This window comes from Cryobacterium sp. GrIS_2_6 (assembly GCF_035984545.1).
Classification (GTDB): Bacteria; Actinomycetota; Actinomycetes; order Actinomycetales; family Microbacteriaceae; genus Cryobacterium.
This window is the reverse complement of the sequence record NZ_JAXCHP010000001.1, coordinates 281810-339480: the sequence shown is the minus strand read 5'-3', so window position 1 is coordinate 339480 and position 57671 is coordinate 281810. Positions and strand designations below refer to the sequence as shown.

Genomic DNA, 57671 nt, shown 5'->3' with positions numbered 1-57671 from the left:
GGGTTCTGGGAGCAGGCCTGCCAGCCGGCCCCAAGCCGGCTCAGAGTTCCCTGCAAGGCTACTGGGGTATCCCCCGTTATTGCACGGGGCAGTGCGGGAGTGCGCTCGTGTCCGCCCCGGTCTTGATGACGTCCAGCGCGGTGAGTGCCTGGTCGAGGGTCGTGACAGAGAAGACCGTGAGACCGTCCGGGATGTGCCCGGTAACCTCGTCGCAGTCGTCCGCGGGGGCGAGGAACCAGTCTGCTCCGGCGCTCCGGGCGCCTGCGAGTTTCTGGCGGATGCCGCCGATCGGGCCGACCGTGCCCGTCTGATCGATCGTGCCGGTGCCCGCGACGTTCTCGCCGCCCTGAAGGAGCCCGGGGGTGAGCTTGTCGATGATGCCGAGCGCGAACATCATGCCGGCGCTCGGGCCGCCGACCTGGTCGAGCTGGATGGTGACCGTGAACGGGAACTGATACTCGGTCTTCACGTTGATCCCGATGATCGCGGAACCGTCCGAGTCGACGGGGGTGACCGTGAGGTCCTGCGCGACGCCGCCGCGCACGATGCCGACGGTGGCCGGAACGCCGGCGCCGTTCGCCGTGAGCGCGGCACGGAGGGAGGCGATGTCGGTGATGGGGGCGCCGTTGACGGTGGTGATCTGGTCGTCCGCCTTGAGGACGCCCGTCGCCGGCGAACCGTCGGGTAGCGAAACCACCGAGACGATCGTCGGGTAGGTGTAGCCGAGGTTCGTCAGGGCGGCGGCGATCGCATCCTGCTGGGAGTTGACCATTTGCGCGGTATTCTCCTCATCGCGCTGCTGCGTCGTGGTGTTCGAGGGGAACGCCGCCTCGATCGGGATGACGGCCTGGCTGGAGTCCAGCCACGCTCCAGCGACCTTGAGCCAGCTCGGGCGGTTGTCCGGGTTGCCGACGAGGGACACCGTGAGCATGTCCAGCGTTCCGTCGGTCGGGAAGGTCTCCGTGCCGTCGATGGTGATCAGGGGCCGGTCCGCACCGTCCTCAGAGATGGTGGAGCCGATGGTGTTGTACACGGGTCCCGGCTTCTCGATCACGTACGGGGCCGGGGTGACGCCGAGGATGATGCCGCAGGCCAGGGCGATGCTGAGCACGATCCAACCGGCCTTGCTTGCGCGCCGGGAGCGCGGCGATCGCTCTTCCCAGGTGGTGCCGGAGTCGGATGGCGTCGGGTCGTCGGTGAAGAGGGCCACCGGGCTCCTTCCAGGTTATGCCGGGCGTTCGCGGCAAGCGGACAGCAGACCTCTCAGCGTAGGTCATTTCCCAGTTCGGGCCGGGCGTCTCGGACTAGCGTAGAAGCAAGCGACTGAGAGGTGCCTGAAGTGCCCGACGACTCCCGACCCGACGAGGGTCCCAACCCGGAAGACGAATTCCGGGACATGTTGCGCGACATCCTGTCGGGCAAGTCCTCCATCGATCCGAGCCAGCTCGCCGGAGCCGCCGGCCTGCCGGCTGACCCGGCCAGCATCAACGCTCTCATGCAGCAGTTGCAGGGCGCCCTCCGCGGCAACGGCGAGGGCGGCATTAGCTGGGACGCAGCTCTCACGCAGGGCCAGACCAAGGCGGCCGAGAGCCAGGTTTCAGTGACCCCCGCCGAGCACGCCGCCCTCGACCAGGCGTTCCACATTGCTGCGCTCTGGCTCGACGAGGTGACCGACATCGCCGAACTCACGGTGGTCCCGCGCCTTCTCACCCGCAAGGAGTGGGTCACGGAATCCATGCCGGTCTGGACCCAGTTGGCGGAGCCGGTCGCGAACAGCATCTCCGATTCCCTGACCAAGGTCCTCACCGACCAGGCGCCGGAAGAGCTCAAGGGCATGATGGCCGGCGCCAGCAAGATGATGCGCAGCATCGGAGGCACCCTCTTCGCTATGCAGCTCGGCCAGGTCGTCGGCCAGCTCGCGAGCGAGGTCGTCTCGGGAGGAGACATCGGTATCCCGCTCATGACCGACCAGCAGGCCGCCCTCGTGCCGCAGAACGTCGCGGCCTTCGGCGAGGACCTCGATGTGCCGATCGACCAGGTTCAGATCTACCTGGCCGTGCGGGAACTCGCCCACGCCCGGCTGTTCCGGCATTCGCGCTGGCTGCGCCTGCGGCTGATCAGCTCGATCACCGACTTCGCCCACGACATCAGCATCGACTCAGGGCGTCTCGAAGAACTCGCTGAGGGCTTCGACCCGTCCAACCCCGAGGAACTGCGGCAGGCGATCCTGAACGGATCACTGATCCCGCCGAAGTCGGAGACCCAGCTCGCCGCCCTCGCGAGGCTCGAGACGATGCTCGCGCTCGTCGAAGGCTGGGTCGACGTCGTGACCGTCCGGGCCACGAGCCGGCTCCCCCGCGCCGATGCCATCAACGAGACCGTGAAGCGCCGTCGCGCCTCGGGTGGTCCGGCCGAGTCCGCGTTCTCGACCCTCGTCGGGCTCGAGCTGCGTCCGCACCGGCTGCGCGAGGCTGCCGCGATGTGGCAGGCCGTGACGGATGCCGTCGGCAACGACGGTCGTGACGCACTGTGGGCGCACCCTGACCTTCTGCCAACGTCAGCGGACCTCGACGACCCGAAGGCGCTCGTCGCGCGGCTGACGAGCACGGCCGCGAGCGTCGCGGCGGGCACGGAACCCGAACTCGACGAGGTCGACCAGGCACTCGAAGACCTGCTGCGCGAGGACGGCCCCGACCGCCCCCACGAGGAGTAGCCCCCGGCTAAAGCAGGCCCTTGGTGTGCCAGACGGTCTTCGTCTCCGTGAAGGCGAGGATCCGGGCGAGGGAGGGCGCCGCGGCATCCGCCCCGAATGCGGGCTGGAGCACCCGGGTGAGGGTTTCGGCCGCGTCGATCTCGAGGTGCACCCAGTCGAGGTCGCCGGCACCGACGAGGTCGATCGCGTTGACGTCGCCGTGGCTCGCGAGCCACGGCGCCATCTCGGCCGGTGACCCGGTGAGGATGTTGACGACGCCGCCGGGGACGTCGCTCGTGGCGAGCACCTCGCCGAGAGTGATCGCCGAGAGCGGCCGGGTCTCGTCGGCGACGACCACGACCGTGTTGCCTGCGACGAGGGCGGGGGCGACGGCGCTCACGAGACCGAGCAGTGACCCGCCGGACTGCGGGGCGATGATCGCGACGACACCGGTCGGCTCTGGCACGGAAATGTTGAAGTACGGCCCGGAAACCGGGTTCGCATTGCCGGCGACCTGCGCGTACTTGTCTGCCCAGCCGGCGTACCAGACCCACCGGTCGACGGCCTCGTCGACCTGCCGGCCCGCGGCCGACGCGGACACACCCTCTGACTGCACGATCTCCTCGACGAACTGGGCGCGACGGCCCTCGAGCAGCTCGGCGATGCGGTAGAGCACCTGGCCGCGGTTGTACGGGGTGGCGCGCGACCACCCCGCGAATGCGGAGCGTGCCGCGACCACGGCATCCCTGGCGTCCTTGCGGGATGCCTGCGCCGCGTTCGCGAGGAAGTCGCCGCTCGGCGTCGCCACGGCATAGACGCGACCGGATTCGCTGCGCGGGAACTTCCCGCCGATGTAGAGCTTGTAGGTCTTGGGGACGGCGAGGCGGGTCACTTGGCGGCCTTCTTTCGTGCGGCGGACGGCTTGGCGGCATGATCGGCTTCCACGGCCACGGCGTGACGGGCGGCGGCGATTGCGGCGCTGCCCGCCGACTGGAGGTAGGCGGTGAGGCCGTGGCGGCCGCCTTCTCGGCCGTAGCCCGACTCCTTGTAGCCGCCGAACGGACTCGCGGGGTCGAACCGGTTGAAGGTGTTCGCCCAGATCACGCCGGCACGGAGCCGGTCGGCGACGGCGAGGACGCGGCTGCCCTTGTCGCTCCAGATCCCGGCGGAGAGACCGTACGGCGTGTTGTTCGCCTTCGTGATCGCCTCCTCTGGAGTGCGGAACGTGAGCACGGAAAGCACGGGGCCGAAGACCTCGTCGCGGGCGATGCGGTGGCTCGTCGACACATTGGTGAAGATGGTCGGCCGGAACCAGAACCCGTTCTCGGGCAGGTCGCAGTCGGGGCTCCAGCGTTCGGCGCCTTCGTCCTCGCCGATGGCGGACAGTTCGGTGATGCGCTTCAGCTGGTCGGCACTGTTGATCGCGCCGATGTCGGTGTTCTTGTCGAGCGGATCACCGAGGCGCAGCGTCGAGAGGCGCTGCTTGAGCCGGTCGACGACCTCGTCGTGGATGCTCTCCTGGACGAGCAGGCGGCTGCCCGCGCAGCAGACGTGGCCCTGGTTGAAGAAGATCCCGTTGACGATGCCCTCGATGGCCTGGTCGATCGGGGCGTCGTCGAAGACGATGTTCGCCGCCTTGCCGCCCAGTTCGAGGATTATTTTCTTGTCGGTCCCTGCGATGGCGCGGGCGACGGCCCGGCCGGCCCCTGTCGAGCCGGTGAAGGCGACGAGGTTGATGTCGGAGTGGCCGACAAGCGCCTGCCCGGTCTCGCGGCCCCCGGTGACGATGTTCACGACGCCGGCAGGCAACTCGGCCTGCTGGAGGATCTCGGCGAAGAGGAGCGCAGTGAGCGAGGTGGTCTCCGCCGGCTTGAGGACGACGGTATTGCCCGCGGCGAGGGCCGGGGCGATCTTCCACGCGAGCATGAGCAGCGGGAAGTTCCACGGGATGACCTGGGCGGCGACGCCCCGCGCGGCGGGGTTGACGCCGAGGCCGGCGTGGTCGAGCTTGTCCGCCCAGCCGGCGTAGTAGAAGAACCAGGCGGCGACGAGGGGAATGTCGACGTCCCGGCTTTCGGTGATCGGCTTGCCGTTGTCCAGGGTCTCTGCGACGGCGAGCTCACGGGCGCGCTCCTGCACGAGACGGGCGATCCGGAACAGGTACTTGCCGCGGTCGCTGCCAGAAAGGTTCGACCAGCGCCGTTCGTATGCACGACGGGCCGCGGCGACCGCGGCGTCGACATCCACCGCGTCGGCGTGTGCGATCATGGCGAGCTGCTTCTCGGTCGCGGGGTTGATGGTCTGGAAGGGCTCGCCGCGGCCGGCGACGAATTCGCCGTCGATGAAGAGTCCGTATTCGGGGTGGAGGTGCAGCAACGCCTGGGACTCCGGCGCGGGAGCGTAGTCAAGAAAGCTCATCGTGGTTCCTTCAGTCGATCGTCACGTAGTCGGGGCCGGAGTAGTGTCCGACCTGCATCTTCTGCCGTTGCATCAGCACGTCATTGAGCAGGCTCGAGGCGCCGAAGCGGAAGAGGCTCGGCGTGAGCCAGTCCTCGCCCACGGTCTCGGCGACGGCGACGAGGTACTTGATGGCGTCCTTCGAGGTGCGGATGCCGCCGGCCGGCTTCACACCGACCCTCGCCCCGGTGAGGCGGTGCCAGTCGCGCACGACCTCGATCATCGAGAGGGTCACGGGGAGGGTGGCCGCGGGCTGCATCTTGCCGGTTGAGGTCTTGATGAAGTCGCCGCCGGCGAGGATGGCGAGCCAGGAGGCGCGGCGCACGTTGTCGTAGGTGCCCAGTTCGCCGGTCTCGAGGATCACCTTGAGGTGGGCGACACTGCCGTCGGCGCGGCGGCAGGCTTCCTTGACGGCGACGATTTCGTCGTAGACCTGGCCGAAACGACCGGAAAGAAAGGCCCCGCGGTCGATGACCATGTCGATCTCGTCGGCGCCGGCAGCGACGGCGTCGGCCACGTCGGCGAGCTTCACCGCGAGGGAGGCGCGGCCGCTCGGGAACGCGGTGGCGACGGAGGCGACGAAGATGCCCGGGTCGCGACCGGCCGCGTGTGCGGAGCCGAGCGCCTCGACGGCGTACGGGACCATGTCTCCGTAGACGCAGACGGCGGCGACGCGGGGGCAGCCCGGGTCACCGGGGTCTGGCGTGCGCGCCTTGCCGACGAGGGAACGGACCTTGCCCGGCGTGTCAGCGCCCTCGAGGGTCGTCAGGTCGATCAGGCCGATGATCGTGTCGATCACCCGTTTCTTCGAACTCGTCTTGATCGAGCGCGTGCCGATGGCGGCGGCGCGCTGTTCGAGCCCGACCGCGTCGATCCCGGGGATCCCGTGCAGGTAGCGGCGGAGGTTCGTGTCTGTGGCCTCGCCGCCGATGACGGCGAGGGCACGGGACCTCGTCGACGGCTGGGTCGCGACCACTGGGATGCTTGTCATGAAATGTCCTCGCAGGGTGGTGGGGTGGGTGTCACGGGGGCTCCGGATGCCTGAGGGGGTTCCGGTCAGTGGGTTTCGCCCAGGACGGCAAGGGCGGTGTCCTCGTCGGTGACGAGCACGGTGCAGAGGCCGCTGGAGACGATGGCGCGGGCGACGGCGTGTTTTGTGCTTCCCGCGATCACGGCGATCGCGGTCGGTGCCCGGCGCAGTTGTTCGAGCCGGATGCCGATGGTCCGCTCGTCGAGCTCGAGGTCGACGATATGGCCGTCCGCGTTGATGTACCGGCCGACGATGTCTCCGACGGCGCCCTTGCGCACGAGTTCGGCGACCTGGTCGGCCGTGAGGTAGCCGCTGTCGACGAGCGCCGAATTCTCGTCGGCCTGGCCTGCGCTGAACAGGTAGGCGGATGCCGCGCTGCCCAGGTCGAGGACCGTCGCGACGGCGCGGTCGGATTCGATCGCGAGCTTGGTTTCGATGCGCTCGAGGATCGCGGGACTCGGCAGCAGGGTCGCGGAGCCGAGCGCTTTCTGCGCGATCGTGACCGCGGTCGCCGCAGCCGTTCCCTCCCGCCGGTTGAGGCTGACGCCGCCGTTGATCTGCACGACGTTGACGCCGCGCGCCCAGCCGGGCTTCAGGCCCCGGGCCACCTCATGCAGGGTGCGGCCCCAGCTGATGCCGAGGGTCGCCGGAACCGGACGGAGCGCAGTGAGGTAGTCGGCGGCGGCCTGGGCCGCCCGGGACTGCAGTTCCTCGTCGGTCGAGACGCCGGCTGCGGAGACGACGACGGCGTCGCTCAGCCCGGTGTGTTCCCGCAGGCGACGCTCGACGATGAGGCGGCGGGCTCGCGGGTGCACGATCTCGATCCGGATGAAGCCGCTCGCCTTGGCCTGCGCAAGGAGCCGGCCGACCTTCCAGCGGGTGAGCCGGAGGACGGCGCCGATCTCGTCCTGGGTCTTGTTCTCTTCGTAATAGAGTTCGGCGGCGCGAATGGACAGCAGTTCGTCTGTATCGATCACGCGGTCCTCCGTTGGCTCCCCATCCAGCGTAGGACGCGTCGATGCACGCCTCAACTGTTGTGGGAAAACTTGCTCACATGAGCAGAGCGTCCGTGAGGTCAGCGGGAACGGTCGAGGTCGTCTTCGAGGAGATGCGGGCGGGCGATCACGCGCGCGGCGAAGCCGACGGCGAGGGCGGTCGCGATCAGGAACCAGATCGGCCAGCTCCAGCCCCCCGTGAGCCGGTGCAGCACGCCGACGACAAGCGGCCCGAGGGCGCCGAGGATGTACCCGACGCTCTGGACGAACCCGCTGAGCGCGACGGAGCCCTCGTGGGTGCGCGTGCGGAGGTTGATCAGCACGAGCGCGAGCGGGAAGTAGAGCGGGCCGAGGCCGGCGAGCAGCACCCAGAGAACCGTGAGCGTGCCCGGTGCGAGGAGGAGACCCACGTCTCCGGCGATGAACGCGAACATTCCGACGTAGATCAGGAGGCTGAGGTTCTTCATCCGTACGGCGAGCCACGGCACGACGAGCGCGCACGGCAGTCCGACGGCGGCGTAGAGGGAGAGCAACGTCCCGGCCTGGCCGGGGCTGATCCCCGCGGTCTGGGTGAGCATCAGCGGAAGCCACGCGAAGAGCGCGTATGCGTTGAGCGACGACGTCCCGAAGACGACGGCGATCGCCCAGGCGATCGAAGAACGGCCGATGCGGGCCAGCAGCACCGGCTCAGCCTCCGGGACCGCCGGCGGGGCGCTCTGCGACATCCGGTGTCGCACGAGCATGGTGGCCCAGGGCACGAGGGCGAGGAGCGCGGGGATCATCCACATGCCGAGGGAGACCCGCCAGCCGGCGGCATCCGCCACCGGGACCGCGACGAGAGGCGGAACGAGGGTGCTCACGGACAGCACCGTGACGTAGAGGGAGGTCACGAGGCCGACCCGGTCGGGGAAGTACTTCTTGACCAGCGGGGGCAGCAGGACGTTACCGGCGCCGAGACCTGCGAAGGTCACGATGCTGCCGCCGATGAGCCAGGTCAGGGAACCGGCGCTGCCACGGAGGAGGTGACCGGCGAGGATTGCGATAAGGGCGACGACAACGACCCGCTCGAGCCCGATGCGGCGCGTGAAGACCGGGGTGAAAATGCCGAAGGCCGCGAAGCAGACCGGCGGGAGCATGCCGAGCACGCCGATGGCGAGCGCCCCGAGCGGGATGTCGACGCTGATCGCCAGGACGATCGGAGACAGTGCCGCGACTGCCGTGCGCAGGTTGGCCGCGACGAGGAGGATGCCCAGAAGCGCGAGGGTTCGCCCGGCCCAGAGACCGCGGATCAGGGTGGGGTTCACCGGCCAAGTCTATTCACCGGGCGAGTCTAGGCTGGACGGCATGCCCGACATTTCCCAGTACCTGCCGTTCAGCCGCAAGCCCCAGGTGGACGACACCGGGACGACCTCCGACTGGAGCCCGGAGATCGCGGCGACCCTGACCGGAATCGCCGGCATCCTTGAGACGCTTTCCGCAGAGGAATGGGAGACGCCGAGCCTCTGCGGCGGCTGGCGGGTGCGCGACGCGGCCGGGCATCTGGTCTGGCGGGTCGGTACCCCGACGCGCCAACTGCTCGGCACCGGGTGGACGGCACTGCGGGAGCAGCTGCCGAACCTGAGTGTGGACCATGCCGTCGACACCCTCAGCCGTCGGGCCGCCGAGGCGGACCCGGACGAGCTCATCGCGTCGCTGCAGACCACCGCCGCCGAGTACGCCGCGGGGAGGGTGACCGCCCGGGGGCGGCACGGCATCACCGAATTGACGGAGGTCGTCGTCCACGGACTCGACCTGGCGCATCCGCTCGGCAGGGCCCTTGAGGTCTCGCCGGTCGCGCTCGGCGCGGTTGCCGTGCGCAGGGCGCTGATAGCACCCACTCCGGTCAAGGCGGTCGTGCGCCGCCGCACGCTCGCGGCCACGGATGCCGGCTGGCGCGTCGGGCGCGGAGCCGTGATCGAGAGCACGGGCGTGAACATCGTGCTCTTCCTCTTCGGCCGGGAGGGCTTCACGCCGACCGGGCCGCGCTCCCCCGGCCTAAGCTCTGAGCGCTGAGCCCTGAGCGATGAGCACTGAGCGCTGAGCACTGAGCGCTGAGCCCCTGCAGCGTGCTCGCTTTCAGTGGCGGGTCGAGCCGGCGAGGAGAGTGCGGATCTGGTCGACGTCTGCCCGCATCTGCAGGATCAGCGGATCGATTCCGGTGAACGCGACCATGCCGCGGATCCGCTCGACGAAGGACACCTCGACGACGTGACCGTAGAGGTCGAGCTCCCGGTCGAGTACGTAGGCCTCGACCTGCTTCTGCGCGACCCCGTCGAAGGTCGGATTGTTGCCGACCGAGATGGCGGCCGGGTAACGATCCGCGCCGTCGGTCAGCCAGCCGGCGTAGACGCCGTCGGCAGGGATGAGCCCCTCGGATTCCGCGGAGAGGTTGGCCGTCGGGAACCCGAGTTCGCGGCCTCTGGCCGCGCCGTGCACGACCTCTCCGCGCACGGTCGGGGTGTGGCCGAGCAGTTCGCCGGCCGCCCTCACATCACCGCTCGCGAGCAGTTCCCTGATCCAGGTCGACGAAACCCTGCGCACCCGGTCGGGCTTGACATCCTCGATCAGGTCGACGGCGAAGCCGAAGCCTGCGCCGAGCTCGGTGAGCAGGGCGACGTCACCGGCACCGTGGGCGCCGAAGCGGAAGTCTCTGCCGACGAGCACGTGCCGGGCGTGCAGCCCGTTCACGAGGACGGTCTCGACGAAGACCTCAGGCGGCAGGCTCGCGAGGTCCCTGGTGAACTCGAGCACGAGGGTGGCGTCGACGCCGGTCTCGGCGAGCAGCCGGAGCTTTTGCTCTGCGCTGATCAGGAACGGCGGGCACTTCTCTGGGGCGAGCAGGGCGAGCGGATGCCGGTCGAAGGTCACGACGACCGCCGTGAGCCCCTGCGTCCCTGCGATGTCTTTGAGCCGGTCGATCACGGCGCGATGGCCGGCGTGGACGCCGTCGAACTTCCCGATCGTGACCGCGGAGCCGGGGGTGCCGGTCTCGAGAGGGAGGGAGCCGATGCCGGAGAGGACCTTCACGAGCGGGCCCGTCGGCCGGCCGCGCCCTGTGGACGTGCCGGGCCCTGTGGACGTGCCGGGCCCTGTGGACGTGCCGGGCCCTGTGGACGTGCCGGGCCCTGTGGACGTGCCGGGCGGTGGCGGGCGAGCCACATCATCCCGAGAATCGGCAGCACGAGCGGGATGAAGAGATAGCCGCTGCCGAAGACCGACCAGACCGAGTCGTGCGGGAAGAGCGCGGGGTCGACGATGCTCAGGGTGCCGACGACGAGCACGCCGAGCAGCTCGAAGGAGATGGTCGCCCACGCGACGCGGTACCAGCGGCCGCTGCTGCGAACGAGCGCGATGGTCGCGACGATGTACACGACCGCGGACAACGCGGACAGCGAGTACGCGAGCGGCGCCTGGTCGAATTTGGAGGCGATCTGAACGAACGACCGCCCGGTCGCTGCGAGCGCGAGCAGCCCGTAGACGGCGATCAGCAGGCGTCCGACGCCGGTGACCCTGCGCTTCTGCGGTCCATCGACGACGTTCTCGGCTGCGCTCTGTGGTCCGGTCATGGCCTGTTAATTATCGCAGCATGTGGGAGCGTGACTCTCACAGCCCCTGCACTGTCCAGATCTGGAACATCCGGTACACCATGACCGCGATCGCGAGGCACGCGCCGCCGAGAATGACCGTGCTCCAGCGGCTGCGTTCGATGAGCGCCCAGGCGGCGGCTGCAACCGGAACGAGGAGTGCGCTCACGAGGTAGGTGTAGAACTCGAGCAGGCTGCCGCTCGCCGGGTTCCCGGCTAACGGCGCCGCGATCGAAACGACGAGCTGCCCGACGAGGAGAAGTTCGACGAGCGCCGTCGCGCCCATCGTGAGATCGTTCGGGACCCGGCCGAGCAGCCCGAGGAACAGGCAGAGCACGCCGGCGAGCACCGCGACACCGACCTGGAGCCAGGTGAACCACTCGATCACGAGGACTCCCGCGCTGCGGCCTCGTCGGGCGGGAAATTGATCACGGTACGGGCCTGGGCGCCCCGAAGCTCGACGAGGCCGACGAGCCGGCCGCCGGGGGCGATCGCGGCGAGCGGGGCCGCGGTCCCCGCTGCCCCGGTGTCCGCGATCTCGGTCGTGACCTCGATTCGTTTGCCGTGACCGAGGTCGATCGCCTGTTGCTCGGTGAGGTCGAGGCGCCCAAGCACGCGCGTCGCGGCGTCCGCCGGCCTGATGAGAGCGGCGACGACGTCGAGCTCCGCGAGGGGCTGGGCGTTCTCGATGCGGAACGGACCGATGCGGGTGCGGCGGAGTGCGGTGAGGTGCCCTCCGACGCCGAGCCCGACGCCGAGGTCGCGGGCAAGGGCCCGGATGTAGGTGCCAGAGGAGCATTCGACGCGCACCTCGAGGTCGAGGAAGCCGTCGACGGCCCTGCTCGAGAGCAGTTCGAAGGCGGCGATGGTGACCGGCCGGGCGGGCAGCTGCACGTCCTCCCCGTCGCGGACGCGGGCATACGCGCGCTTTCCGTCGACCTTGATCGCGCTCACCGCGCTCGGCTGCTGGCTGATATACCCGGTCAGTCGGCCGATTCCGGCCGCAATGGCCGCGGGCTCGATGAGTGCGACGGATGCCTCAGGCGCGCGGGAGATTTCCTCGCCCTCCGCGTCGTCCGTGGTCGTCGCCGAGCCGAGCCGGATCGTGGCCAGGTATTCCTTGTCGAGCCCGACGATGAAGGTGAGCAGTCGGGTCGAGCTGTTGATGCCGAGGATCAGCAGGCCGGTGGCCATCGGGTCGAGGGTGCCCGCGTGGCCGACTTTGCGGGTGCCTGCGAGGCGTCGCGTGCGGGCGACGGCGTCGTGGCTCGTCCAACTCTGCGGCTTGTCGACGAGGAGCAGGCCGCTCGCGGTGGAATGCACCCGCGCGCTGTTTCGGGACGAGGTCTCGTCGTTGGGTTCGGTCTCGCGCTCGATGTCTGCACTCATGAGCGTGTCCCTGCAGTGCCGGTCGGGGCGTGCGAGGTGGACGTGGCGTGCGAGGCGTGCAAGCCTGTCGAGGCTGTCGCGGCGAGCACGACGTCGAGCTTGCCTCGGAAGGCGCACCGCATCAGCTCCTCGGCGGCCTCGTCGTCCTCGAAGATGTCCGGGAGCCGGATGGCGAGCAGGGTGTTGAAGAGCATGCCGTCCGCGAGGAAATCGCGGACGATCTCCGGGGGGAACCCGGCTTCGTCGCGCAGCATCCGGTAGATCTGCAGGAAGCCCTCCCTGGCCTTGGCGCCGATCACCGGGTCATGCCCGGTGATGAAGGCCTGCATGAGCGAGAGCAGGATGCCGCGGTCGTCGATCAGGTCGACGTATGCGGCCCCGAGACGGGCGACGAGCGAGTCGGCGTCGTCGCCGCCGGCCGGCTGGGGCTCGGCAAGGACCCCGCGAAAGGTCGTGATGAGTTTGTCGAGAGCACGGGCGACGACCTCGAGGAAGAGGTTCTCCTTCGTGCCGAACATCCGCACGACGTACGGCTGGCTGATCCCGGCGGCCTGCGCGACCTGGTCGGTCGTGGCACCGGAGTATCCACGTTCACCGAAGACCCTGCTCGCCGCGGCCAGGATCTGTTCCCTGCGCAGTGCCGCGGGGATTCGTTCGGTGGTCGGTTCTTTGGCTGCCGTACCGGATTCTTCACTCACTCTTGACATGGTATCCGCGAATAACCACTGTCTCTACTTGTAATCATTCGATTACAATTCTCCCTGCTGCCTCGTCCTCTCGACTGGATACCACGTGTCCCAGCCCTTCACCCGTCGCGTCCCGATCTGGCTCGCCATCGTCGCGTCTTCACTCCCCGTGTTCATGGCCACCCTCGACGACCTCGTCGTGACCGGCGCCCTACCCGTGGTCAACCGAGACCTCGGCGCTTGCATCGAGGAGCTGCAATGGGTGATCAACGCGTACTCACTGAGCTTCGCGACCTTCATGTTGATGGCCGTCGCCATCGGCGACCGCTTCGGCCGGCGCACGGTCTTCCTCGCCGGGATCGCGATCTTCACGGTCGCCTCCGCGCTCGCCGGCCTCTCGACCGAGCCGTGGCAGCTCATCACAGCGCGGGCTATCCAGGGTGTCGGGGCCGCTGCCCTGATGACGATACCGTGGACCCTCGCGCCCATGGTGGTCGCCCCGCTCACCGGCCTGCTCAGTCCGCGAACGGGCACACGGCTTCCGATCGTGCTCGGATTCTCCTTCCTCGCCATCGCGATGGGCTGGCTTGCGGTGGAAATGAGTGCGACGGTTGCATACATCGACCTCGTGCCCGCGTTCCTCCTCGCCGGCGTCGGAATGGGACTCGTATTCGTGCCGAGCTCGACGGCAGTGCTCGCGAACATGGTCCCGAACGACCACGCGAAGGCAACAGGAACCAACTCGACCCTGCGCGAGATCGGCGTGGCGCTCGGCGTCGCCGTCCTCACCGCGGCCTCCACGGGCGCCGGAGGAGAGCTGACCGCGGCCGGCTACGTGGGTGCGGTGGTCCCGGCGATCGTCGTCGGGGCATCCGTGCTCGCTCTTGCCGCCCTGATCGGGCTCACCCTGCCCCACGGTCGCCGTGCGCCCGCCGCGACTCCCGCCCCCGAACCCGTCGCGCTCTCCGTCTGAACGTTCCGGTAGCTCGCGAGAGTGCGTTTTTGGCCCGTACGAACGGGTTTTAAGGGCCAAAAGTGCACTCTCGCGGGAAGGACGGGCGGGATGGGCCGGGCGGGGCGACCTAGGCTGGGGGGATGCGAATTGCTGTGATCGGTGCGGGTGCCCTCGGCGGAACGTTCGCCACGCTACTGGAGAAGGCCGGGCATACCGTGACGGTTACGGCGCGTGGGAAGGCCCTGAGCGTCATCCGCTCGGAGGGCATTCACCTGACCGGCGGCTTCGGCGACGAGACCGCCCGACCGGCGGCGGTCGAATTGCTCACCGAGACTCCCGAACTCACGCTCGTCTGCACCAAGGCGCAGGATGCCGCCGCCGCGATCACGGCGAACGCGGCGGTCCTCGACGGCTCGCCGGTAATCGTCGTGCAGAACGGGCTCGACGGTGTCGCCACGGCGCGACGGATCCTGCCGAACTCCGACTGCTTCGGGGCGCTCTCGATCATCGCCGCGAACTATGCGGCTCCGGGGCTCGTCACCGTGACCACGCCGGCACCGACGTACATCGGGCACGATACCGGCTACATCGACGCGGGAACGCTCGCCTGGCAGGGTGTGCTCGACGCGGCATTCCCGACGATCGCGACCTCGAACTTCGTCGGCGCCCAGTGGACGAAGCTCGTGGTCAACATGCTCAACGCGCTCCCGGCAGTGACCGGGCTGAGCGTGCAGGAGGTCGTCGACGACGCGGGGCTCCGCCGGATCCTGACCGCGAGCATGCGGGAGACCGTGCGCGTCGGCGTCGCCCGCGGGGTGCGGTTCGGGGCGCTGCAGGGGCTCGGCGACCGCCGGTTGCGTGGTTTCGCCGGCCTTCCGCTCTCGATCGGGCAGCTGCTGCCGCGCATGATGCGGGCCAGGATGGGCGACGTACCGAACCTCGGCTCGACCCTGCAGAGCCTCCGCAGGGGTCAGCTGACCGAGATCGACCACCTCAACGGGGTCGTCGTACGTGAGGCCGCCGCAGCAGGCGTCGCCGCGCCGGTCAATGCCCTGCTGACTGCCCTTGTGCACGAAGTCGAGGCCGCCGGACGGCCGCTCGCCCCGGCCGAAGCGCTCGCCCGCTTCGCCCCGTTGCGCCTGCGGTAGGACGCGGTGCCGGATCAGCAGCTGTCGAAGAAGAGGCGGCGGGGATCCGCCGGATTGGCGAGGTCGACGACGGCGGTCGCCCAGGTCCTGGGCCGGACCTCGGCCCGGTAGAGCCGGTTGGCCAGGGCCTGGTCGTTGGGAACCGGGGAACCACCCTGCGCAAGCTCGGTCGTGGTGATCGCGGCGTCACCGAGTTCCCCGGAGGGCTTCAGCTCAGCGGCGAGGTCGATGAAAGCGCCGGTCGTCGAGGCATCCGCTGCGGTCTCGGTCAGCACGCTGAACGACCAGCCGTCGCGGAGTTCCTTCCTGAGCAGGAATTCACCGTCGAAGATCAGGGTGTCGTCGGCAGGCCCCGTCGCGCCGTCGGCGACGCGGAACGGGACCAGGAGCGCCCTGCGGAGCAGATCGACGTCGTCGCGGTGGCGGAACAGTCGCTCCGGCGAGGCCGGCCCGAAGGCCGCCTGCTCCTCGGGGGAGCGCTCGAAGTCGGCGAGCGAGGCGCGGGACACGGCGTGCCCGGTCTCGGCGAAGGCCGCTGCGAGGTCGTCGGCGAAGGCGGCACGCGCGATGGGGTCCGTCCCGTCGATCGCGACCATCGTGCGGCCTCGGCCGTAGAGGCTGAGGATCTCCGTTGCGAGGTCGCGGAGGAAGTCGAGGCGTGGTGTCGAAACAAGCGTCATGAATCGAGCCTAGGTTAGTGGGGTGAATGCAACCGTCATCGCGCCCGTAGAATCCGCGGGAGTGCCAGCCACCGGGTCTGCCGCCGAGGTCTCCCCCGAGGTCGCGCCAGCGGCGCCGCTGACCGCTGCACCCGAGGCCGAGGCCGAGGACGAGTCCGACGTCGAGGTCGCGGGCACAGGTGAGATCGCCGGCCTCGTCAATGCCTGGTTCGGCCTGCACGCTCGCGACCTGCCCTGGCGCCGCGACGGTTTCGGCGCGTGGGGGGTGCTCGTGAGCGAGTTCATGCTGCAGCAGACGCCCGTGACCCGGGTGATCCCGCATCTCGAGGCGTGGCTCACCCGGTGGCCGACCCCCGCCGACCTCGCCGCCGTTCCGCCGGGCGAGGCCGTGCGGGCATGGGCGACGCTCGGCTACCCCCGGCGCGCGCTCTGGCTGCACGCCGCGGCCGTCGAGATCACCGGGAACCACGGCGGCGTCGTGCCGCAGGACGTCGACGTGCTCCTCACGCTGACGGGGATCGGCGACTACACCGCGCGGGCGGTCGCCGCGTTCGCGTACGGCCACCGGCACCCGGTCGTCGACACGAACACCCGCCGGGTCATCGCCCGGTGCGTCGCCGGCCAGGCCGAACCCGCGCCGCCGAGCCGCACCCGCGATCTCGCGGCCATGACTGCTCTCCTTCCGGCGGACGTCCGTGCCGCGGCCGTCTTCAACGCCGGCGCCATGGAACTGGGCGCGCTCGTCTGCACGTCAGCACGCCCGCGCTGCGCGGACTGCCCGCTTGCCGCGCTCTGCGCCTGGCGCGCGGCCGGCTACCCCGAGTACCAGGGTCCGAAGAAGACGTTGCAGAAGAAGTTCGCCGGCAGCGACCGGCAGGTGCGCGGCCTGATCCTCGCCGAGTTGCGCTCGACGAGGCACCCGGTGACGGATGCCGAGATCACCACGCTTTGGCCGGACCCCGCCCAGCTCGGTCGGGCCCTGTCCGGCCTCCTCTCCGACGGCCTCGCGGTGCGCGTCGCCGCAGGGTCATACTCGCTCCCCCACGAGTAGGCGCGACCGTGAGCATCGGGATCGGCACCTCCGGCTGGAGTTACGAACACTGGGACGGGGTGCTCTACCCGGCGGGGCTCCTCGCCGCCCGGCGGCTCGAGGTCTACGCCGCCCGTTTCGACACCGTCGAACTCAACTAGAGTTTCTGCCGCTGGCCGCGGGAGTCGACGTTCGCCGGCTGGAGACGCCGCCTTCCCGAGGGATTCCTGCTCTCGGTGACGGCGCCCCGTGGACTCACCCACGCGAAGAGGCTCCATGCTCCCGAGGTCCGGGCTGCACGGATCGAGGCGTGCTGGCACGAGCTCGGCGACAAGCGCGCCGTCCTGCTCGTGCAACTGCCGCCGGCCATGGAGCGCGACGATGTTTGCTTTGTCGAGCTTTGCTGCGATGCCGGCCATGGGGTACCTCCACAGCGAGAGGGGCTTTCCGGGGAACGAAAGCTCTTTTAGGCGTAGTTTTCCTCGGTCTCCCTCGCTAGGTGCGCTGCGTCAGCGCCCGCCGGGGGTCGCCGTTATTCGGCGTGGTGACCGACGGCGGGAGTCTCGTCCTCGTCGTCGTCGTCCTCGTCGCCGTCCTCGTCCTCGAATTCGCGCGGCTTGACGTAGGGATCTTCGTCGCCGGCGTACTGGGCGCCCTGTGCGAGCGCGCCGACCTGGCTGTCGCGCTCCCGCGCTTCGCGGAGAAGGTCGTCGATGAGGGCGGCGTTCTCTGGGATCGCGTCCGCGATGAACTCGAGCGACGGGGTGAGCCGGGCGGTGATGTTCTTGCCGACCTCGCTGCGCAGCAGCCCGGTGGCCGCCTTGAGCGCCGCGGCGCTGTCGGTGCGCTCCTCGAGGGAGCCGTAGACGGTGTAGAAAACGGATGCGTGTTGCACGTCACCCGTCACCTTGACGTCCGTGATGGTCACGAAGCCGAGCCTCGGGTCACGCAGGCCGCGTTCGAGCCGCTTTGCCACGATGACCTTGATGCGGTCGGCCATTTTTCTGGCGCGTTCCGGATCTGCCATGGTCTCACTCCTCTTGCTTCGGTACTGCGTTACGTCGTTACGGGGAAGAACTCGTGAATCGGGAAGCTGTCGTGCTGAGCCACCAACGGGCCTCAGGCCCCTCACGGAGAGGAGCCGGAGACCCGTCGATCAGACGCGGCCTCGTCAGACGCGCGGCTTTTCCTTCAGTTCGATCGTCTCGATCTCGTCGCCGATCTGGATGTCGTTGAACTTGCCGAGACCGATACCGGCCTCGAAGTCCGTACGAACCTCGGTGACGTCGTCCTTGAAACGACGCAGCGACTCGATGCCGAGGTTGTCTCCCACGACGACGCCGTTGCGGATGACCCGCGCCTTGGCGTTCCTCGTGATGACACCCGAGCGGACGATGACGCCGGCCACGTTTCCGAACTTGGACGAGCTGAACACCTCGCGGATCTCGGCGACACCACTCTGCACCTCTTCGAACTCGGGCTTGAGCATTCCCTTGAGGGAGTTCTCGATGTCCTCGAGCGCGTTGTAGATGACCGAGTAGAACCGCACGTCGACACCCTCGCGGGCGGCACGCTCGCGGGCCTTAGTGTCCGGGCGCACGTTGAAGCCGATGATGATGGCGTTGTCGACGGTTGCCAGGTTGACGTCGCTCTCCGTGACCGCACCGACACCGCGGTGGATGATGCGCAGCTGCACGGAGTCGTCGACCTCGATCTTGAGGAGCGACTCTTCCAGGGCCTCGACGGCACCGGACACGTCACCCTTGATGATGAGGTTGAGCGATTCGACCTTGCCCTCTTCGAGTGCACGGGTGAAGTCTTCGAGGCTGATGCGCTTGCGGGCCTTGGCCAGCAGGGCGTTGCGCTCGGCGGCTTCGCGCTTCTCGGCGATCTGACGGGCGGTGCGGTCTTCCTGGATGACGAGGAAGGTGTCGCCGGCCCGGGGAACGCTCGAGAGGCCCTGGACCTGCACGGCGCGCGACGGAGTCGCGGCGAGCACGGCAACGCCGTTTTCGTCGGCCATCGCACGAACGCGGCCATAGGCCGTTCCGGCGACGATCGAGTCGCCGACGTGCAGCGTTCCCGACTGGATGAGCACTGTTGCGACCGCGCCGCGGCCCTTGTCGAGACGAGCCTCGATGGCGACGCCACGGGCGTCCTTGTCGGGGTTGGCGCGCATGTCGAGTCCGGCGTCCGCGGTGAGGAGGACGGCCTCCAGGATTTCCTGGATGCCGATCTTCTGCTTCGCGGACACGTCGACGAACATGACGTCTCCGCCGTACTCTTCGGCGACGAGCCCGAATTCGGTGAGCTGCTGGCGCACCTTCTGCGGGTTGGCGCCTGGCTTGTCGATCTTGTTGACCGCGACCACGATCGGCACATTGGCCGCCTGGGCGTGGTTCAGCGCCTCAATGGTCTGGGGCATGATGCCGTCGTCCGCCGCAACCACGAGGATCGCGATGTCCGTCACCTGGGCACCACGGGCACGCATGGCGGTGAACGCCTCGTGGCCCGGTGTGTCGATGAATGTGATGGCACGGTCGATGCCCTCGTGCTCGGTGATGACCTGGTACGCACCGATGTGCTGGGTGATTCCGCCGGCTTCGCCAGCGGCTACCTTCGCGTTACGGATCGCATCGAGGAGCGCGGTCTTTCCGTGGTCGACGTGACCCATGACGGTGACGACCGGCGGACGGGCCTTGAGCTCGTCATCGGTCTCTTCGGCCAGTTCCTGGTCGATGTCGATGTCGAAGCCGAGAAGCAGTTCGCGATCTTCGTCGTCGGGCGAGACCATCTGGATCTTGTAACCGAGTTCTTCACCGAGCACATCGAAGGTCGCCTCGTCGAGGGACTCCGTCGCCGTCGCCATTTCACCGAGGTGGAACAGCACGGTGACGAGGTTTCCGGGGCTCGCGTCGATCTTGTCGGCGAAGTCCGTGATCGAGGCGCCGCGGCGCAGACGCACCACGGTTCCGCCGTCACCGCGGGGGACGCTGACGCCACCCAGCGACGGGGCTTCGCGCAGCTCGAACTCGGCGCGCTTCGTGCGCTTGGACTTGCGGGCCTTGTTCTTGCCGCCTCCGCGACCGAACGCACCAGCGGTTCCGCCACCGGGGCCGCGACCGCGGCCACCTGCGCCGCCGCCACCGGCGGGACGCGGCGGGCCGAAGCCGGGGGCACCGGCGGGGGCGCCACCGGGGCGCTGGAAGGCGGGACGTGCTCCGCCGGCTCCGGCGCCGCCCGGACGCTGGAACGCGCCGGGACGCTGGCCGAAACCGGTCGGGCGCGGAGCCTGGCCGGGTCCGCCCGGACGCGGCGCCCCGGGGCGCGGTGCGGCGGGACGGGGGATGTTGCTCGGGGCCGTCGAGGACGGCGGGCGCTGGCCCATGCCCTGTGCGCTCGCGAACGGGTTGTTGCCCGGACGCGGCGTGGGGGTCTTGCCCATGCCCTGGTTGCTGGCGAAGGGGTTGTTGCCCGGACGTGCCGACGGCGGGCGCGGAACGCTCGCGCCGGGCTTGGCGCCTGAGGACGGTCCACGGTCGGACTTGGCCGCCGGGGTGGCCGTCTTCGGGGCGTTCGGGTCTGCTGCGGCAGCCTGTTCGGCAGCCTTCTCGATGCTCGCGGACTTCTCAGCGGCTGCTGCCTTCTCGACGGCGACCGTCTGGCGCTCTGCGACGGTGAGGGGCGCGACGGGATGCGGTGCGGCATCAACTGCGGGGGCTTCGACGGGCGCAGCAGGAGCCGCACTCGGGCGTGCACCCGGCTTGACCGCGAGACGCGCCGGTGAGGGCCGCGCGCCGGGCTTGACGCCTGTGGGGGCACCCGGCGTTGCGCCGGCACCCGGGGTGGTTGACGGGGCAGTGGTTCCGGCGCCGGAAGCGGCGTCGGCCAGCAGAGCCGCGCGCAGGCGACGGGCTACCGGGGGTTCAACACTGCTGGACGGGCCCTTGACGAACTCGCCCATCTCTTTCAGTTTCGCAAGGGCTACCTTGCTGTCGACATTGAGCTCGCTAGCGATCTCATGTACGCGTGGTTTCGCAGCCACAATTCTCCAATTCCGGGTCTGCACCCGGAAAGGGGCAGACCGTTAGTAACGGACGGGTCTCATTTCGAGCCGCTCATTAGTTGTCCATTAGCCAGTTCAGCCTGTTCTCTAGTTGTTTCGCGTCCAGAGGACTGGTCACGCGAAGGGCACGCCCGAAGGCGCGTCGCCGCAGTGCGTCTTGGAAGCATTCGATGCTGGGATGCAGCCACGCACCTCGACCGGGCAGAGTGGCGGTTTGATCCACCACGAGTTCCGAGTCTCGGGCTACGAACCTCTGTAAAGAGGCACGCGGAGCGCGCGAACGGCATCCAATGCACGTTCTAACGGGTTCCATCGTACCCCCTATTCCGTGTCCTCCAGGATGCTGTCCGGCTGGATGTCGATTTTGGCACCCGTCAGCTTGGCGGCCAGACGTGCATTCTGGCCCTCCTTGCCAATCGCGAGCGAGAGCTGGTAGTCGGGAACGAGGGCGCGAACGGCCTTGATCGACTGGTCGATCACGTAGGCGCTCGTCACCTTGGCCGGCGACAGGGCGCTCGCGACGAACGTCGCGAGGTCCGGCGAGTAGTCGACGATGTCGATCTTCTCGTTGTTGAGCTCAGCCGTCACGGCGCGGACGCGCTGGCCTAGTTCGCCGATGCAGGCGCCCTTGGCGTTGACGCCGGGCTCGGTCGCGCGCACGGCCATCTTGGTGCGGTGGCCGGCCTCGCGGGCGAGGGAGACGATCTCGACGACACCGCTCGCGATCTCGGGGACCTCGAGGGCGAACAGGCGCCGGACGAGGGACGGGTGGGTGCGCGACACGGTGATCTGCGGCCCCTTGAGGCCCTTGCCGACGGCCGTGACGTAGACCCGGATCCGGGCTCCGTGCACGTACGTCTCGCCCGGGACCTGTTCCTCCGGCGGAAGGATCGCTTCGATCGTGCCGAGGTCGACGTGGATCATCCGCGGGTTCGGGCCCTGCTGGATGACGCCGGCGACGATCTCGCCCTCGCGTCCCTTGAATTCTCCGAGCACCGCGTCATCGGCCAGGTCGCGGAGACGCTGGTTGATGACCTGCTTCGCGGCGAAGGCCGCGATCCGGCCGAAGTCGGTCGGGTTGTTGATCGCTTCGCCGATGACGTTGCCGTCGTCGTCGAGCTCTGGTACAAAAATGTCGACATGGCCGGACTTGCGGTCGAGGACGACACGCGCTTCCGGCTCTTCTTCGACGGCCTGCTTCGTTGTCTCACCCTGGTGGGTGTGCTTGACGTATGCCGTCAAGATCGCCTGCTCGATGATCTGCACGAGTTCCTCGAAGGGAATCTCTTTCTCGCGCTCCAACTGCCGCAACACGCTGAGGTCGATGTCCATGGCCGGCCTCCTCTATTCAGATTCTGCCGCCGCGAAACTGCGCAGCGGGCTGGTATCTACGGTACCCGACGGAACAGGCGCCCGTCACCCCGAAGGAAACGAGCGCCTGTTTCAGAGGGACTTTCTGGGCGGTTCTCAGGCGAAGTGCGCCCCGAGGTTTTCCACAGCGCACTGGGTGCGCTCTCCCGTGCGGCGGTCCCACAGCTCGACGATGCCGTCGACGGCTCCGCGTCCGACGATCACGATCTGCGGAACCCCGATCAGTTCGGCGTCGCCGAACTTGACGCCGGGCGAGACCTTGCGGCGGTCGTCGTAGATGACGTCCCGCCCGGTCGCCTCGAGGGTCGCGGCCACGGCGGCCGCGGTCTCGAAGACGATCTCGTCGCGTCCTGCCGCGATCACGTGCACATCGAACGGGGCTACCGACACCGGCCAGATCAGGCCCTTCGGATCGTTGTTGAGCTCGGCGAGGAGGGCGAGGATGCGGGTGACCCCGATCCCATACGAGCCCATCGTGACCGTAACGAGCTTTCCGTTCTCGTCGAGAACCTTGAGTCCGAGCGCTTCCGCATACTTCCGGCCGAGCTGGAAGACGTGGCCGATCTCGACGCCGCGCGCGAGCTCGACGGGGCCGGAGCGATCGGGCGCCGGGTCGCCGGCGCGAACGTTCGCGACCTCGGCTGTTCCGTCGGCGGCGAAGTCGCGCCCGGCGACGAGGCCGAAGACGTGGCGGCCGTTCTCGTTCGCTCCGGTGATCCACGCTGTGCCGTCGACGACGCGGGGGTCGACGAGATAACGGATGCCGGTGGCCGATTTCTCGCCGAGCACGGCACCGGGCAGGGCCCACGGCCCGATGTAGCCGGTGACGAGGCCCGGGTGCTTGGCGAGGTCGCCGGGGTTCGCCGCTTCGACCTCTGCGGGGGCGAAGGCGACCTCGGCGCGCTTGAGGTCGACGTCGCGGTCGCCCGGAACTCCGACGATGACGAGGTCGCGGGTGCCGTCGAGGTTGGTCAGGGCGAGCACGATGTTCTTGAGGGTGTCCGCTGCGGTCCACTCCCTGCCGTCTGTGCGCGGGTGGTTCGCGTTCGCGCTGTCGACGAGGGTCTGGATGGTCGGGGTGTCCGGGGTGTCGTGCACCTCGGCGGCCGGAAGCGCCGTCCAGTCGATGACGGGAGGGACCAGGGTCGTGAATGCCTCGACGTTGGCGGCGTACCCGCCGGCCGAACGCACGAAGGTGTCTTCGCCGATGGGAGTGGGGTGCAGGAACTCTTCGCTCCGGGATCCGCCCATCGCACCGGCATCCGCCTTGACGATGACGTACTCGAGGCCGAGACGGGTGAAGATGCGCTCGTAGGCGTCGCGCTGGGCCTGGTAGCTCAGGTCGAGGCCGGCGTCGGTGTAGTCGAAGGAGTACGCGTCCTTCATCGTGAACTCGCGGCCGCGCAGGAGGCCGGCACGGGGACGGGCCTCGTCGCGGTACTTGTCCTGGATCTGGTAGATCGAAAGAGGCAGGTCCTTGTAACTGTTGTAGAGGTCCTTCACGAGCAGCGTGAAGACCTCCTCGTGGGTCGGCGCGAGAAGGAGGTCGCTGCCCTTGCGGTCCTGGAGGCGGAAGAGGCCCTCGCCGTACTCGTCCCAGCGGCCGGTGACCTCGTAGGGTTCGCGCGGGAGCAGGGCGGGGAAGTGCACCTCGAAGGCGCCGGCCTCGGCCATCTCCTCGCGGACGATGGTCTCGATCTTGTTCTTGACGCGGAGGCCGATCGGCAGCCAGGCGAAGATACCGGGGGCCTGGCGGCGGATGTAACCGGCCCGGACGAGGAGTCGGTGACTGGTGACCTCGGCATCCGAGGGGTCTTCGCGAAGGGTACGGAGGAAATAAGACGACAGACGTGTAGGCACCCCCCTACTTTACGGCGCGCGCCGGACACGACTGTTGCCGTTGCGGACAACCGTGGCCGTCAGGGCAGGCTCAGTGGTCCGGAACGGCAACGGTTGCAGCGGGAATGCGGCGAATGCGGGGGCTACCGCGAGATGGTGACGATGGGGGCACCGAGGGAGTCCTCGGATGGCGGCATCTCGGCGGCGAGGCGGTTGGCCTCCTCGATGAGGGTCGCGACGATCTCGGACTCCGGCACAGTCTTGATGACCTCGCCGCGCACGAAGATCTGGCCCTTGCCGTTGCCGGATGCGACGCCGAGGTCGGCGTCGCGGGCCTCGCCCGGCCCGTTGACGACGCAGCCCATCACGGCAACGCGCAGGGGGACGGTCATGCCCTCGAGGCCGTCGGTGACGTCATTCGCGAGCTTGTAGACATCCACCTGGGCGCGGCCGCAGCTCGGGCAGGAGACGATCTCGAGCTTGCGTTCGCGGAGGTTGAGCGACTGGAGGATCTGCAGGCCGACCTTGACCTCTTCGGCGGGAGGGGCACTGAGCGACACGCGGATGGTGTCGCCGATGCCCTCGCCGAGCAGGATGCCGAAGGCCGTCGCGCTCTTGATGGTGCCCTGGAAGGAGGGGCCGGCCTCGGTGACGCCGAGGTGCAGGGGCCAGTCGCCGCGCTCGGCGAGGAGGCGGTACGCCTTGACCATGATCACGGGGTCGTTGTGCTTGACCGAGATCTTGAAGTCGTGGAAGTCGTGTTCCTCGAAGAGGCTCGCCTCCCAGACGGCGCTCTCGACGAGTGCCTCAGGGGTGGCCTTGCCGTACTTCTGCATGATGCTCGGCTCAAGGGAGCCGGCGTTGACGCCGATCCGGATCGAGACGCCGGCCGCCTTGGCCGCCGCCGCGATCTTGCCGACCTGGTCGTCGAACTTGCGAATGTTGCCCGGGTTGACCCGCACGCCGGCGCAGCCAGCGTCGATCGCCGCGAAGACGTAACTCGGCTGGAAGTGGATGTCCGCGATCACCGGGATCTGGCTCTTCTTCGCGATGATCGGCAGGGCCTCGGCGTCGTCACGGCTCGGGACGGCGACACGCACGATGTCACAGCCGCTCGCCGTGAGTTCGGCGATCTGCTGCAGGGTGCCGTTGATGTTCGTAGTCGGGGTCGTCGTCATCGACTGGACGCTCACCCGGGCGTCACCGCCGACGAGCACCTTGCCGACCTTGATCTGCCGGCTCTTGCGCCGGGGAGCGAGGATTTCAGGTACTTTGGGCATTCCCAAATTGATTGCAGCCACGCGAATATCTTAGGTGCCCTGACTGGGCGGATGCCCGGCTCAGGCGATTTCCGCACCGAGCCGGCCGTTGCGCGCCACCTGCGCCGCTGCGCGACAGGCATGCCTGCAGCGCAGCGGCGCAACTGGCGCGCTCGCCCGAAAGAGCCGGGAACCGAGAACCCGGGCGGCTACCGGGGCGGGAGCGGCGCGCCGGGAGCGGGGTCCGCGCGGTTGGCACGGAGCACCTCGAGCCGTGCCCGGTACTCCACCTCGTCGATATCGCCCTGGGCGAAGCGCTCGGCAAGGGTCTTCTCTGCGCTGCGGGTGCCGTCGGCCTGGCCGGCCTGGGCCGCCTGCGACGCCTGCCAGCCGGGATGGCCGGAGAAGCCTGGTCCGCCGTGGCGACGCCAGCGCCTGCCGAGGATCGCGAAGAGGGTGACGACGAGAACAATGCCGAGGAACGGGATCAGGAAGAACAACCAGACCGGCCCGCCGCCCCAGCCCGGGCCGTAGCCCATATGGGTGGCGAACCCGGTGAGAACCGCTGTCACAAGCATGGTGAGTCCAATCTCTGTGGAGGAACCGATGATCCGATTCTTTCCCGCCCCGCTCGACGGCGCATCAGCCGGGAGGAGGCACCTGCACTACTCCCCCGGGTGCAGGTCACCAGCCGTCGCTGACGAGGCCTGTCTCGTAGGCAACGATCACGAGTTGCACACGGTCGCGCGCGGCGAGCTTCGACATGATCCGCGACACGTGCGTCTTCGCGGTGAGCGGGCTCAGGAACAGTCGCACGCCGATTTCGGTGTTGGTGAGCCCGCGGCCGACGAGCGCGAGGACCTCGCGCTCCCGGTCCGTGAGCACGGCGAGCGCGGCCGGATCGCTCGGGCGCCGCAGCCCGGTCTCGAGCCGGGTGAGCAGTCGCCGGGTGACCCCGGGCGACAGCAGGGCGTCCCCCGCCGCCGCGACGCGCACGGCCCGGATCAGTTCGGTCGGCTCGGTGTCCTTGACGAGAAAGCCGCTCGCGCCCGCCCGGATCGCCTGGACGACGTACTCGTCGAGCTCGAAGGTCGTCACGATCACGATGTGCGTTCCCGCCAGCTCGGGGTTGCCGACGATCTGCTCTGTCGCCCAGAGGCCGTCGCCGCCGGGCATCCGGATGTCCATCAGCACGACGTCGGGCCGGAGCCGGGTGACCTGCTCGACGGCCTCCGTCCCCGTTGCGGCGTCTGCGACGACCTCGAGGTCCGGTTCGGACTCGAGCAGCGAGCGGAAGCCTGCCCGGATCAGCTGCTGGTCATCGGCGATCACGACGCGGATCACCGGCTCCTCCGCAGGGGCAGGCGCGCCTCGACGAGGAACCCGCCCGGCGAGGGTCGTTCGACCCGCAGGCTCCCGCCGAGGAGTTCCGCGCGTTCGCGCATACCGAGCAGACCGCCGCCCGGAACGATGGCCGGGTCGAGCGGCTCGGTCGAGCCCTCGTCGGTCACGGTGAGCACGGCGTCACCGTCGTCGAGCTCGAGCCGGACGGTCGCGGAGAGCGTCTGCGAGTGCCGCAGCACGTTGGTGAGTGCTTCCTGGCAGATCCGGTAGAGCGCGAGCTGGGTGGCGGCGGTCGTGGCCTCCGTCACGGGCTGCAGTTGCGCGACGAGCTCGACGTGCAGCCCCTGGGCGCTGTACGAGTCGATCAGGGCGGGAAGCCGGGACAGGTCTGGCTCGGGGGTGAGCGGCACGGCTCCCCCGGCACGCCCGCCGGTCTCCCCTTCGGTGTCCGCGCGCAGGATGCCGAGCACCGTGCGCACCTCGTCGAGCGCGTTCTTGCTCGTGAGCTTGATGTTCGCGAGGGCCTCTGCCGCCTTGGCGGGCTGGCTGTCGATGAGGTGCAGTCCGACTCCGGCCTGCACGTTGATCAGGGACAGCGAATGTGCGAGAACGTCGTGGAGTTCGCGCGCGATGCGCACACGCTCCCGCTGTTCCGCGGACTGGCGGCGGGCATCCGCTCGCCGGCGCAGCTCGCGCATCTGCTCGCGCCGGGTGCGGACCGTCTCCCCGATCGCGCAGAGCACGGCGAGGGCGACGGTCGTGAGCGCGATGCGGGCGGGCTGAAGCGGCACTCCGAGCGTTCCGGCGAGCGCGATCGTCGCGGTCCAGGCCGCGGCGACGGATGCGTAGACCCAGACCCGCGCACCGCGCACGATCCCGAGCACGATCGCGAAACCCACGGCGACGTAGGGCAGGCCGATGTCCGGGCGGAGCAGGATGAGCGCTCCGGCCGCCGCAGCGCACACAGCAGCGACAGGGCCCGGGAAGCGGCGTGCGCCGAGGAGGGCGATCGGGCCGATCAGGGCGAGGGCGACCGCGAGGAACCAGCCGGGCCGGGGCGCGCCGAGCTCACCGCCGAGGTCGTGGCCGGTATGGCCGAATTCGCGGCCGTAGCGGGCGAGCAGCACGGTGGCGGGCACCTGGGCCAGGAACGAGAAGATCGCGGGGAAGAGCACGCGGCCCGCTCGGGGCATCCGGTTGCCGGGGCCGCCGGGAAGAGATCGCTCGTGGTCGAACCACGGCGCGTCGGTATCCCAGAGTGGTGGCATATTCCGATGCTACGTGCCGGGACGACCCGCGGCATCCGCCCCCGGGAGTATGCGGCCGAACCGCGGGCCCGGGAGTATGCGGCCGAACCGCGGGCCCGGGGCTCCGGGTCTCAGCCGAAGAGGTTGATCGGCTTGACGATGTCGGCGTAGATGAGCAAGAGGCTCATGCCACCGAGCAGGATGACGACCGCGAAGGTGAGCGGCATCAGCCTGGCCATATCGACGGGGCCGGGATCCTTGCGCTTGAAGAGCTTCGCGACCCGGCGGCGCAGGCCCTCCCAGAGTGCGCCGGCGACGTGGCCTCCGTCGAGCGGCATCAGCGGGATGAGGTTGAACACGAACAGGGCCACGTTGAGGGAGGCGAGCAGGCCGATCAGGCTCGCGGCCTTGCTTGCGACGGGGATGGTGTTGACGCTAGCGATCTCGCCGGCGACGCGGCCGACTCCGACGACGCTGATCGGACCGTTCGGGTCGCGCTCGCCAGGACCGAACGCGGCATTGACGATGTCGACCATCCGCTGGGGGAGGTTCAGGATCATGTGCACGACGGCGCCGACGTTGTCGCCGACGGCGGGCAGTACGGCCGTGGCGGGCTGCTGGACGAGTTCGCCTGCCGGGCCGATGCCGACGAAGCCGACTTCCTGCGTGATGGCCTTGCCCCCGGCATCCGAAGTGACTTTCCCCGCGGCGTCGAGAACGTACCGTTCGGTCAGTTTGGGGGTGATCGTCAGAGTCACGTCGGTTCCGGCGCGGTCGACGACGACGGCGAGCGGGGTGCCGGGTGAGCTGCGGATGATCCCGGTCGACTGGTCCCAGCTCGTGATCGCGGTGCCGCCGATGCTCACGAGGCGATCGCCGGGCTGCAGGCCCGCTGCCGCCCCCGGGGACTTCTCGTCGGTCGCGGCACAGGTGGTCTGGGTACTCGTCGCGGGGAGTACGCAGGCGGACACACTTCCGACCGTTGTGCTCGCCTGCGCGGTGCCGAAGCCCATCAGGAGGACCGCGAAGAGCACGACCGCGATCAGCAGGTTCATGGTGGGCCCCCCGAGCATGATGATGATGCGCTTCCACACCGCCAGGCGGTAGAAGGCGCGGTGTTCCTCGCCTGCACCGATGGTGTCGGCGCTCGACTGCCGGGCATCTTCGACGAGGCTCGTCAGGGCCCCTGGCTTCTTCGCGCTCGGGTCCTGGGCTAGGGGGTCCTGGGCAGGAGCGCCTTCCTGCACAAGCTGGTTGAAGAAGCCCGTGCTGTTCGGGTGGGGCTTCTCCCCGGGCTTCGCGGGCGGGAACATGCCGATCATCGAGATATAGCCACCGAGGGGAATGGCCTTCACTCCGTATTCCGTCTCGCCTTTGCGGCGCGACCAGAGCGTGGGGCCGAAACCGATCATGTACTGAGTGACCTTGACGCCGAACCCTTTCGCCGGCAGCAGGTGGCCGATTTCGTGCAGGCCGATGGACAGGGCGAGTCCGACGACGACGATCACGACGCCCAATATGTACAGCAGCACGGTTTCCACAGTCGTAGATTACCCACCCGAAGCTGACAGGCCGCTGGCGGTTTGTTATGCGGGGTGTGGTTTGCTTGGGGGGTACCGAACCCGAATGGAGTTTCCCCTGTCTTCGCCTTCCTCCGGCGGTCCCCGCACCGTTGACGGCCTCATCGGCGTCAGCCTCGCTGACCGCTTCCGGATCGACCGCCTGATCGGCGCCGGCGGGATGGCCGTCGTGTATGAGGCGACCGACCTCGCCCTCGGCCGCACCGTCGCGGTCAAGCTCTTCCGGCTCGACACCGCGGACGACGCGGGTCCGGAACGTCAGAGCGGCGAAGTCGCCGTGCTGGCGAGCCTCAACCATTTCGCCCTCGTCACGCTCTTCGACGCAGGCACCGCGATCGTCGACGGGACCGCGCGCACCTTCATCGTGATGGAGCTCGTAGACGGAACCGACCTCCGCACGAGGATCGCCTCAGGCCCGCTGCCGCGCTCGGAGGTCGCAACACTCGGCGCCGACCTCGCCGAAGCGCTGCACTACGTGCACGAACGCGGGATCATCCACCGCGACATCAAGCCGGCGAACGTGCTGCTCGCCGCCTCCGGGTTCCCCGGACGCGCGGCGCACGCCAAGCTCGCCGACTTCGGCATCGCCCGCCTCGTCGACGCGACCCGCCTCACGGCGACAGGAACCTTCCTCGGCACGGCCGGCTATCTCAGCCCCGAACAGGCGCTCGGCACGACGATCGGCGCGCCGAGCGACGTCTACTCGCTCGGTCTCGTGCTGCTCGAATGCCTCACCCGCGAGCGGGCTTACCCGGGAACGGCGATCGAGTCCGCGATGGCGCGGTTGCAGCGCGACCCGGAGATCCCCCCGGCGTTCGGTCCGGCGTGGGCGGACGTGCTCGGCGGCATGACCCAGCGCGAACCGGGCGAGCGGCTGAGCCCGGCGGATGCCGCGCAGCGCCTGCGGCTGCTGGCGCGGTCCGAGGCGGCGGCGGAAACCATCGCGGGAACGACGGAGGCGACCGTGTCACCCGATGCCGGTGCGACGACGGAGGCGTACACCCCGACGAGCCTCCTCCCGGCGTCGGATGCCCCGACGCAGGCGCTGGACCCGACGGCGGCCTATGCTGCGACACGCGCCTTCTCGGCAACGGATGCCCCGACGCGGGTCCTTCCCGGCGAGTCCACCGTCTTCGCCAGTGCCGGGTCTACTGCCGAGACGGTGGCCCTCGGTTCCGGGGCGCCACGACAGGCGACCGGGGCGCCGGCGGCATCCGCTCGCGCACCCCGGACCACGGCCTGGCCTCGCGTGCTCACCGGCAGGACCGGTCTCGCCGTGCTCGCCGTCGCCGCGGTCGCCCTGATCACGATCATCGTGCTCGGCTTCACGCTGCGCCCCCCTGCCCAGGCGGATGCCCCTGCCGGCTCATCCACGAGCACCCCGGCATACCCCGACGTCGCCGGCACCCTCGGGGAACACCTGCGACAGCTCCAGGAAAGCGTGGCACCGTGAGCATCGGCATGCGCAAGAGCACCGGCACCGGCACCAACGGCATCTGCGGCCGCCTCGCCGCGCTCGTGGGCGGCGCGCTGCTCGTGGCCGCCGCCCTCACGGGGTGCGCTTCCGACAGCTCCCCCGTTCAGCCGTCGACGGCGAGCCAGTTGCAGTCCGGCGTGCTCTCGGTGACGGAGGCCGCTGCGGCCGGCGATTACCCGGGCGCCTCTGCCGCCCTCGACGCCGTGCAGGCCGACCTGCTCACGGCGGCCGCGACCGGCCAGGTCACGGGAACCCGTGCGACCGAGATCCAGGCTGCGATCGACAGCGTGACCGCAGACCTCGCCGCGCTCGAGGAGGCGGCCAGGCTCAGTTCCGCTACTCCGGCCGCCATCCCAGTCCCGGTTCCGTCCGTTGACAGCGGCAACGGCAACGGCAAGGGCAACGGTAAGAAGGACAAGTGCGATCCGAAAAAGGACAACTGCGACGGGTGACCCTCGTCATCGGCCGGAAGGACATATGACTCACCATCTTGTAGTCGGGGCCGGCCTGATCGGCCGTCCCGTCGCCGAACGGCTCGCGGCGCGCGGGGACACCGTCACGATCGCGACGCGCTCAGGCTCACCCGCGGCGGGTGCGACCCCGCTCGTGCTCGACGCGAGTGACCCGGATGCCTTCTCCGCCGCCGCGGCACGGGCCTCGACGATCTTCCTCTGCACGAACCCGCCATACACGGACTGGGCCGCGCAGTGGCCGCCGATCATCGGGGCGGCGATCACCGCCGCCGCGGCGAGCGACGCCTCCCTCGTCGTGATGGGGAACCTCTACCCGTACGGCGCGCCGAGGGGGGCGATGACCGAGCACACGCCGGAGACGACGACCGAGCGCAAGGGCCTGGTTCGCAAGGAGGGGTGGCGCCGGGTGCGTGCGGCGCACGAGGCCGGGCAGATCCGGGCGGTCGAGGTGCGCGCGAGCGACTACTTCGGGCCGGGAGCGACCGGGACCGCGCACCTCGGCACGGACTTCTTCACCGCGATCCTGGCTTCGAAGACCGCGCGCGTCGTCGGCAGGCCCGAGCTCCCGCACAGCTGGAGTTACCTGCCCGACATCATTTCGACCCTGATCGCCGCCGCAGACTACACCGGGGACTGGGGCCGGATCTGGCACGTGCCGAGTGCGTCGGCCAGCCGGGTGGAGATCGCGGCCGAGCTGAACGAACGGTACGACTGCGCGGGCTCGGTCTCCGGCTACCCGCAGTGGGTGCTCCGCGGCATCGGCCTGGTCAACCCCCTGATGCGCGAGGTCTACGCCTCGAGCTACCAGTTCACGTCGCCGTTCATCATCGACTCGGCGGAGACCGAACGCGAGCTCGGCGTCGTCGCAACCCCCTGGCTCGACGCGCTCACGGCGACGGCGGACAGCTACCGCGCCTGACCCCGGACCGCCAGAGGTTATGCCGATCGGGCGAGGAGCTTGTCTGCGGCGGCGCGCGCCCAGGTCTCGGCTGCGTTGAGGGACTCCCGGGTGAGCGGGCCGTCCTGCTCGTGGGTCTCGACGACCCGCTGGATGGTGTCAACGATGTCGAGGAAACCGATCCTGCCGGCGTGGAACGCGGCGACGGCCTGCTCATTGGCCGCGTTGAACACGGCCGGGTATGTGCCACCGGCACGGCCGACCTGCTTCGCGAGCGCGACGGCCGGGAACGCGACGGTGTCGAGTGGTTCGAAGGTCCAGGTCTGCGGCTTCGTCCAGTCGAGGGGAACGCCGACGGCGGCGACGCGGTTCGGCCAGTCGAGACCGAGCGAGATCGGCAGGCGCATGTCGGGCGGCGAGGCCTGCGCGATCGTCGAGCCGTCGATGAACTCGACCATCGAGTGCACGATCGACTGCGGGTGCACGGCGACGTCGATGTCTTCGTACGCGACGTCGAAAAGCAGGTGAGCCTCGATGATCTCGAGGCCCTTGTTCACGAGGGTCGACGAGTTCGTCGTGACGACGAGGCCCATGTCCCAGGTCGGGTGCGCGAGCGCCTGGGCGGGGGTGACGGCCCGCATCTCCTCGCGGGTACGACCCCTGAACGGGCCACCGGATGCCGTCAGCACGAGCCGGGACACCTCACGCGCCGTCCCCGATCGCAACGCCTGCGCGATCGCGGAATGCTCAGAGTCGACGGGAACGATCTGCCCGGGAGCGGCGAGCGCGGTGACCAGGTCGCCGCCCACGATGAGGGATTCCTTGTTCGCGAGGGCGAGGGTGCGCCCGGCCCTGAGCGCCGCGAGGGTCGGACCGAGCCCCACGGAGCCCGTGATGCCGTTGAGCACGACGTCGGCGTCGACATCCGTCACGAGCTGTTCGGATTCGTCCGCGCCGAGCGCGGTGTCGTCGACCTCGAATTCCTCGGCCTGCTGCGCGAGCATCTCCCGGTTGGCGCCTGCCGAGAGTCCGACCACTTCGAACCGGGTGGGATTCGCCCGGATCACATCGAGGGCCTGGGTTCCGATCGAGCCGGTGGACCCGAGAATTACTACTCGTCTGCGCATTCCCTCATGCTAGCTTTCGTGGTACCGGGTGTCACGGCGGTAGGGTCGAGCAGTGACCGGAGCCAAGGACGAACCCCAGGAACCCCTTATCCAGGAGCCCGACGAGACCGCGGAGACCGCTTCGGATCTCCCCAGAACCCGTCGCCCCGGATTCGTCTACTACCTGAGTTACGGCGTCATGGCGCCGATCGCCCGGATCATCTTCCGGCCCGTCATCACGGGAACCGAGAACATCCCCCGCTCCGGCCGTGTCATCATCGCGAGCAACCATCTCTCCTTCATCGACAGCATGGTCATCCCGCTCGTGACGCCGCGTCGTGTGCAGTACCTCGCGAAGTCGACGTACTTCACCGGGACGGGAATCAAGGGCTATCTCACCCGCACCTGGTTCGAGTCGATCGGTGCTGTCGGGATCGAACGCGGCGCGGGCCAGGCCGCACAAGACGCGCTCGACGCGGGCCGCAGCATCCTCGAATCGGACAGCGCCTTCGCCATCTATCCAGAGGGCACCCGTTCCCTCGACGGACGGCTCTACAAGGGACGCACCGGCGTCGCCTGGCTCGCACTCACGACGGGTGCCGTCGTCGTGCCGGTCGGCCTGATCGGCACCCAGGAGATCCAGCCCGTCGGCACCCGGGTCCCACGGGTGCGGAAGATCACCGTGAACTTCGGCGAGCCGATCGACGTGAGCCGCCACGGACCCGCGACCTCAGGCAGGGCCAGGCGCCAGGCCACCGACGAGATCATGGCCGCGATCCACCAGCTCTCCGGCCAGGAGCTCGCCGGGCGGTACAACGAATCACCCCGCCCCGGGCTGCACGGGCTCGCAGACAAGGTCTTCCCGCGAGAGCGCGTCTAGCCGGGTTCAGCCGCCACCGGCGCGCGGAAACACCGGGGAAATCGTCGCAAACTAAGCTGGACCCATGTCTGCTTCGTACTCGGTCCCCCAAAAACGTAAACTCGTCACCGCCCTGCCGGGCCCCAAGTCCATTGAACTGCAGGAACGCCGGGTCAACTCGGTGTCCCGTGGAGCCGGCACGCTTGTCAACATCTACATGGACCACGGAGCCGGCGCGATCCTCGTCGACGTCGACGGCAACCAGATCATCGACATGGGCTGCGGCATCGGAGTCACCACGATCGGGCACGCGAACGCTGAGGTCGCGGAGGCCGCTGCCGCGCAGGCGGCGAAGCTGACCCACACCCTCTTCACCGTCACTCCGTACGAGAACTACGTCGCCGTCGCCGAGAAGCTCGCCGAGATCACCCCCGGTGACTTCCCGAAGAAGTCGATCCTGGTCAACACCGGTGCCGAGGCCGTCGAGAACGCGGTCAAGATCGCCCGCAAGTTCACCGGGCGCCGCGCCATCGTCGCGCTCGACCATGCCTTCCACGGCCGCACCAACCTGACCATGACGATGACGTACCGGCCCTGGCCGGAACGCGCCGGCATGGGCCCGTTCCCCGGCGAGATCTACAGCGTCCCGACGAGCTACCCGTACCGTGACGGCCTGACCGGCGAGGAAGCCGCCGAGAAGACGATCGACTACATCACGACCCACATCGGCGCCACCGAGATCGCGGCGTTCTTCGTCGAACCGATCCAGGGCGATGGCGGCATCGTCATCCCCGCCCCCGGCTACTTCAAGCGGATCAGCGAGTTCTGCACCGAGAACGGCATCGTCTTCGTCTCCGACGAGATCCAGGCCGGCATCGCCCGCACCGGCGTCTGGTACGCGATCGAGCACCACGGCGTCGTCCCTGACCTCGTCACCACGGCAAAGGGCATCGCGGGCGGCTTCCCGCTTGCGGCCGTCACCGGTCGCGCCGACATCATGGATGCCGTCCAGCCCGGCGGCATCGGCGGAACCTTCGGCGGCAACCCGGTTTCGACCGCGGCAGCGCTCAAGGTGCTCGAGATCATCGAACGCGACGACCTGCTCGGCGAAGCAAAGCGCGTCGAGAAGGCCCTCTGGGCCCGCATCGGCGACTGGGCCGAGAAGTTCTCCGTCGTCGGCGAGGTGCGCGGCAAGGGCGCCATGTTCGGCGTCGAGCTCGTGCACCCCGGAACGACCACGCCGTACCCCGAGGCGCTCACCGCGATCCTCAAGCACGCGACCTCGCACGGCGTGATCGTGCTCGATGCAGGCAGCTGGGACTCCGTGCTGCGGATCATGCCGTCCGTCGTCATCTCCGAGGAACTCATCGACGACGCGGCATCCGTCATCGAGGAAACCCTCCGCGCCCTCTCCGGAGTGTGAACCTCGCCCGTTCCCTGGCCCGAGGGTCAGGGAACGGCGACGGTTTCGGGTTCGTGGCGCACCGGGAAGTTCACGGAGGCCGCGATGAAGCACTCGCGGGCCGCCTCGGCGTGCAGCGAGTGCGCCAGCTCCACCTGGCCGCGATCGGCCACGGTGACCCGCGGACGCAGCGTCGCCTCGGTGAAGTGACCGCCGCCATCCCTCGTCTGCACCATCGTGCCGGTTGCGTCGTCGGTGTAGCCGACCACGACGACACCGTTCCGCGCGGCCACGTGCAGGTAGGACAGCATGTGGCACTGGCTCAGCGCCGCGAGCAGCAGTTCCTCGGGGTTCCAGCGGTCAGCATCACCGTGGAACGTTCGGTCAGATGACCCCTCGAGCGGGTGCTTGCCCTCCGCCGAGACGACATGGTCGCGACCGTACGCCCGGTAGTCGCTCGTTCCCGTACCGCGGTTGCCCGTCCAGGCCACCCGCACGTCGTAGTGGTGCTCGATTTTCATTCCCCGATTCTCTCAGGGCGCTACCCCAACCGGGAAACGACACTGGGTAAACTGGACGCATCATGACTGACACGCTGACGCCCTCGACCCCAACGCCCACTGCTCCCTCGGTCACGCAGGAGCGACGCATCGTCACGGCCGTCCCGGGCCCGCGTTCGGTCGAACTGCAGAAGCGCCGCCTCGCGACGGTGTCCGGCGGCGTCGGCTCCGCCCTCCCTGTGTACATTGTGAAGGCCCACGGGGCCATCGTCGTCGACGTCGACGGCAACCAGTTCATCGACCTCGGCGCCGGCATCGGCGTCACGACGATCGGCCACACCGAGGCGAGCGTGGTCGCTGCTGCCGTCGGGCAGGCAGAGGACTTCATCCATACCCTCTTCACAGTCACGCCGTACGAGGAATACGTGCGCGTCTGCGAGCTCCTCGCCGAGCACACCCCTGGCGATTTCGCCAAGAAGTCGGTGCTGATCAACTCGGGCGCCGAGGCCGTGGAGAACGGCGTGAAGATCGCCCGCAAGTTCACCGGCCGCCGTGCCGTCGCCGTGCTCGACCACGCGTACCACGGCCGCACCGTGCTCACGATGGCGATGAACTACAAGGCGATGCCGTATGCGACCGGCTACGGCCCGCTCGCGAGCGACGTCTACCACGTGCCGAGCTCCTACCCCTATCATGACGGCCTCAGCGGGGCGGATGCCGCGGCACGCACGATCGCCTACCTCGACAAGGTCATCGGCGCGTCCGACATGGCCTGCCTCGTCGTCGAACCGATCCAGGGCGAAGGCGGCTTCATGGTCGCCGCCGAGGGGTACTTCACCGCCCTGCAGGACTGGTGCACCGCCAACGGCGTCGTCATGATCGCCGACGAGATCCAGAGCGGCATGGCCCGCACGGGCGCCTACTACGCGAGCGAGCACTTCGGCTGGGTCCCCGACCTCGTGCTCACGGCCAAGGGCATCGCCGGCGGCTTCCCCCTCGCGGCGGTCACGGGCCGCGCCGAGATCATGGACGCTTCCCAGACCGGCGGCCTCGGCGGCACCTTCGGCGGCAATCCGGTGTCCTGCGCAGCCGCGATCGCCGTGTTCGAGGCCATCGAAGCGAACAACCTCCTCGCGGAGGGACAGCGGATCGAGAAGACCCTTCGTGCGGGCCTCGGGAAGCTGCAGGACAAGTACGACATCATCGGGGACATCCGTGGTCGTGGCGCGATGATCGCGATCGAGCTCGTGCAGCCGGGCACCGGGGCGACGACCAAGGTCGCCAACGCCGCCGCCGTCAACTCGATCGCCGCATACGCCGCCCAGCACGGCGTCCTGCTGCTGACAGCAGGCACCTACGGCAACGTGCTCCGCTTCCTGCCGAGCCTCGCCGTCACCGACGTCCTGCTCCTCGATGCCCTCTCGATCATCGACGACGCGATCGCCGCGCTCTAGTGTCGTTCGCGGACACAATCGGGCACACCCAGCTCCCGCACCCCGTGCAGACCTTCGCCGTGACGGATGCCGTCGAGCTCGCCGTCGTCGAACGCAGCGGCTTCGTCGAATCGAGGCACGCCGGTTCCGCCGTCGTGCTGACGGGCGAGGGCGCCGTGCTGAGGTCCCTCGGCGACGTGACGAGCCCGGTCTTCCCACGCTCGTCGATGAAGCCGTTCCAGGCCGTCGCCGTGATGGCGAGCGGCGTCACCCTGCGCGGTGAGGACGCCGCGATCGCGACGGCGAGCCACACCGGCACCCAGCGGCACGCCGACCTCGTGCGCGGCCTGCTCTCCCGCGCCGGAATCCCGGAGACGGCGCTCGCCTGCCCGCCGGCATGGCCGATCGACCACGCGACCCGCGACGCGCTCGTTCGCCTCGGCGCCGGCCAGGCGCCCATCTACATGGAGTGCTCGGGCAAGCACGCGGCGATGCTCGTGGCGTGCGTGCAGAACGAGTGGCCGCTGACCGGGTATCTCGAGCCGGAGCATCCGCTGCAGAAGCGCATTCTCGACGTCGTCGAACGCTTCACCGGCGAACGCCCGGCCGCCTCGGGTGTCGACGGCTGCGGCGCGCCCGTTCACGCGCTCTCCCTCGCCGGGCTGGCGCGCGGCATCGGCCGGATCGCCTCGTCCAAGTCGAACTCGCCGTTCGCGATCTACCGCGAGGCCGGCTTCCTCTCCGAGGCAGTTCGCCAGAACGGCTGGGTCGTGGCGGGCCCCGGCAAGCCGGACACCCTCGTGATAGATCGGCTCGGCCTGTTCGTTAAGGGCGGCGCTGAGGGCATCATGGTCGCTGCCGCCCCGAACGGAACGACCGTCGCCCTCAAGATCCTGGACGGCAGCCTGCGCGCGGCGACGCTCGTCGCGCTCAACCTTCTCGCCGACGCCGGCGCGATCGCACACACGGATGTCGAGGCGCTGCTCCCCGACCTCGGCCTCGCCGTGTACGGCGGCGGCCACCCCGTCGGGCGGCTTCACGCGAGCTACCGCTAGTCGCCTCCCCCGCTACCCCTGCCGGGCGAGCCGTTTGGCCCGTGCCGCGGAGGATACCTGCGCGGTGACGACGACGACGAGCGCGAAGATGAAGACGGCGGATGCGATCACGTTCGCCTCGGCCGGGATGCCGCGGGCCGCTGAGATGTAGATGTACTTCGGGAAGGTCGTCACCGCGCCCGAGTTGAAGTTCGTGATGATGAAGTCGTCGAAGCTCAGCGCAAAGGACAACAGGGCGGCGGCGAAGATGCCGGGGACCAGCAGCGGGAGCGTCACCCTGAGGAAGACCTGGGTCGACGAGCCATAGAGGTCCCGCCCGGCCTCCTCGAGCGCGGGGTCGAGGCTCGCGACGCGGGCCTTGACGGTCACGACGACGAAGCTGATGCAGAACATCGTGTGCGCGAGGATGATCGTGGTCATGTCCTTGGCGACGCCGAGCGACAGGAACTGCGCGGCCAGTCCCGCGCCGAGCACGACCTCGGGGGTGGCCATCGGCAGGAACAGCAGGAGACTCGTCGCCGAGCGGAACCGGAACCGGTAGCGCACGATGGCGATCGCGATCATCGTGCCCATCACGGTCGCAAGCACGGTCGCGACAGAGCCGATCACGAGGCTGTTTCCGAACGCCTCGCAGACCGCGCCGTTCTGCACGGCGCACACGTTCAGCCACTTGTCGAAGGTGAACCCGCGCCAGGTGATGTTCGACTTCAGCGAATCGTTGAACGAGAAGACGAACGTGTAGGCGATCGGAACCATCAGGAACAGCAGGGCGAGGGCGGAGTAGACCGGAAGCAGCCATCTGCCGAGGGAGATTTTCACAGCAGTTCCTCCGTGCCCGCGCGCTTGACGTAGATTCCGACGATCACGAGAATCACGCTCATCAGGATGATCGAGAGCGCCGCGGCCACCGGGTAGTTCAACAGGACCAGGAAGTTGGCCTCGATCACGTTGCCGATCATCTGGCTGTCCGGCCCGCCCAGGAAGTCGCGACTCGCGTTGACATAGTCGCCGGCGGCGGGGATGAAGGTCAGCAGGGTGCCCGCAACGATCCCGGGCATCGACAACGGAATCGTCACCTTGCGGAACACCTCGAACGGGTGCGCGTACAGGTCGCTCGCCGCCTCGAGGTAGCGCAGGTCGAGCCGCTCGAGAGTCGTGTAGAGCGGGAGTGTCATGAACGGGATGAAATTGTAGGTCAACCCGAAGATGACGGCGATCGGGGTCCCGGTGAGGTGGGCATCCGGTGCCAGCAGGGAGACGGCCTTGAGGCTCGTCACGACGAAGGACTCGTCGGAGAGGATCTGCTTCCAGGCCAGGGTGCGCAGCAGGAAGCTGATGAAGAACGGGGCGATCACGAGCACGAGCATCAGGCTCTGCAGCAGCGGCCAGCGCCGCGCGGTCACACCGATGAAGTACGCGAGCGGGTAGCTGAACAGCAGGGCGAGCACCGTCGCGGCGAGGGCGAAGGCGAAGGACCGCACGATGTGCGGCCAGTAGTCGGTGACGACGTCGACGTAGTTCTGCCAGTTGAACGCGTAGTTGTACTGGCCGATGTCCCCGAATTCCGCGGGAGCCTGGAACGAGGTGATCAGGAGCGAGACGAGCGGTGTCAGGAAGAACAGAACGAGATAGAGGATGCCGGGCAACAGCAACAGGAGGGCGACCCGGCTGCGTCGCCGCGGGGCCGGGTCTGCCTGCGCAGTCGTGGTGGCGAAGGCCGCGAACGCCACTAGGCCTCCTCGAGCTCCGTGACGAGGGACTCGCGGCGCTGCGCCGCGATGCTCCGGGTGTCGGTGTCCGCGGCGAACCGGGGCCCGGCTCCCGGAACGGGTTCGTCTTCGAGGCCGAAGCCGTGCTCGACGTGCCAGTCCAGCCAGACCTCGTCGCCGACATCCGCCACCGGGCCGAAGGCCATGTTCTGGGCGAAGACGATCAGGGTGCCGATGTACGGCACGGCGACGAGGTACTGGGTGCTCACACCGCTGAACGACACGTCGATCACCCGGCCGGGACCCATGACGTTGCGGTCGGCGGCCTCGACGGGCGCCTTGCGGTGCAGCCACATCTTCTCCGGCCGGACGCCGATCGTGACCTCGCCGGCGTGGCGGTGCGCCCGGTCGGCGGGGACCAGCACCCGGTGCCCCGCGATGTCGACGGTGATCGAGGTGCTCGTGCTGCCGATGACGGGCCCGGTGAAGAGGTTCGACTGGCCGAGGAAGTTCGCGACGAACGCCGTCTTCGGCAGCTCGTAGAGCAGCTCGGGCGCGCCCATCTGTTCGATCCGGCCCTTGTTCATCACCGCGATGGTGTCGGCCATGGTCATGGCCTCCTCCTGGTCGTGGGTGACATGCAGGAAGGTGAGACCGACTTCCTCCTGGATGGTCTTGAGCTCAAGCTGCATCTGGCGGCGCAGCTTGAGGTCGAGAGCGCCGAGCGGTTCGTCGAGCAGCAGGAGTGCCGGCTTGTTCACGATCGCCCTGGCGAGGGCGACCCGCTGCTGCTGCCCGCCGGACAGCTGCTGGGGCTTGCGCGCGGCGAGGTGGTCGAGCTCGACGAGGCGGAGCGCCTCGTGCGCCTTGCCGACCGGGTCGGCGATCTTCCGGCGGCGGAGCCCGAAGGCGACGTTCTCGAGCACCGTCATGTGCGGGAAGAGCGCATAGCTCTGGAACACCGTGTTGACCGGGCGCTGGAAGGCCTTCTGCTGCGTGACATCAGCCCCGCCGATCAGGATGGTGCCGGCGGTCGGCTCCTCGAGGCCGGCGACGAGCCGGAGCGTCGTGGTCTTGCCACAGCCGGACGGGCCGAGCAGGGCGAAGAAGGAGCCGGCCGGGATCGAGAGATCGAGGTGTTCGATGGCGGTGAAGCCGGGGAAGCGCTTCTGGATTCCGACCAACTCGAGGTCGGCGCCCGCATCGGCGAAGGTGCCGGACGCCACCCTAGGCTCCCAGCAGGATCGACTGGAAGTCGGCGCCGTACTTCTGCTCCTCTGTCCCGTCGAGGGTGCGGAACACGTGCGCCTTCGCGAGGGTCGAGGCGTCAGGGAAGATCAGCTGGTTGTTCGCCAGCTCGGGGTCGATCGCCATCGCGGCATCCTTCGCGCCGGCGACGGGAGTGATGTAGTTCACGTACGCGGCGACCTCTGCGGCGACCTCTGGCTCGTAGTAGTAGTTGATCAGCTTTTCGACGTTCTTCTTGCGCGGGGATCCGATCGGCACGATGAAGTTGTCGTTCCAGAGCGTTCCGCCCTTCTCGGGTACGGCGAAGCCCCACTTGTCGCCGTTCTCGGCGTTGAGCTGCACGATGTCACCCGACCAGACGATGGCGGCGAGAGTGTCCTCGTTGACGAGGTCCTCCTTGTAGGCGTTGCCCTTGATATTGCGGACCTGGCCGTTGGCGACCTGCTTCTTGAACTCGTCGATCGCGGCGCCGAATTCGGAGTCACCCCACTTCCCGGAGATGTCGACGCCCTGGTCGAGCATGATCAGGCCCATCGTGTCGCGCATCTCCGAGAGGACGCCGATGCGGCCCTTGAGGCTCGGGTCCCACAGTTCGGAGACCGAGGTGAAGCCGTTGGGGAGCTTCTCCTTGTTCCAGGCGATCCCCGCGAATCCGCCCTGCCACGGCACGCTCATCGAGCGACCGGGGTCGAAGTCTACGTCCGTGAGGGACGGGACCAGGTTGCTGAGGTTGGGGATGTTCGCGTGATCGAGGCCCTGGGTGTAGCCGAAGCGGATCAGTCGGCCGACCATCCAGTCGGTGAGGCACGCGACATCGGCGCCGATGTCCTTGCCGAGAGCGAGTTGGTCCTTGACCTTGCCGTAGTAGGTGTTGTTGTCGTCGACGGCTTCCGTGTACGCGACCTTGATGCCGGTCTCTGCGGTGAACGCCTCGAGCGTGGGGTAGCTGCCTGCGTCGTTTACGTCGATGTAGAGCGCCCAGTTGTCCCAGCGGATGGTTTTGTCTGAATCGGAGACGTCGGCGGCCGCGGACGGCTTGGCGGCTCCGCCGGTGGAGCACGCCGCGAGGGCGAGGGCCGCGGCTCCGGCGCCGGCCCCCGCGAGCAGGGTGCGACGACCCAGGGTGGCCTGCTGGGCCTGGCGGACGAGCTGGCGGATCATCGGGTCGGCGGGCAACGGCCTCGGCATCATGTCTGGGGTCTCCTTGCGTTTCAGCGAGCGAACACCCACACGACGACGGGTGAGTTGCTAGATACTCGCACAGCGCGGGCCGTTAGTCACGGCTAAGTGACCAAATCATCGATTACGTAACGCACTTGTCACGAAATCAGCGGTCTTGGGGTCGTTTGGCACTCGAAAAGGGCGCTTGCGCTGGTCGGGTGGCGCCCGAGACCGGACCGGAATCACGCCGCCTCGAAGACCACCCGGGCGAGGGCGCCTTCGGGCGACAGGGACCAGAGATGACCGCGGCCGGGTGCCAGGGGTGGCGGAAGATCTCGCCTGCGGGTCAGCATGCGGTAGTCGGCGAGGGTGCAGCCGTCGAAGACGATGGGTGCGCGCACCCGAAGCGCGGCCAGGAGCGACCAGTTGGCCTGCCAGGTCTCGGGATCCCCGATGAAGACGGTCGCCGCGCCACGCCGGACCAGGACTGCCTCCGAGTTCGCGGGACCGGCACCGGCGGTCAGCTCCACAACGTCCGGGTGCGCGGCATCCGCTCGAAAGTGAGCGGCGGAGCGGGCCGGGGACCCGCTCACGTGGATGATCGATGTGCCCGCGGAGAGAACGAGTACGGTCGCGGTCGGGCGCACGTCAGGGCCGGGGACTGCGCGGTCCGGCCTACCGGCGACAGGGGATGCAGCTGTGTCCGGGACAAGAGATTGCGGAGCGAGCACCTGAATGCGCCGTCCACGCCAGTGTCCGCCGCCGGGAGGGAGGGTTGGATCGAACTGGGCTGCCTGTCCCCCGGCGGCGAGGTGTTCGGCGCGATCGGGCAGCCGAAGCAACAGGTGTTCCTGGCACAGCGCCGCCAGGTTCTGAAGCGGCCCGTTGACGCGTTGCGCCGTGATGACGACGCGCAGTCCGACCGGGAGTCCGTCGCGAAGCAGGCTCGCGAGGCATTCGAGCGCCGCCTGCCGGTGGTCGGGCTCCCAGCGGGCGCAGACCGAATCGAAATCGTCGAGGAGCAGGAGCCTCGAGCTGGCGCGGCGGGCCGGGCCTGCACCGGCCTGGTCGGTGCGAACCCGGCCCGCGCCTCCCCGGTCGATCCAGTCGCGCGCCTCGGTGAGGGCGTCCCAGACCGCTTCGACTTCGGGATTCGGCCAACCGACCCACGAGTGCGCGGCGCGTGCCTGGGACGCGAAAACGCTGAGCACCGAGGTCTTGCCGCTCCGTGCTCCCCCGAGGACGAACATGTTCCCGTCCCCGGGACCGTACCGGGCCACGCTGTACCGTTGCCGGTCCGGCTCGTCGACCAGTCCGACGCGGAATTCGTGTTCCACGGCCGGGGTTCGGTCCGGCGCATGTGCCTCCGACTCGGGCCTGTCGAGGTCCTGAAGCCCGTCGAGGTCGGCGAGGGCCACCCGAGGAGGGAGCGGATCGAGCCACGGTCGGCGAGGGTGCCGCGGCGGCACGACTCCTCCGTCCACGGTTGAGCCCGCGACCGCAGCCAGGGCCTCGATCTCCGCGCCCGAGGTGACGGCGACCTGGCAGGCCTCTGGGTCGCCGTCCCCCAGCGCGATCAGGCAGCGACCGGGAACGGCGGCGGCGATGGCGGCTGCGGCGTCCGTCCCCAGCACGGCCTGGCTGTCCGCCGCGTTGTTGACGCGCAGGGAGATCCGGAGGGTGCAGTTTGCGAGCAGGGCGTCCCGCACGACTCCGGCCGGGCGCTGCGTGCACAGCACGAGGTGCACGCCGAGCGAGCGTCCCCTGGCCGCAATGTCGACGAAGAGCGCGTGCAGTTCCGGAAACGACGCGAGCATGGTCGCGAACTCGTCGACGACGATCACGAGCCGCGGCAACGCGGGCCTCTTCGGCGACGCCGGCCCGTCGAGCGAACGCCATTCGGCGAGGTCCCTCGCACCCGCCGCGGCGAGCACCCGTTCGCGGTGACGAAGTTCTGCGCCGAGGCTCGCGAGGGCGCGCTCCGCCCGGCGCCCGTCGAGGTCGGTGACCAGCCCGACACAGTGCGGGAGAACAGCGAGCGGGCGAAACGCGGCGCCGCCCTTGAAGTCGATGAGCAGGAAGGTGACGTCGTCCGGCGGGCGATCCGCGGCGATCTGGCTGACCCAGCTGACCAGCAGTTCGCTCTTGCCGCTCCCGGTCGTGCCGCCGACAACGGCGTGCGGACCCTGGCCGACGAGGTCGAGCGTGACCGGCCCGTCGGCGCCGACACCGATCGCGCACGCGAGACCGTCCCAGTCCGCCGCCACCGCGGCGAGCGGATGCCCGGCGATCGCGGCCAGCTCGGCGCGCGTCACCCGGGCGGGCAGCGAACCATGCCCACCGAGAAGACCCGCCGTTGCAGCACGCTCTCGGAGCAGCCGGGCGAAGCCGATCGCCTGTTCCCTCGTGACGAACTCCGGCCGGAAGTCCGGGCGCTGGGACGACCCCCGACGAGACCCATGAACCGCGGAGCTCCCGGGGCTCTCTGGGTGCTCGGATTCCGCAAGGAAGAGCACCTCCGCCCGGGTTGCACTGTGAAGACGCACGACCGTCGCGCAGCCGGGCGGCACGTCGACGAGGTCCGTGGCCAGCAGCAACCACGGCACCCGCGGGTGTCCCTGTCGAGGTTCGACGGTGGGAGCGTGGTTGCCTTCGACCGGCATGTCGGTGAACCGAAGCAGGACGACCTTCCGGGCTGCCTCCGCGGGGCTTCTGCGGTCCGCGGGCCCAGCGGCCTCCGCGGGACCCGCGTCAGCCGCGACGCCTGCACGGGTCGTGTGCGGCAGGGCCCTGGTCCACGCCCAGTCGTCGTCCGGTCGGTCCGAAGCGACCGGTTCCAGGGCGAAACGGTCGGGTGTCAGGGCGAATGCAAGCTGCACGAGCAGCGCCCGGGCGAACGCGCGCACGAGGGCCGTGGGCCCGACGAGCGCGACGCCGCCAGAGGCATCCGCTGTGATGGGTGCATCCAGGAGCGTGGCGGCCCAGTCGCGCAGCTCCCGCTCCGAGCCGGTTCCCTCGAGACGGATACCGCTCGCCGTGCTACCCGATCCCAGAACCACGGATACTGCGCCTCCGGCCCGAGATCTCCAGCGGGATGCCCGGTCCGGCGTCTCGAGGAGCTGTGACGCGGACGGGGTCTCCTGCCGACGCCGTAGCCGCAGCTCTGTGTGGCGCTCGGTGACCGCGTTCCGTAGCTCGGCGAGAGCCGCGGAGTGCGCGGCGGCATCGCGGCGGCGGGTGCGGCGTGCGGCTCGGCGCCCATCGACCACGCTCGCCACGGCGATCACCGGGCCGAGCACCGCGAACAGCAGCACGAACGCCGAACCGGTCAGGAGCCAGATCACGCCGGCCGCCACGAGGGGCGCCAGGGAGGCGATCAAGGGGAACGCGGCGGGAGCGGGTTCCGTCGGGGACGCGGGCAGCGACAGCGGTTCGTCGGCGAGGAAGAAGTCGGTCACCCGGGTAGCAGAGCACCGGAACGGGATCAGGACAGGCGGCCGACCGCATCCGTGCGCCGGGGGCGGGATGGCCGGGGTGGTGAGGAGCGTCGAGGACAGGCCGAAGAGGCCGGACTGGCCGGACTGGCCGGACAGGTCGATGTCTCAGCTGACTTGGAAGTACTGGTCACCGATCTCGACGCGCGATCCGCGCGGCACGAGATATCGGCGCCCGGGCTCGCACCGCACCATCGTCGCGTCGGGGCGGCGGATGACGGTGCCGTTGCCGGAGAAGCGGTCGTTGACCCAGAGCTCGCCGTCATGTTGGCCGAACTCGAGGTGGGTCTTCGACACCGACATGCCCGGATCGATGATCTGCACAAGACGGTCGAAGTGCTCGCTCGGTTGCGGCATCGGCCGGCGTCCGATCAGTCCGGTGCCGCACACTTCGAGGTCCTCCCCTGTGCTGAACTGCAGCACGAAGGCGCCGACCGCTGTCGGGGCTCCACCACCGGTGAGGGCGACGTGGGAAGCGTGGGTATGCGCGCCCTGCCTGGACGGACGCGTGGGAGTAACGGGGTGCAGGCGACGGCCCGGTGCGAACGGCGACGACGATTCGATCTCGGTTTCGGCTTCGGCTTCGGCTTCGGGTTCGGGTTCGGGTTCGGGTGACGGTACGGCAACGGGCGGGGCGGACACCCCAGGCTTGCCGAGCACGCCGGGACCGGCCGCAGCGGTGGTCACCGGAATCGAGACAACGGTCGGGCGGGGTCGCAGCGGCTGGATGATCGTCGTGTCGTTCGGACGCGGGTCGTGACGCTTGCGGGTCTTCGGGGTCGCCTTCGTCGAACTGCCGCACTCACCGCAGAACATGGCGCCCGCGCTCAGCGGCGCCCCGCAGATCAGGCAATTCACGAAACGACTCCTTCCTTTCGCCGGTCCCGGCCGGGTTTGGAAACCCGGTCCCCGCTCGGCGTGCCCCGATTCGCAGGTGGAACGGATGCCCTTCCAGCGTAGCGAGCGAACGAGCGCAGCGAAATGAGGGCTCGGAACCGGTCCCTGCGGGTGCGTCCCGCGGCGAGCGCGGACCGCAGGTCTTCGACCATTCTCCAGATCTGGTCAGCGACGCCGTCGCTCGGCCGCCCCGGCGCGAAAACAGCCCGGTCCACCGCGACCGCCGCCGCAACAGGCGGCTCCCCGCCGACCGCCTCGGCCAGTTCGAGGCGGGTCGCGCCGACCGGCACATCGATGCCGAAGTCCACCGCGGTGTCCGCGTATTCGCGCCAGCCGCCGCGCACCCGGTCGAGCGTTGAGCCCCTTCCGCGGCGGAGCCTGCGCCGACGGGCCTTAGCGAGGATCACGACGAGGAACGGGCCGGCGATGACGAGGGCGGCGAGCAGCGTCCAACCGGTGATCGTCAGCACGGTGACGAGCAGCGCCAGCAACGGCGACAGCGGTGCCGGCGGTGTCTCCGCGGCATTCTCGGGAGAGGCGGGATCCCGCTGCTCCGTCACACTCGGAACCAGCGGCGGCACGACGGTCTGCGGTCGCGAGACGATCTGGGGCCGGTCCGGCTGTTTCTCCGGCACGTCGCGCACGGCGGGAGTGGGGTCGATCGTCACCCAGCCCTCCGTTGCCGTCTGGACCTCGATCCAGGCGGATACGTCGGCCCCGTGCACGATCACCGGCGTTTCCGACGCGTCGGCGGATCCGAGCGGCTCGGGGACGAATCCCATGACGACCCTGGCTGGAAACCCCAGCCGCCGCGCCAACAGCGCGGCCGCGACGGCGTACTGTTCGGCGTCCCCGAGCATGGGCTTATCGGTGAAAAGCTGACTGATCCGGTCCAGACCGTGGCCCGACCGGCTCACCGGCTCGTCCTCACCGATGCCGTGACTCACGTAACCATCCGCCTTCAACCCGTCCAGCATGGCCTGCAATTGCACGCCGGGCGGGTCCCCGGCGCGAACGTATCCCGCGAGCGCCCCTTCGACGGAGTCGGGCAGCGCCTCGAGTGCCGGGAGGGCGGCCGTGCCCGGCGTGAGCGTCGCGAGCGACCCGGGAACCAGTGGCACGACCGCGGTGGCCGTGTAGGTGTCGCCGGAGGCGAGTCCCCCGAGGACGGCAGCGGTCCCCGTGCCGTCGTTGTAGTAGAACGCATCGGCCCGGGCCGTGCCGGTCTCCCCGCTGAAGCGGATGCGTTCGAGTTGCCCGGTACCCGGGACCCAGACGCCCGCGTAATCGTCGATGGTCACGTCGATCGACGAGGGGTCGCCGGAGACCCCGCTCTGGTCGAGCCGGTCGGGAAGTCGGGTGAAGAAGTTCGCTGCCCCATCGAGGGAATAGACGATTCCGTTGTAGGAATCGAGGGCCGCGAGTCGCAACCGTCCCCCGGCCGGCAGGCCGGTCACCGACAGCATCACGGCATCGGACCGCCCGGGCTGCAGGTAACTGCGGAATTCACTCAGCGGGCTCGGGTAATCATTCGGGTCGAAGGGCTGCTGCACGCGGGCCCGCACGACATCCCGGGGCACCTGCACAGGGAAGGCCATGGCCGCCGCGGTACCGACCCCGATCGCGAGGGCGGCGATCAGCGCGGCCGAGAGCACCCCGCGGGCCGCGGTGAGCCGGCGACCGGCCCGCGATTCGCGGGTGCGCGCGGACTGCCGGGCACCGGAGAGGCCGAGCAGCGCCCGCCGGCGTGCCGCGCGTTGCCAGAGCAGCCAGAACAGCAGCACGACGAAGAGAGCGAGACCGGTCTCGATCGGCGCGAATCCGACGGTCGGTCCGAGGCCGATCCCGGCGACGTAGAGCGCGATCGGTCCGAGTGCGCCGAGCTCGCCGACCCGTGCCCTGAGGGCGATCGAGAGTCCGGCGACGGTGCTCGACAGGACGAGGATGAGAGCCGGAACCAACAGGGCCTGGTACGAGCCGACGGGGAGCACGATCGTGACGAGCTCCTTCCAGCTCAGTGCGGTCGCCGCGGCGAGGTCTCCGAGCCCGGCGAGGGTCGGCAGGACGCCCCTGGTCGCCTCGCCCGGGATCGCAAGCGGCACTCCGACCAGGAAATACACCGCGATCGTGACGAGCGAGACCAGCCACGCCCGCCAGCGGAACACCATACCGACGATCGCAATTCCCGAACCGAGCAACGCGGTGACGACGACGAGCACCACGAATTCGCGGTTCCCGTAAACCGGCCAGAGAGTCACGGCCGCGACCATCGTCGCGAGCAGCAGCGCCGCCGTGTTCCCGACGACGAAGGCGGCGGATGCGCGGGGCTTCACTCTCCCGGTCACGCGGCAACCCCCTTGGCGAGGCTGTGCTGCAGGTCTTCGAGGAAGCCGATGGTGAGCACGCTGAGCTCGGCGACGCGCCGGAGGCTCGGCACAGACTCTGTCGCGCAGACGACGGCCACGACTTCGACCCCGCCGGGGAAGTGGGTCGCCGCTGCGCGCAGCTCGGCGAGGCTCACCGTTGAGCCGTACACGAGGAAGACGACCGAAATACCGGCGACGGTGTCCGCTGCGGACTGCGCGAGTGCGCCGAGCGGCAGCGCATCCGCCGTGCGATCCACACGGCACAGGTCGTCGAGCAGGCGGGTGATCGTCAGGGTGCTGAGCCTTTCGGCGGCGGGGCGCCGCCGCTTCGTGCCTGCCCGGTTCGGCCGGTGCTGCCCCTGGTCCCGGCCGGCCGCACCCGGGCGGCCGGCGCCGGGTGCAATGGCGCTCGTGACGACGGACACCGTGCGTGCGTCGCGGATCGCCCGCACCCCGAGCGAGCCCGCGACGCTCACGGCGAGTTCGAATTCCTCGTCGTCTGCGTAGTCGTCTGCGGCGAGGCTCAGTGCGACCAGGAGGTGACTGCGCCGGGACGCCTCGTACTGGCGCACCATGAGGCGGCCGGTCTTCGCGGTGCTCTTCCAGTGGATGCTGCGCCGTTCATCCCCCGGAACGTACTCCCGCAGGGCGTGGAACGAGATGTCGAGGTTGGTGAGGTCACGGGTGGGGTTTCCCTCGAGGTCACGGATGAACCCCGTGCTCATACTCGGAATCGGGAGGGTGCGCGGATGCACGAAGAGGTCGACCCGTTCCGCCCAGACGAGTTCCCGGCGCACGAGGCCGACCGGGTCTGCGCGCACCGTCCGCACCGGCCCGATCGGGATGATCCCGCGCCGCACGGTCGGGACGATGAAGACGTCCTCGAAGCTTGCACCCCTCGCGAGCCCGGGCATGGCGAACTCGGCGAGGCCGAGGCCGACGGGAACCTCGACCCCGACGCCAGGCAGCCGGCGGCCGGTCGGGTTGCGCACGATCAGTTCACCGGGAACCCGTTCCCCCACGACGACCCGGTCCACGGGAACCCTGAGCCGAATCTGGTACGCGGTCCGCCCGAAGAGGAAGCCGAATGAAGCCAGGACGAGCGCGAGCCCAGTCCAGCCCAGCACCACGAGTTCGGTCCAGCCGAGCCGGTACCCGGTCGCGAGGGCGACGGCGGCGGATGCGAGCACGCTCCAGCCGAGGATCGTGACGACGGCAGTGGCGAGCCGCCAGGTCCTCGTCAGCAGCGCACCGGTCGCCAGGACCGCACCGACCGAACGCACGAGCAGCACGGCGAGACGACCGTCGGCGGAGTCCTCGCCGACGCCGTTCGGACCTGCGCCGCCCAGATCGCTCACGCGGCCTGCCGGTCTCCCGGCGGAGGCGTCTCGATCAGGATGCGCGCAACGATGCTCGAGGGTGTGACACCGTCGAACTCGGCCTCCGGATCGAGCAGGAGCCGGTGCGCGAGGACCGCCTCTGCGAGCTGTTTCACGTCGTCGGGAATGACATAGTGCCGCCCGTTGGCCGCAGCGAGGGTCTTCGCTGTGCGGATGAGGGCCAGCGCACCGCGAACGCTCGCGCCGAGGCGCACCTCGGTGGTCGTGCGCGTCGCGTCGACCAGGCGGGAGACGTAGTCGTTGATCGAGGGGTCGACGTGGACCGTCCGGGCGAGCGCGGCGAGTTCGACAACCGTCGCGGCAGAGACGACGGCGGGGATGACGACCGCGTGCGCACGCCGTCCGGCACCCTCGAGGATCTGGATCGTCGAGGCGTGGTCGGGATAGCCGATCGAGGCCTTCATGATGAACCGGTCGAGTTGGGCCTCTGGCAGCCGGTAGGTGCCCGCCTGCTCGATCGGGTTCTGGGTGGCGATCACCATGAACGGCTCGGCGACGGGGTGCGTCACCCCGTCCGCGGTGATCTGCTCCTCCTCCATCACCTCGAGCAGCGCCGCCTGGGTCTTCGGGCTCGCGCGGTTGATCTCGTCGGCGAGCACGATGTTCGCGAACACGGGACCGCGGTGGAATTCGAAGGCTCCATTGCGCTGGTCGTAGATGCTGACGCCGGTGATGTCGCCGGGGAGCAGGTCCGGCGTGAACTGGATTCGGTTGCTGGTGCCCTGGACGCTCTGCGCGATCGCCCGGGCGAGGCTCGTCTTGCCGGTGCCAGGCACGTCTTCAAGCAGCAGGTGACCGCCGCTGAGCAGCGCGGTGAAAGCCATCCGGATGACGTGGTGCTTGCCGAGCAGCACCCGCTCGACCCCGGAGACGAGCCGTTCGAAGACCTCGGCGAATTGCGCGGCCTCCCCTGCGGTCATCGTGGCGGCGGCCGCCTGCTCGGTCGAGTTCGTCGGGGCATTCATCGGGCCGGTCCTTGGGATAGTCATCTCAGTGTCTTTCGGGTCTTCATCGGAACAGTCTCAACAGTCTCATCGATCTCATCGGTCGTAGTTGTACACCGGGTTGCCCGCGCCGAGCCCGAGGTCGACGGAAACAGTGAGGCGGGCCGTGCCTGCTGCTGCAGGAGCGGCGAGAGTGCAGCTCGTTGGGCCGCCAGGCACGGGCGCCGCACCCGGGTCCGTCGGCACCGAACAGCTGTATCCGGTGGTGTGGCTGCCGTTGTTCGGGCCGTTCGTCCAGCCGAATACGCCTGTTGCCGGGTCGTAGGCCAGGCCGGTCACGGCGAGGCTGACGGATGCCGCCGGTGCCGTCATCGTCGCAGACCAGGCCCCACAGGTGCCCCAGGTGGCCGTGGTGTCACACGCGCGCACCTGGTAGCTGAACGGTGCGCCGAAGACCGTCGGGCTCAGCAGCTGGCGTGGCAGGGCGGTCCCGGTGAAGGTCGTGCTCGCGCCGGGGGTCCCCGTCGCGGCGTCGACGGCCCGGACTTCATAGCCCGTGACGCCGGCGCCCGGGCTCACCGGCGTGATCTGCAGGTCGTACGCCGTGTCGTGCATCCCCATCGAGGCTCCCGGGTCGGTGACCGCGCCGGGAGTCGACTGCACCTGAACGGTGGTGACCTGGCTGTTACTGCAGCCGGCCCTGTTGTATCCCCAGACCACGAAGGAGTATGACGCGGTGTCCGAGGTGAGCCCGGTGAAGTCGACGCTCGTGGCGCCTGCTCCGAGAGCCTTGATCTCGGCGACGTTCGCGCCCGTGTGGGGGACGACGACGGTGCCGGGGGCCGGGGACGTGACCGTGCACGCCTGGTTCCCCGTCGGCACCGTACCGTTCGTGAGACGTTGCACGTAGTACCCGCCGACGGGGTCGCCGGAACCGGAGAAGGCATCCCATGCGACGTGGACGGTGCCGGCGGCACCGGCCGATGCGGAGACCGCGCCGGCTGTCGGCGCACCGTATGGCGTGCCCTGGGTCGAAGCGGATGTCCACGCCGAGAGGGCGGGATATGACTCATTACGGGCGCTCACGCTCACCGGAACGTCAGTGCCGTTGGCGAGGCCGTTCACCGTGAGCGAGCACCGGGTGGTCCCGCAGCCAGGACCCGTCGCGCTCACGGCGGGCTGGGTCGTGCCGTTGACTGTGACCAGGTAGTCCGCGATCGGGGAACCCGCACCGTTCGGAACGGGTGCCCAGCTGATCGTCAGGCCACCGTTGAGCGGCGCGGCCGTGAGATTCCCGGGCGCCGCCGGCACGACATCGGACCAGACGGTGTCCGCGAGCGCGGTCGTCGCGCCGAGGCCGAGGCCGTTGCGCGCTGCGACCGAGACCCGGACCGCGTTGGCCCGCCCGTTACCGCCGGTCGGAACCGTGCACGAGGTCGCCTGGCAGGTGGTGGTGCTGATCGCTGCGCCCGTCACGGCAGTCACGAGGGTGATCTCGTAGCCGGTGACGGCGGAGTTGTTCGCGGCGCCGGGGTTGAAGGCGACCGCGAGACGGGTGTCCGAGAACCCGGTCACGGAGAGGCTCGTCACCGGGTCCGGCCGGTCCTGAACCGAGATCCGCACGGTGCCCCAGGCGTACCGGTTCGGGTCGTTCGTCGCGTCGGCGACCTCGTACTCGAGGTTCGTGTCCGCCGCGGCGGCGTTCGCTGCGACCTGCACGCTGAGTGTGCTGTTGTCGGCGCTCGGGGTGATCCTGACTCCGGCGGGGATCCCGGCACCGCCGAGTCCGCGCACGGCGACGACCCGGAGCGGGACCTGTGGGAACGGGTTGGCCGCGCCGTCGTTGGCGAGCACGTCGACGACGGTCGTCTGGGCGCGGGGGGCGATCGCGACATCCGCCGCCGGAATGGCAAGCGGCCGGGTCGACGCGACGACACTCATCTCGATGCGCCCGGCCCGGCCGGGCGTACCGCCGGCCGAGACGCCGATCGTGATGGACCCGTGGCCGCCCTGCCCACCCGAGGCAGGCAGCGTCGTTGTCCTGGCGTGCAGGGTCAGCTGCTGGCCATCGAGGGAGTAGTCGAATCCGGCCGGTTTCGGGTCGAGCACCGCGTACACGAGGGAGGCCTGGTCGTTCGGGTACGGGTAGGAGGTCAGTTTGGACAGGTCGATGACCTTGGTCTGGTCGGGTTCGAAGTCGAGTACGGCGCCGTCGAAGGCCGGTGGCTGGTTCGCCTGCGGCGTCACCGTGATCGGGAGCACGATCGTGGCAGTGTGGCCGGCCGGGTCTCCTGCGCCGGTGCCGTCAGTGACGACGAACGACACCGAGGCCGGACCGTAGTACTGGTCCGCGCTCGTGAAGGCGATGCTCGTGTCCGAGGTGGCGAGGTCTGCACCGTTGGACCGGGTGGCGTGCACGAGGCTCCGGTCGGTGAGGCGCACCTGCTTGCCGCCGACGGCGACGACGTAGTCGTTGATCGGGATGGTGAGGTTAGCGCCGCTCGCGACAGTGAGCGCGGGAACACCCTTCCGCAGTTGCGGCAGGGCGTCGGTGTACCCCGGCACCCAGATGAACGCGAGGGCGGTGATGCTCGCGTCGTCGGGGTTCGCGACCTGGAACGGGATGATCTGGCTCGTGGCGTGCACGGTCACCCGGACGCGCTTGGCGTCTGTGACCCTCGCGGAGTCGGCCCAGGACTCGGGGACGCTCAGCGCCAGGCCGCGCGCCGGCCCGTCGGCGAAGGTCACGTTTGCGAGAACGTCGACGTCGACGGTGCCGCCCGCGAGCACGTCGGAGAGGGTCAAGTGGGTGTCCCTGGCCTCTGGCCTGGCACGCGGGGCATCCGCACGCACGACGACGGTGAGGAAAGTCGAGCTGGTGCCGCCGCGCTCGTTGCTGATCTCGTAGATGAAGCCGAACCGGCCGGGTGTCGCGGGCGCCGTGACCGCGATGGTGTCCCCGGCGATCATGGCCGTGCCGTGGTCGGCCGCGAGGTCGGCCGGGGTGCCGCTCGGTTCGACGCCGCTGATCGTGAGCCGGCCGCCGTCGGGGTCCGAGTCGTTCGCGAGCACGTGCACGGAGACGGTGCTTCCCGGACGCACCACGACGTCGTCGGGGGCCGCGACAGGGTTGCGGGCGCCGTCGAGGCGCGGGCTGATCCCGATCCGCACGGTGCCGATCGCCCGAGCGCCGAGGGCATCGACGACGGCGTAGCTGAACGTGTCGGTCCCTGCGGAGTATTCCCCGGCCTGGTATCGGAACGTGTCCGTCCCGTCCGCGGTGACGGATCCCTTCTCCGGGTTGGTCTCCTGGCCGACGAGCTGGACCGAGTCGCCGTCAGGGTCGATCCCGGTCAGCGGGATCGACACTTCGACGGTGCCGCCGGAGAGCACCCGCGCGGTCACCGTCTTCGGGACGGGAGGATTGTTGGTGCTCGGGTCGGCTTCGCGCACCGAGATGCGCACCTCCGCGTTGGCATACTGGCCGTCGGGGGCATTCACCCGGTACACCGCGGAGTACGTGCCGGGAGTGGTCGGCGCGAGGTAACGCAGCACGGTGCCCGCGGCGAAGAGCAGGCCTGCTCCGGCTGGCAGGCCGGAGGCGAGGACAGGGTCCAGGGTCAGCGAGTCACCGTCCGGCTGTTCGTCGTTCGCGAGGACCGGGATGTCGATGGTGTCGCCGACCCGGACGGTCGCGGTGTCCGCAACGGCGATCGGGGCCTGTTTCTGACCGAGCGCGGGGATTTCGACGACGGTGACGGTGCCTTCGGCATCGGCGAGCCCATTGCTGATCCGATACCCGAAGCTGAGCCCGCCGTCCGGCAGCGGACGGGTCAGGGTGACCCGGAGGATCCGCTGGTCGAGGATCTCGATCCGCATACCGCTCGACGCCGGCACGTTCATCGTCCCTGTGACCAGCAGCACCCCGTTCGCAGGGTCGAAGTCGGTCGCGAGCACGTCGACGAGGGTGGCCTGCTGGCCACGGATGAAGGCCGTGTGGGGAACGGTGACGGGGGTGCTGTTGGCGTCGGCGGCGGGAGCGACGTCGACGCGCACCCTTCCCGTCGCGGTGAGCTGCCCGTCGGTGACCGAGTACTCGATCTCGTGGACCCCCGGCGTGCTGCTCAGGAACCGGAACGCACCGGAGGCGAAGTCGGGGGTGATCGTGGCATCCGGCTTGGCAGGGACGCTCGAAAGTCGCAGCGGCGCCGACCCGCCGCGGGCGTGGTCGAGCGGGGACACCGAGACCTCGGCCCCCGCAGTCGCGAGCACGATGAAGGAGTCCGCGACGATCGGCACGGCGCCGCTCGCGCGCACGGAGACGGTGAGCGAGCCCGTGCCGAGCAGACGGCCGTCGGAGACGCTCAGGCCGACCCGTTTGTCGTCGGCGTTCATGCCGGCATCCGTGAACACGACGGCGCCTGCGGGGGTGAAGCTCAGCAGGTCGGGGCCGGCGGCGGACGCTGCGGCGAGGTAGACCGGGTCGCCGTCGGGGTCGATCCAGTCGCCGAGCACCTGGCTTGTCACCCGGCCGCCTGCCCGCACGGTCGCGTGGGTGGTTCGAACCTGCTCGGGAGCGGAGTTCTCCCCCGGCGCCCGGAGAGTGACGGTGACGGTTGCGGATGCGCTCCCGCCACGGCCGTCATTGATCGTGTACCCGAAGCGGATCTGACCGGTTGCCGCCTCCGCGACGGTGAGCTGCACCTGCTGGTTGTTGCCGACGAGTTCAAGCCGGCCGTCGGTCGCGTCGATCGGTGTGACCGATTCGATCACGAGCACGTCCCCGTTGGGATCGGAGTCGTTGAGGAGCACAGGGAGGGTCACGATCCGGCCGGGCCGGGCTCCGAAGGAGTCGTCCACGGCCACGGGCGGGGCCTGCACCTTGTCGTAGACCGGAGGGGTGTCGTCGCCGTTGGTCTCGATGCGCTGGGTGTCCGGGGCCGTGTCGATCAGGTCGGCCCAGTTGTCGATCAGCTGATTGTCGCGCTGGACCGCCCAGGTGGAACCGTTGTGCGCATCGTTCAGCACGAGCCCGGTGCCGTTGCGCCGGAAGGCGAGTCTGGCGTTGCCGTTGAGCCCGGTGAGGGTCGTCGTCGTGCCGGATTGCGTTCCACGGGAGCCTCCGGACGCTCCAGACGCCGAGCCGCCTGACCCGGCGTCGCCGCAGTCGCGCCAGACCGTTCCGTCCGACCAGGCAGCATAGGCGCACTGTCCGGCGGTGTCCGGGGCCGCCGCGGTACCGTTCCGGCCGCTGACGAGCACGGTCGGGGCGCCGCCGGAGAGTGGGACGGCGACGAGCCCCCGCTCGTGGGCGATCAGCACCCGGGAGCCGGAGAGACTCGGCTGCTGCAGGGCGGGGGCGGTGCCGTCGATGATCAACCCGGACAGGTCGACGTCCCTGCCATCGAGGAACAGGTGCCGCGAGGTCGCGTTGAGCAGCGCCCAGGCGCCGTTCACGCTCGTCAGCTGGTAATCGTCGCCCGGCGATCCGGCGTTGAGCGTCTGGCTCGAGGTGACCGTTCCGCTTCCGGAGGGCGCCTGGGCGAGGGCGCCCGTCGCGGGCGTGAATGAGACCAGGGTTCCGGTGTCGTCGACGCTCACGACCGAGCCGGCGCCGAGGGAGAGCGTCGGCGCGGTCGCCGTGTCGAAACTCGCGAGCCGGCTCGTCGGGGTCTCCCAGACCTCGCCGTTCGAGGCGATCAGGGTGCGGGTTCCAGCGAGGAACACGGCGGGCGCCCGGGGCGGCAGTGCCACGCTGCGCACGATGGTTGCCGTGGCCGGGTCCAGGATATCGAGGGAGCTGTTGCCGGTGTCGAGCACGAGGACCGTCGCTCCGGACTGGAGCACGTCGAGATTTG

The 57671-nt window shown here is 69.3% G+C and carries 46 protein-coding genes and 1 pseudogene (1 of these 47 cut by a window edge); 13 read left to right on the top strand and 34 right to left on the bottom strand.

Going from position 1 to position 57671, the window contains the following annotated elements:
* Positions 1 to 76 precede the first annotated feature (76 nt).
* Positions 77 to 1210: a S16 family serine protease gene (locus RCH22_RS01540; protein ID WP_327012565.1), complete on the bottom strand. Its 1134-nt coding sequence runs from the start codon at positions 1208 to 1210 to the stop codon at positions 77 to 79.
* A 186-nt stretch (positions 1211 to 1396) separates the two neighbouring features.
* Here RCH22_RS01540 and RCH22_RS01535 point away from each other — a divergent pair, with 186 nt between their 5' ends.
* Positions 1397 to 2713: a zinc-dependent metalloprotease gene (locus RCH22_RS01535; RefSeq protein ID WP_327015429.1), complete on the top strand. Its 1317-nt coding sequence runs from the start codon at positions 1397 to 1399 to the stop codon at positions 2711 to 2713.
* Positions 2714 to 2720: 7 nt separating this feature from the next.
* Here the strand turns inward: RCH22_RS01535 and RCH22_RS01530 are convergent, their stop codons facing one another.
* The 5 genes from RCH22_RS01530 to RCH22_RS01510 all read right to left on the bottom strand — a co-directional run bounded on the left by RCH22_RS01530 (position 2721) and on the right by RCH22_RS01510 (position 8478).
* Entirely contained in the window at positions 2721 to 3584 is an 864-nt protein-coding gene (locus tag RCH22_RS01530) for an aldehyde dehydrogenase family protein (RefSeq protein WP_327012564.1), read from the bottom strand.
* Positions 3581 to 5110 (bottom strand): aldehyde dehydrogenase family protein, encoded by a 1530-nt coding sequence (locus RCH22_RS01525; RefSeq protein WP_327012563.1) that lies wholly within the window; start codon positions 5108 to 5110, stop codon positions 3581 to 3583. Before RCH22_RS01525 ends, RCH22_RS01530 begins: the two co-directional genes overlap by 4 nt.
* 10 nt (positions 5111 to 5120) lie before the next feature.
* Positions 5121 to 6140: a deoxyribose-phosphate aldolase gene (gene deoC, locus RCH22_RS01520; RefSeq protein WP_327012562.1), complete on the bottom strand. Its 1020-nt coding sequence runs from the start codon at positions 6138 to 6140 to the stop codon at positions 5121 to 5123.
* Positions 6141 to 6205: 65 nt separating this feature from the next.
* Entirely contained in the window at positions 6206 to 7156 is a 951-nt protein-coding gene (locus RCH22_RS01515; protein WP_327012561.1) for a sugar-binding domain-containing protein, read from the bottom strand.
* 98 nt (positions 7157 to 7254) lie between these two features.
* On the bottom strand, positions 7255 to 8478 hold the full coding sequence (locus RCH22_RS01510) for an MFS transporter (RefSeq protein WP_327012560.1): 1224 nt from the start codon (positions 8476 to 8478) through the stop codon (positions 7255 to 7257).
* A 40-nt stretch (positions 8479 to 8518) separates the two neighbouring features.
* Between RCH22_RS01510 and RCH22_RS01505 the strand changes: the two genes are divergently transcribed.
* Complete coding sequence (locus tag RCH22_RS01505) at positions 8519 to 9226, top strand: maleylpyruvate isomerase family mycothiol-dependent enzyme (protein ID WP_327012559.1); 708 nt, start codon at positions 8519 to 8521, stop codon at positions 9224 to 9226.
* A 63-nt stretch (positions 9227 to 9289) separates the two neighbouring features.
* Here the strand turns inward: RCH22_RS01505 and RCH22_RS01500 are convergent, their stop codons facing one another.
* Genes RCH22_RS01500 through RCH22_RS01480 form a run of 5 tightly spaced genes read right to left on the bottom strand, consistent with a single transcriptional unit; the run spans position 9290 to position 12884 of the window.
* On the bottom strand, positions 9290 to 10240 hold the full coding sequence (locus RCH22_RS01500) for a bifunctional riboflavin kinase/FAD synthetase (protein WP_327012558.1): 951 nt from the start codon (positions 10238 to 10240) through the stop codon (positions 9290 to 9292).
* On the bottom strand, positions 10237 to 10779 hold the full coding sequence (locus RCH22_RS01495; RefSeq protein ID WP_327012557.1) for a hypothetical protein: 543 nt from the start codon (positions 10777 to 10779) through the stop codon (positions 10237 to 10239). Before RCH22_RS01495 ends, RCH22_RS01500 begins: the two co-directional genes overlap by 4 nt.
* A 37-nt stretch (positions 10780 to 10816) precedes the next feature.
* Entirely contained in the window at positions 10817 to 11185 is a 369-nt protein-coding gene (locus RCH22_RS01490) for a hypothetical protein (protein ID WP_327012556.1), read from the bottom strand.
* Positions 11182 to 12186: a tRNA pseudouridine(55) synthase TruB gene (gene truB / locus RCH22_RS01485; protein WP_327012555.1), complete on the bottom strand. Its 1005-nt coding sequence runs from the start codon at positions 12184 to 12186 to the stop codon at positions 11182 to 11184. Before truB ends, RCH22_RS01490 begins: the two co-directional genes overlap by 4 nt.
* Entirely contained in the window at positions 12183 to 12884 is a 702-nt protein-coding gene (locus RCH22_RS01480) for a TetR/AcrR family transcriptional regulator (protein ID WP_327012554.1), read from the bottom strand. The genes truB and RCH22_RS01480 overlap by 4 nt, the downstream gene beginning before the upstream one ends.
* Positions 12885 to 12978: 94 nt before the next feature.
* Between RCH22_RS01480 and RCH22_RS01475 the strand changes: the two genes are divergently transcribed.
* Positions 12979 to 13845: an MFS transporter gene (locus tag RCH22_RS01475; RefSeq protein WP_327012553.1), complete on the top strand. Its 867-nt coding sequence runs from the start codon at positions 12979 to 12981 to the stop codon at positions 13843 to 13845.
* Between the two features lie 122 nt (positions 13846 to 13967).
* A complete protein-coding gene (locus RCH22_RS01470; RefSeq protein WP_327012552.1) occupies positions 13968 to 14975 on the top strand; it encodes a 2-dehydropantoate 2-reductase in 1008 nt (335 codons plus the stop codon).
* Between the two features lie 14 nt (positions 14976 to 14989).
* Here RCH22_RS01470 and RCH22_RS01465 read toward each other — a convergent pair whose 3' ends face one another.
* Positions 14990 to 15655: a hypothetical protein gene (locus RCH22_RS01465; RefSeq protein WP_327012551.1), complete on the bottom strand. Its 666-nt coding sequence runs from the start codon at positions 15653 to 15655 to the stop codon at positions 14990 to 14992.
* A 184-nt stretch (positions 15656 to 15839) separates the two neighbouring features.
* Here RCH22_RS01465 and RCH22_RS01460 point away from each other — a divergent pair, with 184 nt between their 5' ends.
* Together RCH22_RS01460 and RCH22_RS01455 are read left to right on the top strand one after the other, a co-directional pair.
* Positions 15840 to 16706 carry an A/G-specific adenine glycosylase gene (locus RCH22_RS01460; RefSeq protein ID WP_327015428.1) on the top strand — a complete coding sequence of 289 codons (867 nt, stop codon included), beginning with the start codon at positions 15840 to 15842 and terminating at the stop codon, positions 16704 to 16706.
* Between the two features lie 8 nt (positions 16707 to 16714).
* Positions 16715 to 17068: pseudogene (locus RCH22_RS01455) on the top strand (DUF72 domain-containing protein); the annotation flags it as partial.
* A 149-nt stretch (positions 17069 to 17217) separates the two neighbouring features.
* Here RCH22_RS01455 and rbfA read toward each other — a convergent pair.
* The 10 genes from rbfA to RCH22_RS01405 form a co-directional block, all read right to left on the bottom strand.
* Positions 17218 to 17712 carry a 30S ribosome-binding factor RbfA gene (gene rbfA, locus RCH22_RS01450; protein WP_327012550.1) on the bottom strand — a complete coding sequence of 165 codons (495 nt, stop codon included), beginning with the start codon at positions 17710 to 17712 and terminating at the stop codon, positions 17218 to 17220.
* A gap of 144 nt (positions 17713 to 17856) precedes the next feature.
* The gene (infB, locus tag RCH22_RS01445; RefSeq protein ID WP_327012549.1) at positions 17857 to 20730 is read right to left on the bottom strand and encodes a translation initiation factor IF-2; all 2874 of its coding nucleotides are present in this window, start codon (positions 20728 to 20730) and stop codon (positions 17857 to 17859) included.
* A gap of 76 nt (positions 20731 to 20806) precedes the next feature.
* On the bottom strand, positions 20807 to 21064 hold the full coding sequence (locus RCH22_RS01440) for a YlxR family protein (RefSeq protein WP_134445863.1): 258 nt from the start codon (positions 21062 to 21064) through the stop codon (positions 20807 to 20809).
* 8 nt (positions 21065 to 21072) lie between these two features.
* A complete protein-coding gene (gene nusA, locus RCH22_RS01435) occupies positions 21073 to 22083 on the bottom strand; it encodes a transcription termination factor NusA (protein WP_134445864.1) in 1011 nt (336 codons plus the stop codon).
* A gap of 135 nt (positions 22084 to 22218) precedes the next feature.
* On the bottom strand, positions 22219 to 23982 hold the full coding sequence (locus tag RCH22_RS01430; protein WP_327012548.1) for a proline--tRNA ligase: 1764 nt from the start codon (positions 23980 to 23982) through the stop codon (positions 22219 to 22221).
* A 122-nt stretch (positions 23983 to 24104) separates the two neighbouring features.
* Positions 24105 to 25262, bottom strand: a complete 1158-nt coding sequence (gene ispG, locus RCH22_RS01425; RefSeq protein ID WP_327012547.1) for a flavodoxin-dependent (E)-4-hydroxy-3-methylbut-2-enyl-diphosphate synthase — start codon at positions 25260 to 25262, stop codon at positions 24105 to 24107.
* A gap of 167 nt (positions 25263 to 25429) precedes the next feature.
* Positions 25430 to 25798, bottom strand: coding sequence for an SHOCT domain-containing protein (locus tag RCH22_RS01420; protein ID WP_327012546.1), 369 nt, complete (start codon positions 25796 to 25798; stop codon positions 25430 to 25432).
* A 106-nt stretch (positions 25799 to 25904) separates the two neighbouring features.
* Complete coding sequence (locus tag RCH22_RS01415; RefSeq protein ID WP_327012545.1) at positions 25905 to 26564, bottom strand: response regulator transcription factor; 660 nt, start codon at positions 26562 to 26564, stop codon at positions 25905 to 25907.
* Positions 26561 to 27832, bottom strand: a complete 1272-nt coding sequence (locus RCH22_RS01410; protein WP_327012544.1) for a sensor histidine kinase — start codon at positions 27830 to 27832, stop codon at positions 26561 to 26563. Before RCH22_RS01410 ends, RCH22_RS01415 begins: the two co-directional genes overlap by 4 nt.
* A gap of 110 nt (positions 27833 to 27942) precedes the next feature.
* A complete protein-coding gene (locus RCH22_RS01405) occupies positions 27943 to 29352 on the bottom strand; it encodes an RIP metalloprotease (protein ID WP_327012543.1) in 1410 nt (469 codons plus the stop codon).
* An 85-nt stretch (positions 29353 to 29437) separates the two neighbouring features.
* Between RCH22_RS01405 and RCH22_RS01400 the strand changes: the two genes are divergently transcribed.
* The 3 genes from RCH22_RS01400 to RCH22_RS01390 are packed head-to-tail and all read left to right on the top strand — an operon-like array spanning position 29438 to position 32260.
* The gene (locus RCH22_RS01400) at positions 29438 to 30844 is read left to right on the top strand and encodes a serine/threonine-protein kinase (protein ID WP_327012542.1); all 1407 of its coding nucleotides are present in this window, start codon (positions 29438 to 29440) and stop codon (positions 30842 to 30844) included.
* Positions 30841 to 31320 (top strand): hypothetical protein, encoded by a 480-nt coding sequence (locus tag RCH22_RS01395; RefSeq protein WP_327012541.1) that lies wholly within the window; start codon positions 30841 to 30843, stop codon positions 31318 to 31320. The genes RCH22_RS01400 and RCH22_RS01395 overlap by 4 nt, the downstream gene beginning before the upstream one ends.
* A 25-nt stretch (positions 31321 to 31345) precedes the next feature.
* Positions 31346 to 32260 carry an NAD-dependent epimerase/dehydratase family protein gene (locus tag RCH22_RS01390; protein ID WP_327012540.1) on the top strand — a complete coding sequence of 305 codons (915 nt, stop codon included), beginning with the start codon at positions 31346 to 31348 and terminating at the stop codon, positions 32258 to 32260.
* Between the two features lie 17 nt (positions 32261 to 32277).
* Here the strand turns inward: RCH22_RS01390 and dxr are convergent, their stop codons facing one another.
* The gene (dxr, locus tag RCH22_RS01385; RefSeq protein WP_327012539.1) at positions 32278 to 33366 is read right to left on the bottom strand and encodes a 1-deoxy-D-xylulose-5-phosphate reductoisomerase; all 1089 of its coding nucleotides are present in this window, start codon (positions 33364 to 33366) and stop codon (positions 32278 to 32280) included.
* A 178-nt stretch (positions 33367 to 33544) separates the two neighbouring features.
* Here dxr and RCH22_RS01380 point away from each other — a divergent pair, with 178 nt between their 5' ends.
* Positions 33545 to 34225 carry a lysophospholipid acyltransferase family protein gene (locus tag RCH22_RS01380; protein WP_327015427.1) on the top strand — a complete coding sequence of 227 codons (681 nt, stop codon included), beginning with the start codon at positions 33545 to 33547 and terminating at the stop codon, positions 34223 to 34225.
* Positions 34226 to 34289: 64 nt separating this feature from the next.
* Positions 34290 to 35627 (top strand): aminotransferase class III-fold pyridoxal phosphate-dependent enzyme, encoded by a 1338-nt coding sequence (locus RCH22_RS01375; RefSeq protein ID WP_327012538.1) that lies wholly within the window; start codon positions 34290 to 34292, stop codon positions 35625 to 35627.
* A 26-nt stretch (positions 35628 to 35653) separates the two neighbouring features.
* On the opposite strand, the gene RCH22_RS01370 is transcribed toward RCH22_RS01375, so the two are convergent.
* Positions 35654 to 36127: an OsmC family protein gene (locus RCH22_RS01370; protein ID WP_327012537.1), complete on the bottom strand. Its 474-nt coding sequence runs from the start codon at positions 36125 to 36127 to the stop codon at positions 35654 to 35656.
* 62 nt (positions 36128 to 36189) lie between these two features.
* Here RCH22_RS01370 and gabT point away from each other — a divergent pair, with 62 nt between their 5' ends.
* Both gabT and RCH22_RS01360 read left to right on the top strand, forming a co-directional pair.
* Positions 36190 to 37560, top strand: coding sequence for a 4-aminobutyrate--2-oxoglutarate transaminase (gene gabT / locus RCH22_RS01365; RefSeq protein WP_327012536.1), 1371 nt, complete (start codon positions 36190 to 36192; stop codon positions 37558 to 37560).
* A complete protein-coding gene (locus tag RCH22_RS01360) occupies positions 37560 to 38594 on the top strand; it encodes an asparaginase (protein ID WP_327012535.1) in 1035 nt (344 codons plus the stop codon). Before gabT ends, RCH22_RS01360 begins: the two co-directional genes overlap by 1 nt.
* A 12-nt stretch (positions 38595 to 38606) precedes the next feature.
* Here the strand turns inward: RCH22_RS01360 and RCH22_RS01355 are convergent, their stop codons facing one another.
* The 10 genes from RCH22_RS01355 to RCH22_RS01310 all read right to left on the bottom strand — a co-directional run.
* Positions 38607 to 39413 (bottom strand): ABC transporter permease, encoded by an 807-nt coding sequence (locus tag RCH22_RS01355; protein WP_327012534.1) that lies wholly within the window; start codon positions 39411 to 39413, stop codon positions 38607 to 38609.
* Entirely contained in the window at positions 39410 to 40324 is a 915-nt protein-coding gene (locus tag RCH22_RS01350; protein WP_327012533.1) for an ABC transporter permease, read from the bottom strand. The genes RCH22_RS01355 and RCH22_RS01350 overlap by 4 nt, the downstream gene beginning before the upstream one ends.
* Positions 40324 to 41529 carry an ABC transporter ATP-binding protein gene (locus RCH22_RS01345; protein ID WP_327012532.1) on the bottom strand — a complete coding sequence of 402 codons (1206 nt, stop codon included), beginning with the start codon at positions 41527 to 41529 and terminating at the stop codon, positions 40324 to 40326. Before RCH22_RS01345 ends, RCH22_RS01350 begins: the two co-directional genes overlap by 1 nt.
* A gap of 1 nt (position 41530) precedes the next feature.
* A complete protein-coding gene (locus RCH22_RS01340) occupies positions 41531 to 42742 on the bottom strand; it encodes a spermidine/putrescine ABC transporter substrate-binding protein (protein ID WP_327012531.1) in 1212 nt (403 codons plus the stop codon).
* Positions 42743 to 42954: 212 nt separating this feature from the next.
* Positions 42955 to 46170 carry an FtsK/SpoIIIE domain-containing protein gene (locus RCH22_RS01335; RefSeq protein ID WP_327012530.1) on the bottom strand — a complete coding sequence of 1072 codons (3216 nt, stop codon included), beginning with the start codon at positions 46168 to 46170 and terminating at the stop codon, positions 42955 to 42957.
* Between the two features lie 144 nt (positions 46171 to 46314).
* Positions 46315 to 47064: an FHA domain-containing protein gene (locus RCH22_RS01330; RefSeq protein WP_327012529.1), complete on the bottom strand. Its 750-nt coding sequence runs from the start codon at positions 47062 to 47064 to the stop codon at positions 46315 to 46317.
* Positions 47061 to 49448: a transglutaminase domain-containing protein gene (locus tag RCH22_RS01325; protein ID WP_327012528.1), complete on the bottom strand. Its 2388-nt coding sequence runs from the start codon at positions 49446 to 49448 to the stop codon at positions 47061 to 47063. Before RCH22_RS01325 ends, RCH22_RS01330 begins: the two co-directional genes overlap by 4 nt.
* Positions 49445 to 50827 carry a DUF58 domain-containing protein gene (locus RCH22_RS01320; protein ID WP_327012527.1) on the bottom strand — a complete coding sequence of 461 codons (1383 nt, stop codon included), beginning with the start codon at positions 50825 to 50827 and terminating at the stop codon, positions 49445 to 49447. Before RCH22_RS01320 ends, RCH22_RS01325 begins: the two co-directional genes overlap by 4 nt.
* The gene (locus tag RCH22_RS01315; protein ID WP_327012526.1) at positions 50824 to 51834 is read right to left on the bottom strand and encodes a MoxR family ATPase; all 1011 of its coding nucleotides are present in this window, start codon (positions 51832 to 51834) and stop codon (positions 50824 to 50826) included. Before RCH22_RS01315 ends, RCH22_RS01320 begins: the two co-directional genes overlap by 4 nt.
* Positions 51835 to 51909: 75 nt before the next feature.
* Positions 51910 to 57671, bottom strand: the 3' portion of a protein-coding gene (locus RCH22_RS01310; protein WP_327012525.1) for an Ig-like domain-containing protein. It continues 241 nt past the right edge of the window; only the last 5762 of its 6003 coding nucleotides appear in the window; its start codon lies beyond the right edge, outside the window; it ends in the stop codon at positions 51910 to 51912.

Bases quoted from the DNA above. Each gene is read 5' to 3' on its own strand.
- RCH22_RS01535 (WP_327015429.1), top strand. From the start codon at position 1,397: ATGTTGCGCGACATCCTGTCGGGCAAGTCCTCCATCGATCCGAGCCAG.
- RCH22_RS01525 (WP_327012563.1), bottom strand. From the start codon at position 5,110: ATGAGCTTTCTTGACTACGCTCCCGCGCCGGAGTCCCAGGCGTTGCTG.
- deoC (WP_327012562.1), bottom strand. From the start codon at position 6,140: ATGACAAGCATCCCAGTGGTCGCGACCCAGCCGTCGACGAGGTCCCGT.
- RCH22_RS01505 (WP_327012559.1), top strand. From the start codon at position 8,519: ATGCCCGACATTTCCCAGTACCTGCCGTTCAGCCGCAAGCCCCAGGTG.
- RCH22_RS01495 (WP_327012557.1), bottom strand. From the start codon at position 10,779: ATGACCGGACCACAGAGCGCAGCCGAGAACGTCGTCGATGGACCGCAG.
- truB (WP_327012555.1), bottom strand. From the start codon at position 12,186: ATGAGTGCAGACATCGAGCGCGAGACCGAACCCAACGACGAGACCTCG.
- RCH22_RS01470 (WP_327012552.1), top strand. From the start codon at position 13,968: ATGCGAATTGCTGTGATCGGTGCGGGTGCCCTCGGCGGAACGTTCGCC.
- RCH22_RS01465 (WP_327012551.1), bottom strand. From the start codon at position 15,655: ATGACGCTTGTTTCGACACCACGCCTCGACTTCCTCCGCGACCTCGCA.
- rbfA (WP_327012550.1), bottom strand. From the start codon at position 17,712: ATGGCAGATCCGGAACGCGCCAGAAAAATGGCCGACCGCATCAAGGTC.
- RCH22_RS01440 (WP_134445863.1), bottom strand. From the start codon at position 21,064: ATGGAACCCGTTAGAACGTGCATTGGATGCCGTTCGCGCGCTCCGCGT.
- nusA (WP_134445864.1), bottom strand. From the start codon at position 22,083: ATGGACATCGACCTCAGCGTGTTGCGGCAGTTGGAGCGCGAGAAAGAG.
- RCH22_RS01420 (WP_327012546.1), bottom strand. From the start codon at position 25,798: ATGCTTGTGACAGCGGTTCTCACCGGGTTCGCCACCCATATGGGCTAC.
- RCH22_RS01410 (WP_327012544.1), bottom strand. From the start codon at position 27,832: ATGCCACCACTCTGGGATACCGACGCGCCGTGGTTCGACCACGAGCGA.
- RCH22_RS01400 (WP_327012542.1), top strand. From the start codon at position 29,438: ATGGAGTTTCCCCTGTCTTCGCCTTCCTCCGGCGGTCCCCGCACCGTT.
- RCH22_RS01390 (WP_327012540.1), top strand. From the start codon at position 31,346: ATGACTCACCATCTTGTAGTCGGGGCCGGCCTGATCGGCCGTCCCGTC.
- dxr (WP_327012539.1), bottom strand. From the start codon at position 33,366: ATGCGCAGACGAGTAGTAATTCTCGGGTCCACCGGCTCGATCGGAACC.
- RCH22_RS01380 (WP_327015427.1), top strand. From the start codon at position 33,545: ATGGCGCCGATCGCCCGGATCATCTTCCGGCCCGTCATCACGGGAACC.
- RCH22_RS01375 (WP_327012538.1), top strand. From the start codon at position 34,290: ATGTCTGCTTCGTACTCGGTCCCCCAAAAACGTAAACTCGTCACCGCC.
- RCH22_RS01370 (WP_327012537.1), bottom strand. From the start codon at position 36,127: ATGAAAATCGAGCACCACTACGACGTGCGGGTGGCCTGGACGGGCAAC.
- gabT (WP_327012536.1), top strand. From the start codon at position 36,190: ATGACTGACACGCTGACGCCCTCGACCCCAACGCCCACTGCTCCCTCG.
- RCH22_RS01340 (WP_327012531.1), bottom strand. From the start codon at position 42,742: ATGATGCCGAGGCCGTTGCCCGCCGACCCGATGATCCGCCAGCTCGTC.
- RCH22_RS01315 (WP_327012526.1), bottom strand. From the start codon at position 51,834: ATGAATGCCCCGACGAACTCGACCGAGCAGGCGGCCGCCGCCACGATG.